The 57,671-nt window shown below is 37.4% G+C and carries 63 protein-coding genes and 1 tRNA gene (1 of these 64 cut by a window edge); 52 read left to right on the forward strand and 12 right to left on the reverse strand.

Annotated features, from left to right (window positions below):
• Positions 1-177 precede the first annotated feature (177 nt).
• The 5 genes from K8P03_RS06770 (at position 178) to K8P03_RS06790 (ending at position 4,027) form a co-directional block, all read left to right on the forward strand.
• Positions 178-969, forward strand: coding sequence for a sensor histidine kinase (locus K8P03_RS06770; protein ID WP_223419670.1), 792 nt, complete (start codon positions 178-180; stop codon positions 967-969).
• The gene (locus K8P03_RS06775) at positions 969-1,559 is read left to right on the forward strand and encodes a response regulator transcription factor (protein ID WP_223419672.1); all 591 of its coding nucleotides are present in this window, start codon (positions 969-971) and stop codon (positions 1,557-1,559) included. The genes K8P03_RS06770 and K8P03_RS06775 overlap by 1 nt, the downstream gene beginning before the upstream one ends.
• 165 nt (positions 1,560-1,724) lie before the next feature.
• Entirely contained in the window at positions 1,725-2,408 is a 684-nt protein-coding gene (locus K8P03_RS06780) for a Type 1 glutamine amidotransferase-like domain-containing protein (protein WP_223419675.1), read from the forward strand.
• Positions 2,409-2,520: 112 nt separating this feature from the next.
• Positions 2,521-3,297 (forward strand): class I SAM-dependent methyltransferase, encoded by a 777-nt coding sequence (locus K8P03_RS06785; protein WP_012797129.1) that lies wholly within the window; start codon positions 2,521-2,523, stop codon positions 3,295-3,297.
• 178 nt (positions 3,298-3,475) lie between these two features.
• Entirely contained in the window at positions 3,476-4,027 is a 552-nt protein-coding gene (locus tag K8P03_RS06790) for a GNAT family N-acetyltransferase (protein ID WP_223419677.1), read from the forward strand.
• Between the two features lie 81 nt (positions 4,028-4,108).
• Here K8P03_RS06790 and K8P03_RS06795 read toward each other — a convergent pair whose 3' ends face one another.
• Positions 4,109-5,230, reverse strand: coding sequence for an aldo/keto reductase (locus K8P03_RS06795; RefSeq protein ID WP_223419680.1), 1,122 nt, complete (start codon positions 5,228-5,230; stop codon positions 4,109-4,111).
• A 103-nt stretch (positions 5,231-5,333) separates the two neighbouring features.
• On the opposite strand from K8P03_RS06795, the gene K8P03_RS06800 reads away from it, so the two are divergent.
• The 3 genes from K8P03_RS06800 to K8P03_RS06810 all read left to right on the forward strand — a co-directional run bounded on the left by K8P03_RS06800 (position 5,334) and on the right by K8P03_RS06810 (position 9,061).
• Complete coding sequence (locus tag K8P03_RS06800; RefSeq protein ID WP_223419684.1) at positions 5,334-6,602, forward strand: ClC family H(+)/Cl(-) exchange transporter; 1,269 nt, start codon at positions 5,334-5,336, stop codon at positions 6,600-6,602.
• 123 nt (positions 6,603-6,725) lie between these two features.
• Positions 6,726-7,619, forward strand: coding sequence for a class B sortase (locus K8P03_RS06805; RefSeq protein WP_223419687.1), 894 nt, complete (start codon positions 6,726-6,728; stop codon positions 7,617-7,619).
• Between the two features lie 104 nt (positions 7,620-7,723).
• Entirely contained in the window at positions 7,724-9,061 is a 1,338-nt protein-coding gene (locus tag K8P03_RS06810) for an MATE family efflux transporter (RefSeq protein ID WP_223419689.1), read from the forward strand.
• Positions 9,062-9,128: 67 nt separating this feature from the next.
• Here the strand turns inward: K8P03_RS06810 and K8P03_RS06815 are convergent, their stop codons facing one another.
• Together K8P03_RS06815 and tpx are read right to left on the reverse strand one after the other, a co-directional pair.
• The gene (locus tag K8P03_RS06815) at positions 9,129-9,551 is read right to left on the reverse strand and encodes a PPC domain-containing DNA-binding protein (RefSeq protein ID WP_223419692.1); all 423 of its coding nucleotides are present in this window, start codon (positions 9,549-9,551) and stop codon (positions 9,129-9,131) included.
• Positions 9,552-9,579: 28 nt separating this feature from the next.
• Positions 9,580-10,080, reverse strand: a complete 501-nt coding sequence (gene tpx / locus K8P03_RS06820; protein ID WP_223419694.1) for a thiol peroxidase — start codon at positions 10,078-10,080, stop codon at positions 9,580-9,582.
• A 278-nt stretch (positions 10,081-10,358) separates the two neighbouring features.
• Here tpx and rpsL point away from each other — a divergent pair, with 278 nt between their 5' ends.
• The 4 genes from rpsL (at position 10,359) to tuf (ending at position 14,656) form a co-directional block, all read left to right on the forward strand.
• Positions 10,359-10,766 carry a 30S ribosomal protein S12 gene (rpsL, locus tag K8P03_RS06825; protein ID WP_004828284.1) on the forward strand — a complete coding sequence of 136 codons (408 nt, stop codon included), beginning with the start codon at positions 10,359-10,361 and terminating at the stop codon, positions 10,764-10,766.
• 118 nt (positions 10,767-10,884) lie between these two features.
• Positions 10,885-11,355: a 30S ribosomal protein S7 gene (rpsG, locus tag K8P03_RS06830; RefSeq protein WP_223419696.1), complete on the forward strand. Its 471-nt coding sequence runs from the start codon at positions 10,885-10,887 to the stop codon at positions 11,353-11,355.
• A gap of 12 nt (positions 11,356-11,367) precedes the next feature.
• Positions 11,368-13,440: an elongation factor G gene (fusA, locus tag K8P03_RS06835; RefSeq protein ID WP_223419698.1), complete on the forward strand. Its 2,073-nt coding sequence runs from the start codon at positions 11,368-11,370 to the stop codon at positions 13,438-13,440.
• A 19-nt stretch (positions 13,441-13,459) separates the two neighbouring features.
• The gene (gene tuf / locus K8P03_RS06840) at positions 13,460-14,656 is read left to right on the forward strand and encodes an elongation factor Tu (RefSeq protein ID WP_223419701.1); all 1,197 of its coding nucleotides are present in this window, start codon (positions 13,460-13,462) and stop codon (positions 14,654-14,656) included.
• Between the two features lie 771 nt (positions 14,657-15,427).
• Here tuf and K8P03_RS06845 read toward each other — a convergent pair.
• Both K8P03_RS06845 and hcp read right to left on the reverse strand, forming a co-directional pair.
• Positions 15,428-16,069: a Crp/Fnr family transcriptional regulator gene (locus K8P03_RS06845; protein WP_223419704.1), complete on the reverse strand. Its 642-nt coding sequence runs from the start codon at positions 16,067-16,069 to the stop codon at positions 15,428-15,430.
• A 73-nt stretch (positions 16,070-16,142) separates the two neighbouring features.
• Entirely contained in the window at positions 16,143-17,759 is a 1,617-nt protein-coding gene (gene hcp, locus K8P03_RS06850; RefSeq protein WP_223419706.1) for a hydroxylamine reductase, read from the reverse strand.
• Positions 17,760-17,935: 176 nt separating this feature from the next.
• On the opposite strand from hcp, the gene K8P03_RS06855 reads away from it, so the two are divergent.
• Together K8P03_RS06855 and K8P03_RS06860 are read left to right on the forward strand one after the other, a co-directional pair.
• A complete protein-coding gene (locus K8P03_RS06855; RefSeq protein WP_223419709.1) occupies positions 17,936-18,841 on the forward strand; it encodes a succinylglutamate desuccinylase/aspartoacylase family protein in 906 nt (301 codons plus the stop codon).
• A complete protein-coding gene (locus K8P03_RS06860; protein ID WP_223419712.1) occupies positions 18,825-20,120 on the forward strand; it encodes an MATE family efflux transporter in 1,296 nt (431 codons plus the stop codon). The genes K8P03_RS06855 and K8P03_RS06860 overlap by 17 nt, the downstream gene beginning before the upstream one ends.
• Before the next feature lie 50 nt (positions 20,121-20,170).
• Here K8P03_RS06860 and K8P03_RS06865 read toward each other — a convergent pair whose 3' ends face one another.
• Genes K8P03_RS06865 through K8P03_RS06890 form a run of 6 tightly spaced genes read right to left on the reverse strand, consistent with a single transcriptional unit; the run spans position 20,171 to position 25,818 of the window.
• Positions 20,171-20,917, reverse strand: coding sequence for an ABC transporter ATP-binding protein (locus tag K8P03_RS06865; RefSeq protein ID WP_223419714.1), 747 nt, complete (start codon positions 20,915-20,917; stop codon positions 20,171-20,173).
• A complete protein-coding gene (locus K8P03_RS06870; protein ID WP_223419717.1) occupies positions 20,910-21,740 on the reverse strand; it encodes an ATP-binding cassette domain-containing protein in 831 nt (276 codons plus the stop codon). The genes K8P03_RS06865 and K8P03_RS06870 overlap by 8 nt, the downstream gene beginning before the upstream one ends.
• Positions 21,737-23,278 carry an ABC transporter substrate-binding protein gene (locus K8P03_RS06875; RefSeq protein WP_223419719.1) on the reverse strand — a complete coding sequence of 514 codons (1,542 nt, stop codon included), beginning with the start codon at positions 23,276-23,278 and terminating at the stop codon, positions 21,737-21,739. Before K8P03_RS06875 ends, K8P03_RS06870 begins: the two co-directional genes overlap by 4 nt.
• Positions 23,279-23,287: 9 nt before the next feature.
• The gene (locus tag K8P03_RS06880) at positions 23,288-24,133 is read right to left on the reverse strand and encodes an ABC transporter permease (RefSeq protein ID WP_223419722.1); all 846 of its coding nucleotides are present in this window, start codon (positions 24,131-24,133) and stop codon (positions 23,288-23,290) included.
• A complete protein-coding gene (locus tag K8P03_RS06885; protein WP_223419725.1) occupies positions 24,130-25,062 on the reverse strand; it encodes an ABC transporter permease in 933 nt (310 codons plus the stop codon). Before K8P03_RS06885 ends, K8P03_RS06880 begins: the two co-directional genes overlap by 4 nt.
• On the reverse strand, positions 25,063-25,818 hold the full coding sequence (locus K8P03_RS06890; protein ID WP_223419727.1) for a class I SAM-dependent methyltransferase: 756 nt from the start codon (positions 25,816-25,818) through the stop codon (positions 25,063-25,065).
• A gap of 339 nt (positions 25,819-26,157) precedes the next feature.
• Here K8P03_RS06890 and pflB point away from each other — a divergent pair, with 339 nt between their 5' ends.
• The 30 genes from pflB to K8P03_RS07040 all read left to right on the forward strand — a co-directional run bounded on the left by pflB (position 26,158) and on the right by K8P03_RS07040 (position 49,765).
• On the forward strand, positions 26,158-28,413 hold the full coding sequence (pflB, locus tag K8P03_RS06895) for a formate C-acetyltransferase (RefSeq protein WP_223419728.1): 2,256 nt from the start codon (positions 26,158-26,160) through the stop codon (positions 28,411-28,413).
• A gap of 22 nt (positions 28,414-28,435) precedes the next feature.
• Positions 28,436-29,155: a pyruvate formate-lyase-activating protein gene (gene pflA / locus K8P03_RS06900; RefSeq protein ID WP_223419732.1), complete on the forward strand. Its 720-nt coding sequence runs from the start codon at positions 28,436-28,438 to the stop codon at positions 29,153-29,155.
• 9 nt (positions 29,156-29,164) lie between these two features.
• The gene (locus K8P03_RS06905; RefSeq protein ID WP_223419735.1) at positions 29,165-29,845 is read left to right on the forward strand and encodes a Crp/Fnr family transcriptional regulator; all 681 of its coding nucleotides are present in this window, start codon (positions 29,165-29,167) and stop codon (positions 29,843-29,845) included.
• Positions 29,846-29,915: 70 nt separating this feature from the next.
• Positions 29,916-31,181, forward strand: a complete 1,266-nt coding sequence (locus K8P03_RS06910) for a YkvI family membrane protein (RefSeq protein WP_223419738.1) — start codon at positions 29,916-29,918, stop codon at positions 31,179-31,181.
• A 227-nt stretch (positions 31,182-31,408) separates the two neighbouring features.
• The gene (locus K8P03_RS06915; protein WP_317847414.1) at positions 31,409-31,888 is read left to right on the forward strand and encodes a type IIL restriction-modification enzyme MmeI; all 480 of its coding nucleotides are present in this window, start codon (positions 31,409-31,411) and stop codon (positions 31,886-31,888) included.
• Positions 31,889-32,052: 164 nt separating this feature from the next.
• Complete coding sequence (locus tag K8P03_RS06920; protein WP_223419744.1) at positions 32,053-32,586, forward strand: DUF7010 family protein; 534 nt, start codon at positions 32,053-32,055, stop codon at positions 32,584-32,586.
• A gap of 231 nt (positions 32,587-32,817) precedes the next feature.
• Positions 32,818-33,399 (forward strand): DNA methyltransferase, encoded by a 582-nt coding sequence (locus K8P03_RS06925; RefSeq protein ID WP_308749279.1) that lies wholly within the window; start codon positions 32,818-32,820, stop codon positions 33,397-33,399.
• Between the two features lie 21 nt (positions 33,400-33,420).
• Complete coding sequence (locus K8P03_RS06930) at positions 33,421-33,645, forward strand: HNH endonuclease family protein (protein WP_223419749.1); 225 nt, start codon at positions 33,421-33,423, stop codon at positions 33,643-33,645.
• Between the two features lie 435 nt (positions 33,646-34,080).
• Positions 34,081-34,551 (forward strand): IS200/IS605 family transposase, encoded by a 471-nt coding sequence (gene tnpA, locus K8P03_RS06935; protein ID WP_223419752.1) that lies wholly within the window; start codon positions 34,081-34,083, stop codon positions 34,549-34,551.
• A gap of 175 nt (positions 34,552-34,726) precedes the next feature.
• Positions 34,727-35,557 carry a putative ABC transporter permease gene (locus K8P03_RS06940; RefSeq protein WP_223419754.1) on the forward strand — a complete coding sequence of 277 codons (831 nt, stop codon included), beginning with the start codon at positions 34,727-34,729 and terminating at the stop codon, positions 35,555-35,557.
• An 82-nt stretch (positions 35,558-35,639) separates the two neighbouring features.
• A complete protein-coding gene (locus K8P03_RS06945; RefSeq protein WP_223419756.1) occupies positions 35,640-36,257 on the forward strand; it encodes a class I SAM-dependent methyltransferase in 618 nt (205 codons plus the stop codon).
• Between the two features lie 48 nt (positions 36,258-36,305).
• Complete coding sequence (locus tag K8P03_RS06950; protein WP_223419758.1) at positions 36,306-37,310, forward strand: alpha-glucosidase C-terminal domain-containing protein; 1,005 nt, start codon at positions 36,306-36,308, stop codon at positions 37,308-37,310.
• Between the two features lie 52 nt (positions 37,311-37,362).
• Entirely contained in the window at positions 37,363-38,523 is a 1,161-nt protein-coding gene (locus tag K8P03_RS06955; protein WP_223419761.1) for a nucleotide sugar dehydrogenase, read from the forward strand.
• Positions 38,524-39,201, forward strand: coding sequence for a beta/alpha barrel domain-containing protein (locus K8P03_RS06960; protein WP_223419763.1), 678 nt, complete (start codon positions 38,524-38,526; stop codon positions 39,199-39,201).
• The gene (locus tag K8P03_RS06965) at positions 39,201-40,127 is read left to right on the forward strand and encodes a P1 family peptidase (RefSeq protein WP_223419765.1); all 927 of its coding nucleotides are present in this window, start codon (positions 39,201-39,203) and stop codon (positions 40,125-40,127) included. Before K8P03_RS06960 ends, K8P03_RS06965 begins: the two co-directional genes overlap by 1 nt.
• 180 nt (positions 40,128-40,307) lie before the next feature.
• Complete coding sequence (locus tag K8P03_RS06970; RefSeq protein ID WP_223419767.1) at positions 40,308-41,510, forward strand: cation:proton antiporter; 1,203 nt, start codon at positions 40,308-40,310, stop codon at positions 41,508-41,510.
• A complete protein-coding gene (locus tag K8P03_RS06975) occupies positions 41,507-41,836 on the forward strand; it encodes a P-II family nitrogen regulator (RefSeq protein WP_223419769.1) in 330 nt (109 codons plus the stop codon). Before K8P03_RS06970 ends, K8P03_RS06975 begins: the two co-directional genes overlap by 4 nt.
• 386 nt (positions 41,837-42,222) lie before the next feature.
• Positions 42,223-42,570 carry a CidA/LrgA family protein gene (locus K8P03_RS06980; RefSeq protein ID WP_223419772.1) on the forward strand — a complete coding sequence of 116 codons (348 nt, stop codon included), beginning with the start codon at positions 42,223-42,225 and terminating at the stop codon, positions 42,568-42,570.
• A 1-nt stretch (position 42,571) separates the two neighbouring features.
• Entirely contained in the window at positions 42,572-43,312 is a 741-nt protein-coding gene (locus tag K8P03_RS06985; RefSeq protein ID WP_223419774.1) for an LrgB family protein, read from the forward strand.
• 161 nt (positions 43,313-43,473) lie between these two features.
• A complete protein-coding gene (gene rpsF, locus K8P03_RS06990) occupies positions 43,474-43,758 on the forward strand; it encodes a 30S ribosomal protein S6 (protein ID WP_223419776.1) in 285 nt (94 codons plus the stop codon).
• Between the two features lies 1 nt (position 43,759).
• The gene (locus tag K8P03_RS06995; RefSeq protein WP_223419778.1) at positions 43,760-44,272 is read left to right on the forward strand and encodes a single-stranded DNA-binding protein; all 513 of its coding nucleotides are present in this window, start codon (positions 43,760-43,762) and stop codon (positions 44,270-44,272) included.
• Between the two features lie 25 nt (positions 44,273-44,297).
• Positions 44,298-44,522, forward strand: a complete 225-nt coding sequence (gene rpsR / locus K8P03_RS07000) for a 30S ribosomal protein S18 (protein WP_004828342.1) — start codon at positions 44,298-44,300, stop codon at positions 44,520-44,522.
• A 131-nt stretch (positions 44,523-44,653) separates the two neighbouring features.
• Positions 44,654-46,618 (forward strand): sodium-translocating pyrophosphatase, encoded by a 1,965-nt coding sequence (locus tag K8P03_RS07005; protein ID WP_223419780.1) that lies wholly within the window; start codon positions 44,654-44,656, stop codon positions 46,616-46,618.
• A gap of 327 nt (positions 46,619-46,945) precedes the next feature.
• Positions 46,946-47,428 (forward strand): helix-turn-helix domain-containing protein, encoded by a 483-nt coding sequence (locus tag K8P03_RS07010; RefSeq protein WP_223419783.1) that lies wholly within the window; start codon positions 46,946-46,948, stop codon positions 47,426-47,428.
• A gap of 12 nt (positions 47,429-47,440) precedes the next feature.
• Entirely contained in the window at positions 47,441-47,665 is a 225-nt protein-coding gene (locus tag K8P03_RS07015) for a hypothetical protein (protein ID WP_223419785.1), read from the forward strand.
• A 222-nt stretch (positions 47,666-47,887) separates the two neighbouring features.
• Entirely contained in the window at positions 47,888-48,127 is a 240-nt protein-coding gene (locus K8P03_RS07020; protein ID WP_223419788.1) for a hypothetical protein, read from the forward strand.
• Positions 48,128-48,660: 533 nt separating this feature from the next.
• Entirely contained in the window at positions 48,661-49,098 is a 438-nt protein-coding gene (locus K8P03_RS07025) for a type II toxin-antitoxin system HicB family antitoxin (RefSeq protein ID WP_223419790.1), read from the forward strand.
• 47 nt (positions 49,099-49,145) lie between these two features.
• Complete coding sequence (locus tag K8P03_RS07030) at positions 49,146-49,325, forward strand: hypothetical protein (RefSeq protein WP_223419792.1); 180 nt, start codon at positions 49,146-49,148, stop codon at positions 49,323-49,325.
• Positions 49,318-49,485 (forward strand): hypothetical protein, encoded by a 168-nt coding sequence (locus tag K8P03_RS07035; protein ID WP_223419794.1) that lies wholly within the window; start codon positions 49,318-49,320, stop codon positions 49,483-49,485. The genes K8P03_RS07030 and K8P03_RS07035 overlap by 8 nt, the downstream gene beginning before the upstream one ends.
• 76 nt (positions 49,486-49,561) lie before the next feature.
• Positions 49,562-49,765 carry a DUF7675 family protein gene (locus K8P03_RS07040; RefSeq protein WP_223419796.1) on the forward strand — a complete coding sequence of 68 codons (204 nt, stop codon included), beginning with the start codon at positions 49,562-49,564 and terminating at the stop codon, positions 49,763-49,765.
• Between the two features lie 103 nt (positions 49,766-49,868).
• Here K8P03_RS07040 and K8P03_RS07045 read toward each other — a convergent pair.
• A tRNA-Leu gene (locus K8P03_RS07045) sits at positions 49,869-49,958 on the reverse strand.
• Positions 49,959-50,095: 137 nt separating this feature from the next.
• On the opposite strand from K8P03_RS07045, the gene ispE reads away from it, so the two are divergent.
• The 8 genes from ispE to K8P03_RS07085 form a co-directional block, all read left to right on the forward strand.
• Complete coding sequence (ispE, locus tag K8P03_RS07050; protein ID WP_223419798.1) at positions 50,096-50,935, forward strand: 4-(cytidine 5'-diphospho)-2-C-methyl-D-erythritol kinase; 840 nt, start codon at positions 50,096-50,098, stop codon at positions 50,933-50,935.
• Positions 50,928-51,677 (forward strand): glutamate racemase, encoded by a 750-nt coding sequence (murI, locus tag K8P03_RS07055; protein WP_223419800.1) that lies wholly within the window; start codon positions 50,928-50,930, stop codon positions 51,675-51,677. Before ispE ends, murI begins: the two co-directional genes overlap by 8 nt.
• A 1-nt stretch (position 51,678) precedes the next feature.
• Positions 51,679-52,584 (forward strand): Ppx/GppA phosphatase family protein, encoded by a 906-nt coding sequence (locus K8P03_RS07060; RefSeq protein WP_223419802.1) that lies wholly within the window; start codon positions 51,679-51,681, stop codon positions 52,582-52,584.
• A gap of 2 nt (positions 52,585-52,586) precedes the next feature.
• Positions 52,587-54,764 (forward strand): polyphosphate kinase 1, encoded by a 2,178-nt coding sequence (ppk1, locus tag K8P03_RS07065; protein WP_223419804.1) that lies wholly within the window; start codon positions 52,587-52,589, stop codon positions 54,762-54,764.
• A 231-nt stretch (positions 54,765-54,995) separates the two neighbouring features.
• On the forward strand, positions 54,996-55,994 hold the full coding sequence (locus K8P03_RS07070; protein WP_223419807.1) for a M15 family metallopeptidase: 999 nt from the start codon (positions 54,996-54,998) through the stop codon (positions 55,992-55,994).
• 8 nt (positions 55,995-56,002) lie between these two features.
• Positions 56,003-56,374 (forward strand): RidA family protein, encoded by a 372-nt coding sequence (locus tag K8P03_RS07075; RefSeq protein WP_223419809.1) that lies wholly within the window; start codon positions 56,003-56,005, stop codon positions 56,372-56,374.
• 469 nt (positions 56,375-56,843) lie between these two features.
• Positions 56,844-57,329, forward strand: a complete 486-nt coding sequence (locus tag K8P03_RS07080) for an NUDIX hydrolase (RefSeq protein WP_223419811.1) — start codon at positions 56,844-56,846, stop codon at positions 57,327-57,329.
• Between the two features lie 256 nt (positions 57,330-57,585).
• On the forward strand, positions 57,586-57,671 hold the start of the coding sequence (locus tag K8P03_RS07085; RefSeq protein ID WP_223419813.1) for a Fic family protein. 973 nt of this gene lie beyond the right edge of the window; the window shows 86 of its 1,059 coding nt (coding positions 1-86); it begins with the start codon at positions 57,586-57,588; its stop codon lies beyond the right edge, outside the window.

Below are 57,671 nucleotides of genomic sequence, written 5' to 3' on the forward strand. Positions count from 1 at the left end.
TAAGTTAGGAAATATAATAAAAGTGAAAAGAAATATAGAAGATATTTTTAAAAAGATACAATAATTAACAGTCATTCTGACTGAAAAGCCACAAGACTTTGATGAGCAATCTCATAGATTAAAGATTTGTGTACATGTTTTTAAAAATATATTTTTCATAAATATGAGGAGGGAAAAATGAAAACAAGAGAAAAGGGGTTAATAACCTATATTTTATTGACATCTATCTTAGGAGCTCTAACAATGCTATCTATCCCATATGCAATGGCTAAGGAATCTTACCTTTATTATGGTTATGTGGTGGTTTTCTTAACTTGCACAATCATTTCAGGCATGATCTTAAAAAGATACCAGAAAACAGTCAAATATTTTGATCTGGGGGAATATTTAACTAGCCAGCAAGAAGAATTTGCAAGGATAATTCACGATGAAATCATCCAAGACCTTTATGGGATAAGGAATAATTTGAACCTAAAAACTCCAGACCTTGAAAAGGCTAAGGCAATCGCAGAAAATTTGGAAAATAAATCCAGGTCCATAATGACCTATTATAGGGAAAGTCTGATTTCTGATATGAGCCTTAAGGAAAATGTTGAAAGTATTTTCTATGACGTGGAGGCTCTTTACCCAGGCAAAAATTTTGATCTTTCTATTGATATTTCTGAAAGCATTAAGGAACGAAATCCTCAAAGTCTAAGAACTATTCTAATAATTACAAAAGAGCTAATCAACAATATCTACAAACATTCCAAGGGTTCTAAAATAACCTATAAGATGGACTTGGAAGGGGGAGATATTGTATTAAGGGTTACAAGTGATGGGGCGGAATATTTAGATTATAGAAATATTTTAGAATCTAGGGGTGGAGTCTTGTTTATGAAATTTTTGCTAGATTCTTTTGGCGGAGATATAAAATATTACTATAAGGACGGAATATTGAAAACTCAAGTAAGGGTAGGGATTGATTAATGAAGATAATAATTTTAGACGATCATAAAATTTTTGGCGAAAGCCTTCAAAACCTTCTTTTAGAAAGCGATGATATTAATATTTGTGATTTTGTAAGCGATATAGAAGGATTTTATAAAAAAATAGAAACAGATCCCTATGACATCTGTATTTTGGATATTAATCTTGATAAGAATTCGGGTTTTGATGTCCTAAAAGAATTATCAGCAAGAAAAGCAAAATTAAAAACAATAATTTTATCCTCCTACACAAACCCAATCTACAAGAAAAAAGCCCTAGACCTTGGAGCTGCAGGATATATATCAAAGTCCATAGATTCTAAAAGCTTAATCGAAAAAATTTGCCAAATCAATAATGGCTTGTGCACTGGTGATGAAAACATAATCGAAAATCCCCTAACAAAAAGGGAAGAAGAAGTCCTAAAAGCACTATTAACAGGCGAGACAAACACCCAAATAGCCAAAGACCTATTCATAAGCGAACGAACCTTATACCATCATATAGAAAATATTTATGAAAAATTAGGTGTAGAAAATAAGGTGGAATTATATGGAAAAGCTTTAGAATTGGGCTATATCGATGATTTCTAGGTCATATAGCCAAGAAATATAGGCCAATAACTCCTTTACCGTAATAGTTTTATTGGCGTAGTAAGAGGCTTTAATGTTATAATAATTACAGTGGTAATCCTTTAAATAAACGTAAAGGGTTAAATGCTTCTATTAATGAAATGATTTTTAAAGAGGAGACAAATCATGATTATTGCTATTGGTGGTGGGGAAGTATCTCAAAATCAAACTTACGAGATAGATAAATTTATCGTTGGATCATCAAAAAAAGAGAATCCAAATTTTCTATTTATTCCCACAGCAAGTAAAGATGCTGAGCCATACATAAAAACCATTAGTAAATTGTATGAGGGTTTAGGTTGCAAAACTGATACTTTGTATTTATCTACTATAGAAGTAAATAAGGAAGAAATTAATCAAAAGATTGAAAAAGCAGACATAATTTACGTTGGCGGCGGCAATACTGCCTATATGATGGAAGTATGGAAACAATATTCTGTTGATAAGGCACTAATAAAAGCTTATACAAGCGGAAAAGTACTGGCGGGCTTAAGTGCAGGATCTATATGCTGGTTTATAGCAGGTCATAGTGATAGTGAATTTATAGAAGATGTTGAAAGTCCAAAACATAAGTGGGTTAATGGCCTAGGTATAATTCCTTATTTACATTGCCCACACTATGATGAGCCTGAAAGAGCTGGCTTTGATGAGTTTTTTACTGGACAAGTCACAGATGCGATTGCAATAGAAAATCAAGTGGCAGTTGTTTGGGAGAATAATGAACTTAAAGTTATTAAAGCTAACAATAGAAAAAATGCTTATAGACTTTCATGGAGTGATACAGGTTTGAATAAAGAAGTTTTATATTAAGACTTTACATCAGGGTTTCGTGTCATAATTATGACAAGGGCAGATAGTAACGATGAATACAGGATTTTAGCGTCTCTACAAAAAAATAAAATTGAAAAAGTAGGTTAATAAAATGGAAAAATACGTAAAGTTTAATCAGAATAGATGGAACAATGTTTCAAGGAAAAAAGGAAATCCCTATACAGTTCCATTGACAAGTGAAGAGTATAAAGAAGCAATAGAAAATGAATTAAGTGTAGGGTTAACTGTTGGTAAGACAGTTCCTACTGAGTGGTTTGAAAAAGCTAAAGGAAAAAAATTGCTAGGATTGGCCTGTGGAGGCGGGCAACAAGGACCAATTTTTGCAGGAAAAGGCTATGAAACTACAATAATGGATTTTTCTGAAGAACAATTGACGAAAGATAGATTAGTAGCTGAACGAGAAAATATTCAAATTGATACTGTTCATGCAGATATGACGAAACTTTTTCCTTTTGAGGATGAAAGTTTTGATATCATTTTTTGTCCTGTATCGAATGCTTACATTTCTGACTTAGAAAACATGTGGAAAGAGTCATATAGAGTTCTAAAAAAGGGCGGACTATTGATGGTTGGTTATATGAACCCATGGATCTATATGTATGACGGTGATGATGTTTGGGATTCCCCAGATAAAGAACTATTGCTGAAATATTCCTTACCTTATGATTCAAGTGAACTAGAAAAACAAGGAAATATTGAAATCAATCCAGAATACGGTTATGAGTTTAGTCATACACTAGAATCACAAATCGGAGGTCAGTTAAAGGTTGGCTTTGCTATGATCGATTTTTATGAATCAAAGGACAATAGAAACAGATTATCAAAATATGGAAGTGATTATTTAGCAAATTTGTGCATAAAACTATAAACAGAAAATAAATATCCACGGTAATCCTCCTGAACTAGAATTTATATAACCATGAAAGTATTGGATTTGCTTATGATGTACCAGGTGGTTACTCCACTACGGGCGATGCGACGAATTGTAGATTTTCTTTAGAAAAATATTATATAAACGAAAAAACGAATTGTTGGGAGTTGAAACAATGAAATTTGTTACAGAAGAATTTAAGTTAAAAGATGGTAGAGTTTGCAAAATCCGTGAAATCCAAGTAGAGGATGCAGCAGATATGGTAGAATATCTCAAAATTGTTAATGGAGAATCTGATTTTATGAACTCTTATCCAGATGAAATAACTATGACAGCCGAAGAGGAAGAAAAAATGATAAAAGGTTTTAATAAGTCAGAAACTACCCTCATGCTTGTTGTTGAAATGGGAGGAAGGCTTATTGCTAGTGGCACTATTATGAGGCTTAGTAAAAAGAAAATGCGTCACAGGGGAAATGTAGCGCTTGTTGTACTTAAAGAATTTTGGAACTTAGGGATAGGTAAGAAGATTCTTCTATGTCTAGAAAGCTATGCCAAGGATTTGAATCTTTCCCAGATAGAATTAGATTATTACTCTGGTAATAAAAGAGCAAGGGCTCTTTATGATAAAATAGGATTTATTGAGACAGGCAAAACTCCTAATGCCATTATTTTAAAGGATGGAAGAGCATACGATAGTGTAAAAATGGTTAAATGTATTAAAAGTTAGCTCTTTTCAAATATTAGGAAAACCAAGGTGTTAACAAATTATAACAAACAAAAAAGACCCGGCCAGGGTCTTTTTCATTTCTTATTTACTCAAAAATTCATTAGCTTCCCTAAGTCCTTTGATGATTTCTAGGCTTTGTGGGCAGATGTTTTCGCATTTGCCGCATTCTATGCAAGCTTCTGGGTTTACTCCGTCTTTTAGATATTCTTCAAAGGCTTTTTTGGATTTTTCAGCTTCGTCATAAAGAAAAGCATTGTTCCACATTGCAAATACCTTTGGAATGTTGATTTCTACTGTGCATGGCAGGCAATATTCGCAGGCTGTGCAGGCGATTTGTTCTCTTTTTTTATAAATTTCCCTGGCTTTTTCATAAAATTCTTTTTCTTTGTCTGATAAGTTTGGATCTGCACTTGCGATTGCCATATTTTCTGCGACCTGTTCGCTACTATTCATGCCGGATAAAACGGTCATTACATTATCAAGGCTTAGAGGGAATTTAAGGGCAAGTTGGGCAGGGGATAGGTCTGTAAATTCAGCCATGATTTCCCTTATTTTGATAGGGGGATTGGCAAGTCTACCGCCCTTAACAGGCTCCATAATTACCACTGGTATGCCCATTTTCTTGGCTAATTCATAGCCTTTTAATCCTGCTTGCAAGCTTATATCCAAATAATTTAGCTGGATTTGGCAAAAATCCCAGTCATAAGCTTTGATAATTTCTTCGAAAGCCTCGTATTCATCGTGGAAGGAAAAGCCAATATTTTTTACTAGGCCTTTTTCCTTAAGTTCGTTAACAAAGTCAAAGACTCCCAATTCTACCATTTGTCTAAATCTTTTAATATCAAGCGAATGGAGGAGGTAAAAATCAAGATTATTTGTTCTTAGTTTTTCTAATTGTTCATTAAAAATTTTATAAAAATCGTCTTTTTCCTTTACAAGCCAACATGGAAGTTTACTTGCAAGGTAGATTTTATCCCTCAAATTATTTTCTTCTAAAAATTCTCCGACAAATCTTTCGCTCATTTGGTCATGGTAAGGGTAGGCTGTATCGATGTATGTAAGTCCCTTTTCAATGGCTTCTTTGAGGATTTTTGCCGATTCGACCTTGTCAATCTTGGAATTGTCTTCGTCCAGAGTTTTAAATCTCATACATCCAAAACCGAGTCTAGAGATTTTTTCTCCTTTAAAATCAAAATATTTCATTAATTATCCTTTCTTTCTCTTCATATATCATTGTATCATAAGATTGGGGAAAAATTTAATGAAGTTTGTGAAAATTCGGTATAGTAAAATTAAAGGAGATAATATGAAAGAGAAAATATCGTTTAAATCATTACCCGCCTTTGTTATTTTGGGAATTATAACTGGACTTTTAATTGGAATTTTTAAAAAGCTAATCGGATTTCTTGCTAGTTTTATGGATGGATTTTTAGGATCTGGCACAGGAAAAGATAAGCTAATTTTCATGGCCCTTATTATCCTTATTGGTATAATTACTTTTTTTATCTTGAAAAAAGATAAGAACACCAAGGGCTCTGGCATTCCTGTTATGACTGGGATGATGGAGGGAACCATAGAAGTTTCTAGTGAAAAAACCATTGTTGGAAAGTTCATTGCTTCCGTCCTTACAATCGGATCTGGCCTTACAGTCGGTAGGGAAGGCCCTTCAGTCCAACTTGGTGGCCTAGCTGGAGATATAGTAGGGAAGTTTTTTCCAAATACTGATAGGAATTTATTTATAGGATCGGCTGCTTCAGCAGGTTTTGCAGTTGCCTTCAACGCACCTGTGGCATCTTTGATATTTGCTGTTGAGGAGATTTTTAGGACCCATAATTTTTCTACTTTCCTATCCTCAGCCCTTACTATCATATCAGCCACAGTCACATCTGGTCTGGTATTTGGAGACCATCCAAGCCTAGAAAATATACCAGCCTTTGCTAGCATAGATCAAAAATCCTTGACCCTAATCGTGATTTTGGGAATCTTCGCAGGTCTATCTGGAGTTTTATTTAACAAAGTTGTCATAGGTTCAAAATCTATTTACAAAAAAATTGCCTTACCAGAATTAGTAAAATATCTCGCTCCCTTTGTAATTACAGGGCTTGTTTTACTCATAGACCCAAGACTATTCGCTTCTGGTGAAGAATTAATCTACCTACCAAGCGAGGGAAATGAAGAACTAGCGATTCTTATTTATATGTACGGGGCAAAAATTTTACTCCTTGCCCTAGCCTTTGGCATTGGCCTATCAGGTGGATCTTTGGTCCCACTTTTAGCAATCGGGGCGATTTTAGGAAATATTTATGGCACAGCCTTAGCTGACCTTGGTCTGATACCTGTAGAAATGATATATGCAATATCACTAATAGCCATGGCAGGCCATTTTTCAGCCATAGTCAGGACACCAATCACAGCTATTATCCTGATTTTAGAAATGACTGGCGGGGCCTTTTTAAATATTTTATCTCTCGCTGTTGTTTCTTTTGTGGCCTATCTAGTGGCAGAAATGTGTCATTCAAAGCCATTTTACGAAGACCTTTACGAAAGGCTATTAATAACAGAAAAAGCTTCCTAAATTCTAGGAAGTTTTTTTGTGGTCATTTTATTAATATTTATAATTTTTTAAAAACTTGGTAAAAAACTTGTTATTTTCTAGAGAAATGAGATGAAAGGTGTAGAATATAAGCCAGGAGCATATATGAAGAAGAAATATACTTACATATTATGGATTTTTGCCATAATTGGATTCTTCTCTATCTTAAAAAAGACTGACCAAGTAAACCAGGCTTGGGTAGACTCTTACCTGGAAAGAATGCGCTTAGAAGAGTTTTTGAAATCTAGGATTTCCAAGGATAGGGAAGAAGAAATAAAAAAATTAACAAGAAAGGCTGATGAAAAAAGAGCCCAAGCTTTTCTTGATAGAAAAATAAAAGAAAAAACACAAGCAGAATCCCAGGCTGCAGCAAACCATGTAAAAGAATTAGCGAAAAAATATCCCCAAGTTAAGGGCAGGATTATTATTAAGGGTACAGACATAGATTTCCCTGTTGTCCAAGGAACTGACAACGAGTTTTACCTTGACCACGACTACGATAATTCCTATTATATAAACGGCGGAGTCTTTATAGACTATGTCCACAAGGCCGATTTTTCTGATCAAAACACAGTTATTTACGGCCACAATGTGAGAATTGGTTATATTTTCCATGACCTGGATAAGTTTAGGGACAAAAATTTTGTCAAAAACCATTCTGAAATAATTATCGATACGCCTCTGGCAAGGAAGACTTTTGATGTGGTGTGCACCATGGACGTCCATGTTGATGCAGATTACAGGTTCAATTATTACGATGATCAAGAATTTGAGGAATATCTTAAGCTTATAAAGGAAAATAATATTCTTGAAAATAATCCTTTGCCAAAAAAAGAAGATAAGCTTATCACCTTGTCAACTTGTTCGGATATTAAGGATAGGTACGCCATAGTTGCAGTGGAAACAACAGGTAAGTTTGTAAGGCCAAAGGACTTTGATCTCAAAAAACAAATGATCTTAAAAGATAAGAGATCTACTACAAATACTTTTATTGATTAATTAAAATCTTCCTAAAGCCTAGGAAGATTTTTTCTTGTCTATTTTTAATTGAATTTTTTAACTTTTATCATATATTGTTTTGGATTAGAAAAAAAGGAAATTTTATGGATCATTATTTAACAAAGGACTCGCCATCCAAGGCTATTAGCAGGTTTGCCTTGCCAATGGTGGTTGGGTCATTATTTCAACAAATATATACCCTGGTCGATTCGGCTGTGGTTGGCAAATACGTGGGCGAAGCCGCTCTTGCATCTATTGGGGCAAGTTTTGCCCTAACTACGATTTTCATTTGCATCGGAGTTGGTGGCGGTGCTGGGGCTTCGGTTTTAATTGCAAGGTACTTTGGGTCTCGTGATTATAAGAGGATGAAAACTGCTATTTTCACTGCCATTATTGGATTTTTGGTACTTTCCCTTGGCCTTTCAGCTTTTGGTTTGATTTTTTCCAAGGATTTGATGGGACTCCTTAAAACTCCAGAAGAGATTCTTGATATGGCTGTTTTATACCTTAATATTTATTTTTACGGACTGCCATTCTTGTTTATGTATAATATCATCTCGGCCCTTTACCAGGCCCTTGGTGAATCAAAAATACCACTATATTTTTTGATTTTCTCTTCGGTTTTAAATGTCATTTTGGATGTGTATTTTGTAAGAGATTTGGGCTTTGGCCTAGCTGGTGCGGCCTACGCAACACTTCTTGCCCAAGGCCTTTCGGCTGTATTATCATTTTTTGTTTTTCTAAGAAAAATAAAGACCATTAAAACTGAAAAGACCAAGATCTTTGACAAAAGAGAATTTGCTTTAGTTTCAAAACTAGCCCTTCCTTCCATTGTCCAGCAATCTACAATCACCATAGGCCAGCTTTTGGTCCAATCGGTTGTAAATTCCTTTGGGGTAGAAATCTTGGCAGGATTTTCTGCAGCCATGAGGGTAGAAAGCCTGATAATTGTGCCGATTACAAGCCTAGGCAACGCCCTTTCTTCTTATACTTCGCAGAATGTAGGAGCAGAGAAATTAGATAGGTTAGAAAAAGGTCTTAGGGCGTCGCTAATTATGGTTGGGATTTATTCACTCCTAGTTTTTGCCCTTTTAAAAATAAATTCCACTTCAATAATTGCCTTTTTCATGAACGAATCTTCCTCAAATCTTGCCATTGATACTGGCATGGCTTATCTTAACTTTATTGGATTTTTCTTCGTCCTTGTAGGATCCAAACACTGTATAGACGGCGTTTTAAGAGGCCTTGGAGATGTGAGAGTTTTCACCTTTGCCAATATTGTAAATTTATTTATCAGGGTAAGCCTATCAATGACCCTAGCCCACAAGATTGGAATAGGCATGGTCTGGTACGCAGTGCCATTAGGTTGGCTTGCTAATCTCTTAATTTCAAGCCTATATTATGGTCACACTAAGAAGAGAGGTTATGAGCTTAGCTTTTAAAATGTTATAGAAAAATAGACCCTAGCAGAATATACAAGCTGCTAGGGTCTTTCACTTTCAAAAAAATTTAATTAAAATCAAGTAGGTTGATTCCTATGTCTTCGTCCATTTTTCTACCAACCCAACCGTCGATAATGTCGATTACCATTTCACAAGTCACGCTGATATGTGCGGAAATTAGGTGTCCGCCAAGTCCATGGCCTTCATGGTCAGATGCGGATATGTGGAGGTGGGGATAGTATTTTCCTTCCTTGGTGGTTATAGTTCCATTTATACCGAGGATTTCAAACACGCCCTTAAAATTTTTTTCTGTATAGGACTTATCATCCACCTTATAGACACCAATAGTAAAGTCATCTGTAGCCCCGATGGCGGATATGGATGCTAGTTTTATGTCTTCTTTGAGGGCGAGGGTTTTAAGGGCTTGGTGGACTTCTTCGCCTCTGTCAAACCTTGCGACTATTTTGCTTCCAAATCTTCTGTAATCCATAAAAATCCTTTCTATTGGCCAGAAATTTCTAAACTAATTTCTTAACTGCTTCTAGGGCAGCGTCGAAGTTTACTTCGTTGGTTACTTCTGGAACGTATTCTACGTATTGAACTGTTCCTTCTTTGTCGATTACAACGATTCCTCTTGTAAGAAGTTTTAATTCATCGATTAAAAAGCCGTATTTTTCGCCGAATTCCCTGTTTTTGTAGTCTGAAACTGTGATTGTGTTTCCTATTTCATAAGCATCGCAGAATCTTTTTTGAGCAAATGGTAGGTCAAGAGTGATATTTACTATAGCAACGTCATCTGAAAGTTCGCTTGCTTCCTTGTTAAATCTTTTTGCTTGGAAGGCACAAACGCTAGTGTCAAGTGATGGGGCACCTGAGATTACAACTACTTTTCCCTTTAGATCATCAAGATTGAAATCTGATAGGTCGTTTTTGCTAGCTGTAAAATTTGGGGCCTTGTCACCAACTTTTACTTCTTTTCCTAATAAGTTTACTTTGTTTCCTGCAAATGTAATATTCATAAATTATATCTCCTTTAAAAAAACATTTAACACTAATATTATACCCAATATATCTTGATATAAATATTATTTTGCTAATTTTTATAAAAAATATTGGGCGGTAAAAATTATTTAAAAATTAATATCATTAATGAAATTATTTGTTTTTATCACCTAGATTGAGAAATATTCATAGAAATAAGTAAATTACTTGACAAAGGGGCAGAAGCCGTGTAAAATATTTAAGGATTGGCAGAAGTTTGCCAATTTATTAAATTTTAAAGAATAGGAGGTGCATTATGCCAACAATTAATCAACTTGTTAGAAAAGGTAGAAAAAGCGAAAAATCTAAATCAGATACACCAGCTTTAGGTTATAACTACAACACTCTTAAGAGTAGAATAACACCTAACCAATCACCACAAAAACGTGGAGTTTGTACATCTGTTAGAACAGTTACACCTAAAAAGCCAAACTCAGCTCTAAGAAAGATCGCGAGAGTCAGACTTACAAATGGTGCTGAAGTGCTTTCATACATTCCAGGAATTGGACACAACCTACAAGAACACAGTGTTGTACTAATTAGAGGTGGTAGGGTAAAGGACCTTCCAGGTGTTAGATACCATATCATCAGAGGTACACTTGATACTGCAGGTGTTGATGGAAGAAAACAAGGTAGATCTAAATACGGAGCAAAAAGAGGCTAGTAATTAGTTGAAAATAAGTGCATAATGTGCCTATTAAAATAAAGGTATATGTGCACACTTAACGGCTATGACCGAGTACTCAAGATATTACACATAATTGGTAAAGGAGGGAAGAAAAGTGTCAAGAAAAGGACATATACCAAAAAGAGAGGTAATGCCTGATGCCAAGTATAACGATAGAGTGGTAACAAAGCTTATCAACAATGTTATGCTTGACGGCAAAAAAGGCCTTGCTACAAAAATAGTTTATGAAGCTTTTGATATAGTACAAGAAACCAAAGGCGAAGACGCTATTGAAGTTTTCCACCAAGCAATGGAAAACATAATGCCAACTCTAGAAGTTAAGGCAAGAAGAATCGGTGGTGCAAACTACCAAGTACCAATGGAAGTTAGACCAGAAAGAAGACAAACACTAGCCCTAAGATGGTTAGTAAACTTCGCTCGTCAAAGAGGCGAAAAAACTATGGTTGAAAGACTTTCTAAAGAAATTATCGATGCATCAAACAATGCGGGTGCCGCAGTAAGAAGAAAAGAAGAGATGCATAGGGCAGCAGAAGCTAATAAGGCTTTCGCGCACTTTAGATATTAGTTAGGGGGATAGATGCCTAGACAGGTTGCACTTAAAGATACCAGAAATATAGGAATTATGGCCCACATAGACGCAGGTAAAACTACCTGTACAGAAAGAATCCTATACTACACTGGTAAAATTTATAAAATCGGAGATACCCACGATGGAACAGCAGTAATGGATTCCATGGAACAAGAAAAAGAACGTGGTATCACAATAGGATCTGCTGCAACAACAGCATTTTGGAAAAACCATAGAATTAATATTATCGATACACCAGGCCACGTTGACTTTACTGTAGAGGTTGAAAGATCTCTAAGAGTACTAGACTCAGCTGTAGCCCTATTCGATGCTAAAAGTGGTGTAGAACCACAATCAGAAACTGTTTGGAGACAAGCTGACAAATACAACATCCCAAGAATTTGTTTTATCAACAAAATGGATGCTACAGGTGCAGACTTCTTCATGGCAGTAGATACAATTAAAGATAAATTAAAAGCAAACGCAGTTCCACTTGAAATTCCAATAGGAGCTGAACAAAGCTTTGAAGGTGCTGTAGACCTTGTAACTATGCAAGCAGTAACATATTCATCTGAAGACCTTGGAGCACATCCAAAATATTCTGAAATCCCAGCTGAACTAAAAGATCAAGCTGAAGAATATAGAAACAACCTTCTTGAAGAATTATCAGAAGTTGATGATACAATCATGATGAAATACCTTGAAGGTGAAGAAGTTACAGAAGAAGAAATCAAATCAGCTATCAGAAAAGCAACTATAGCACAAAAAATATTCCCATGTTTACTAGGTTCTGCCTACAAAAACAAGGGAGTTCAACCACTACTAGATGCAATTATAGATTACATGCCAAGCCCAGTAGATGTACCAGCTATAGAGGGTGTTGACCCTAAAGACCCAGATGTTGTAATCGAAAGACATCCAGGAGATGATGAGCCAACAGCAGCCCTAGCATTCAAAGTAGTAACTGACCCATATGTAGGTAAGTTAATCTACGTTAGAATTTACTCAGGTACAATCGAATCTGGTTCATATATCTACAATGCCACAAAAGGCAAGAGAGAAAGAGTTGGACGTATCATGCAAATGCACTCTAATAAGCAAGAAGAAATCGAAAAAGGATACGCTGGAGATATCGTTGCTCTATTAGGTCTTAAAGATACAACAACAGGTGATTCCCTATGTGACCAAGATAATCAAATTATCCTAGAACAAATGGAATTCCCAGATCCAGTAATCTCAGTAGCAATCGAACCAAAAACAAGAGCATCCCAAGATAAGATGATCATCGGTCTTCAAAAACTTGCTGAAGAAGATCCAACCTTCCAAACAAGATCAGATGAAGAAACAGGTCAAACAATTATCTCAGGAATGGGCGAGCTTCACCTTGAAATCATCGTAGACAGACTACTAAGAGAATTCAAAGTAGAAGCAAACATTGGTAACCCACAAGTTGCTTACAGAGAATCAATTACTAAAGAAGCTGAAGCTCAAGGTAAGTTTGTAAGACAATCAGGTGGTTCTGGACAATACGGTGATGTTATGCTTAAGGTTGAACCAGGCGAAGAAGGATCAGGAATCACATTCGAATCCAAAATCGTTGGTGGTGCAGTACCAAAAGAATACATCAGACCAGTTGAAGAAGGTGTTAAGGAAGCTGCAGCAGCAGGTGTACTTGGCGGTTACCCAATGGTAGACGTTCATGTAACCCTATTCGACGGATCTTACCACGAAGTCGACTCATCAGAAGTAGCCTTCCACGTAGCAGGTTCAATCGGATTCAAGAACGCTGTACAAAAAGCAGGCCCAGTCCTACTAGAACCAATCGAAAAAGTTGAAATTACAACTCCAGACGAGTATCTTGGAGATGTAATGGGTGACGTATCATCAAGAAGAGGAAAGATAGACGGTATGAATCCAAAAGACGGTATCCACGTACTAGACGCATTCATTCCATTATCTGAAATGTTCGGATACGCAACAGACCTAAGAAGTAAGACTCAAGGTAGAGCAACATACTCAATGAGCTTTGACCATTACGCAGAAGTTCCAGCATCTGTAAGAGATGAAGTAATTAACAAATAATTAATATAGGAGAGAAAAAATGAGCAAACAAACATTTGAAAGAAGCAAACCACATATTAATATTGGTACCATCGGCCACGTAGACCACGGTAAAACAACAACAACAGCAGCAATCACACAAGCCCTAAACAAAAAATACGGCACAGGTGAATACATCGACTACGAACACATCGATAAAGCTCCAGAAGAAAGAGAACGTGGAATCACAATCAACACATCTGTAGTAGAATACGAAACACAAAAAAGACACTACGCACACATCGACGCTCCAGGCCACGCTGACTACGTTAAAAACATGATCACAGGTGCAGCACAAATGGACGGCGCAATCATCGTAGTATCTGCAGCAGACGGTCCAATGCCACAAACAAGAGAACACATCCTACTAGCAAGACAGGTAGGTATACCAAAAATCGCAGTATTCTTAAACAAAGAAGACCAAGTAGATGACCCAGAACTAATCGAACTAGTAGAAATGGAAGTAAGAGACCTACTAAACGAATACGACTTCGACGGCGACAACTGCCCAGTAGTAGTAGGATCAGCATTAAAATCACTAGAAGAAGGTGGAGAAGGTCCATGGTCAGACAAAATCCTAGAACTAATGGACGCCGTAGATGAATACTTCGACATCCCAGAAAGAGACAACGACCAACCATTCCTAATGCCAGTAGAAGACGTAATGACAATCTCAGGACGTGGAACAGTAGCAACAGGAAGAGTAGAAAAAGGAACCCTAAAAGTAGGCGACACAGTAGAAATCGTAGGCCTAACAGAAAAGACATCTCAAGCAGTAGTAACAGGTGTAGAAATGTTCCACAAACAACTAGAACAAGCTGAATCAGGCGACAACGTAGGAGTTCTTTTAAGAGGCGTTCAAAGAAACGAAATCTCAAGAGGACAAGTACTAGCAAAACCAGGTTCAGTACACCCACACACAGAATTCGAAGGTCAAGTATACGTACTAACCAAAGAAGAAGGTGGACGTCATACTCCATTCTTCTCAGGCTACAGACCACAATTCTTCTTCAGAACAACAGATGTTACAGGTGACATCCAACTAGAAGACGGAGTAGAAATGGTAATGCCAGGAGACAACGCAACATTCAAGATCACACTTCAAAAGCCAATCGCCCTAGAAGAAGGACTAAGATTCGCTGTACGTGAAGGTGGTAGAACAGTAGCATCAGGAGTTGTTTCTAAAATCGTTAAGTAATTAAATTTACTTGATTTTACAAATAATAAATCAAAAAGACAAGCTAATTGAGGCTTGTCTTTTTTTGCGGGAAAATATTTTTGGAAAATATTTTATAAAAGTATTTAATTTATAATTTATTTTTGTATTTTAAAGAATTATTCTTTTTACAGTTGAATCTTCGTATCAAGGGGGAGGCCCAAGGACCCTTCCGCATGGGTCCTCATAGGCCGGAAACCCGTTTGCTTCGCAAACTCCTTCGTGCTCCCGCACTATGTTTCCGGCATAAACGCCCCAAATCAAGGGGCGTTTATGTCCCCCTTAAACCCCTCTCGGCTACACCCCCGAGCGGCTCCTTAAGCGGAGGGCGGATAATGAAGCTTGCCTTTCGGCAAGCTTTTTTGGGTAGAGAGTAATACTTTGTAATAGTTGATTAATCTCCCCACAGATTTCTAATATTCAAGCCCCTAAAAACTGATAACTCGCTATCGCTCAAACAATCAGTTTTCTTAACGGGGCTTTCTATTAGAAATCTTTACTAGGTAAAGACGAGAAATGGTCTCAAGGTTCTGATTATTTATAGGCTCGTTTGGCTTTGCCAAACATTGCTAGATAAGTTTTACTATTTTATATCTGCAAAATAAATTTTCTCAACAGTTTTCCGAACATAGTCCACGTCCCAACCGAAGGCAAGCCCGCCGGCTCGTGGAGATAGGGACCTCCTACGCACACTGAAAAGCAGGCTCTTGTCATACATTCGGCTTTATTTCAAACAACAATCACTAGCAAAAACTAAAACTGAATACCTTCCCTATCCAAAATTTCAATATAATCTCCACCGGCTTTTATTATTCCTTCATCTGCCATTTTTGATAACTCTCTTGATAGGCTGGGCCTTGTGGTGGAGAGGTAGTCGGCTAGGTCTTCTCTTTTCATTGTGAGGTTGATTTTGCCGTCTTTTTCGTTTTCTAGTAGGTATTTACCTATTTTTTGTCTAAGGCTTGCTTGGGAGGTGATTTGGTTTTTCTTTGATAGGGCCAGGCACTTTTTGGATAAAAATTTTATATAGGACCTTAAAAAGTTTTCTGGGCATGGTACTTCAAAGATTTTTCTAAAATCTTTTATTATAAGGATTTTAGAGTCTCTTGCGCATTCGCAGTCAAAGTCAAAGGGCTCGCCCAAGTAGGCGTAGACTTCGCCAAAAAGTGTTGGTTTATTGAAGTTTTGGAAGATAAACCTCTTGCCATTTGAATCTATCTGGTAGACATTAAGGCTGCCTTCTATTAAATAAAATAAGTCAGATCCAGTGTCGCCTGTCCTAAAAATATACTCGCCTTTGGAGTAGTTTTTTTCTATAAATTCTGTCTTAGACTTGATAAGGTCAAGATCTTGGTCTGTCAAGTTTTTAAAAATTTGTAAATTTCTTAAATCCATTTCTCCTCACTTTCTTAAGGTTATTATACTTTTTTATCCAAAGAAAAACCGACACTTTGTGCCGGTAAATCTTTTAGCCTATCATTTTTTCTAGGTCTTCTTCTACTGTAGTGTTTGGAGCAATATTGAAGTTTTCTACCAAAAAGTCCACAACAGTTGGGCTTAAAAAGGCAGGAAGAGTAGGTCCTAGATGGATATTTTTAACTCCTAGGGAAAGTAGGGCAAGGAGGACTATTACAGCCTTTTGTTCATACCAGGCTATGTTGTATTCGATTGGCAAATCATTTACATCGTCAAGGCCAAAGGCGTCTTTTAGGGCAAGGGCGATTTGGACAAGTGAATAAGAATCGTTACATTGTCCTGCATCTAGGACTCTTGGAATGCCATTTATATCACCAAGACCCAATTTGTTGTAGCGGTATTTTGCACAGCCTGCTGTAAGGATTACTGTGTCCTTAGGAAGAGATTGTGCGAAGTCTGTGTAATAGTTTCTCTTAGAGCTTCTACCGTCACAGCCTGCCATTACTACAAATTTTCTGATATTTCCATCATTTACTTCCTTAATAACCTTATCTGCAAGGGCAAGTACTTGATTGTGGGCAAAACCGCCTACTACCTTGATGTCTTCGATATTTTCTGGAGCTTGACATTTTTTAGCCATTTCAATTATTGCTGAGAAGTCCTTGTATCCATTTTCATCAGCTTCTATGTGATTTGCACCCGGGAAACCTGCGTTAGATGTTGTAAACATCCTATCTAAGTAGGTGTTATCCTTCTTTGGTGGGACAATGCAGTTGGTTGTCATAAGGATTGGGCCATTGAATTTCTCAAATTCTTCGTTTTGCTTCCACCAAGCATTGCCGTAGTTGCCGTGGAAATTGTCGTATTTCTTAAATTCTGGGTAATAATTTGCTGGAAGCATCTCAGAGTGGGTGTAGACATCAACTCCTGTTCCTTGGGTCTGTTCAAGGAGCATCTTCATGTCATGAAGGTCGTGGCCTGAAATTAGGATTCCAGGATTTTTACCTGCAGAAAAGTCTACTTCTGTGATTTCTGGGTTGCCGTAAGTTTCGGTATTGGCCTTATCTAATAGGGCCATTGCCTTTACACCGTGCTCGCCAGTTTTTATTACAAGATTGATTAAATCGTTAATTTCCTTATCGTTTTTTGTTGTTTCAGAAAGTGCCTTTGCAATAAAACTGTCGACCTCTTCATCCCTATATCCAAGGACATTGGCGTGGTGGTTGTAAGCTGCCATACCCTTTAGGCCGTAGGTTACAAGCTCAACAAGAGATCTTTGGTCTTCATTTATTATATTTAAAACTCCAACCTCGATAGCCTTTCTCTTTAATTCCTCATCGTCATATGAAAGATATTTTTCTACATCAGAAAGACCTTCTGTACCGATTTTGCCCATGATTTTTTCCTTAAAGGCCATGGTTTTCTTGATGGCATCTAGGATTGCACTTTCATCAAAATTTGCATTGGTAATTGTGATGAAAAGATTATTTGAAATCCTATCGTAGACTTTCTCACAAGCCTTGCCTTTTTTTACAACTAATCCTGCAAGTCCCTTTGTTGTGTAGATTAAAAGATCTTGGAGATTTGCCACATCTTCGTTTTTACCGCATACACCGACTTTGGTGCATCCTTTATTTCCTGCTGTTTCTTGACATTGATAACAAAACATATCTATACCTCTTTCTTTTCTTAATTCTTTAACTTATGTTTCTATTATAAAGAAAGATTTTTAAAATTTCTGTAACTAATGTTACGAAATATGAAATTTTAAAAGTTTTTCTCAACTGATAATCGTTATTAATAATAGTACAATATTTATATAATTATATAGATAAGGAGAATGGGATGATTAGAGAGATTAGTATTGAGATTAAGGGATTTGATCCTGTTTTGGCCTATGAAGTTAAGGGGCAGAGTAAAGGTCCTTGTTTGGTCGTTATTTCTGGTGTCCATGGGGCTGAATATGTTGGACCTAGGGCCTTGATGGATTTTGTTGAGAAAATAAAAAATAAGGGCTTTGATCTTAAGGGGAGGCTTCTTATTATTCCTGTCCTTAATGAGTCGGGTTTTTATGGAGGTTTCAAGCAGGTTGTAGCAGAAGATGGCCTGAATTTAAACAGGATTTTTCCTGCAAGTGGAGATTCTAAGGCACATCTACTTGCAAAAATGGTTGAAGAAAAACTTTATCCAGAGGCTGATTTTCTTCTTGATTTCCATGGGGGAGATATAAACGAAGAGATGGAGCCCCTTGTATTTTTCTCGGCCTATGCAGAGGGAAATCAAAAAAAGATGATCGATAAGGTAATAGGTAATTTATCAACCACCTATCTTGTTCCTTCACAGGCCAAAAACGGCCTTTATTCCTATGCCAACACCCTTGGAATTCCAAGCCTTCTTTTAGAAAGGGGAGGAATGGGCCTTTGGACCTATAGAGAAGCGAACTTTGTTATCTTAAATATTTTTCAAACCATGAAGGCTCTTGGCATGATAAGCCTTGATGTCAAAAGTGGAAGTCCCAAGATGATAAAAGATCCGGTTTATCTTTCATCTCCAAGTAGGGGAGTCTGGTATCCGCTCTTTAAAGCCGGAGAATTTTTCAAAAAAGGCGACGAGCTTGGGATTTTGAAAGACCTTAGGGGAAATATTATAGAAAAATATAAGGCAGCCTACGATGGAGTTCTACTATATCAAAATATAGGCCTTGGAGTGAGCGAAGGAGACCACTTGATTGCCTATGGAAAAATATCATAAGTCCTACCTGACCTTGGGGATCCCCCTTGGTCTTGAATCATTTTTCTTAGTATTAATAAATGCGGTCAATCAAATTTTGGTATCGTCTTTGGGTAAGGAGGTCATAGCAGCTGTTGCAATTATTTCCCAACCTAGGATGATTGTCTATGCCTTTGCTAGGTCCATTTCCTACAGCCTATCCATTATGATTTCAAAGGAAATTGACGAGGATGAGGAGATTTTCCCGGCCTTTATCCTGCCTGCCTTTATCTTTATGGGCTTTATTTTGACCCTCATGTTTATCTTTATAAGACCCATCCTAATTTTTGCAGGGGCAGGGGAAGACTACCTGGGTCTTGCCATCACCTACGCCAGGTGGAACATTGGTTTCATCCTCTTTTACTCCTTTACAACCATTGGCCAGTCAGTTTTGATTTCAAAGGGTCACGGGACCTTTATTTTGCTATCAAATATTATTTCGTCCTTGATAAATATTGGCCTTTGCTATTGTTTGATCCACGGGATTTTTGTAAAAGACCCTATGGGAATTGTGGGACTCGGCCTAGGTGGCCTTGTTTCAAGCATAATTAATTTTATCTTGACCCTAATTTTCCTTTTGGCTAAGGGCTATTTGGTTCTTAGGGATTTGAAATTATTCCCGTCAATAAGCTTATTTGAGAAATTTAAGAAGGAATTTAACGGCATATTTTTAGAACAAATATCTGAAAGGCTAGGAATGTTCCTTTATGCTAAGTTTGCGGCCTCTCTTGGCACTGCCCAATTTGCAGCCCATTCAATCGGCATGAACATTGGCGATATGTACTGGGCCTTCGCCCAAGGCATGTCTAAGGCCTCTATGACACTTTCTAGCGAACTTTTTGCTAGGAAGAAAGCTCGTGACTTTAGGTCCTTGTTTAAATTTGCAAGCTGGGTAAATTTTGCCCTTTCAAGCCTAGTTGCCATAGGATTTTACTTTTTTGGAGCAAAACTTGTTGGGATTTACACCAAGGACCCGGATGTCTTTGGCCTAACCATGCTTTTAATTCCCTTTACAGCCCTGGTTTCCTTTCCTGAAGGCCAAGCCATGATTGGATCTTCAAGCCTTAGGGCCATCGGCAGGGCCAAGATTGTTGCCCTTTTGTATTTTATAATAACAAGCCTCATCCGTCCTTTTGCAACCCTGGGCCTTATTGGACTTTTTGGATATTTGGGGCCAATCATTGCCCTTTTTATAGACCAGGTCCTAAAGGCTTTTACAACTAATTTTTTCTTAATCAGAGATAAAAACCTTAGAAAATAGACAATACAAAAGACTTCCTTGGTGGGGAAGTCTTTTTTAGTAAGTATAACTTATCTTAATTCAAACAATAACTTTGTATAAGGGTGGGAGATTTGCTCTTCAATATTTTCCGTATCTAGCCTTTCGACTATGGACCCTTTTTGTATAACCAGGAGTTTATCGCAAAATAGGGTCGATAGGGCGTAGTTGTGGCTGATGAATAGGATAGACATGTCAAACTCTTTCTTAAGGTCTAAGAGTAGATTAATGATGTTTGAGGCCACACTGGTATCAAGGCTCGATGTAGCCTCGTCACAGATTAATAATTTTGGCCTTATGGTAAGGGCTCTGGCTATGGATGCCCTCTGGCACTCGCCACCGCTTAAGTCTCTTGGCCTTGAATAATAGGCCATGTTAGGATCAAGACCAACTCTTTTTAGGATTTTCATTGTATTAGCCTTGGCCTCTTCCATGCTTATGCCTAAGAGGGTTTTTTGCCCCCTGTCAATAGTTGGGCCAATGGTCATTTTTGGGTCAAAAGATCCAGTCGAATCCTGGTAAATCATTTGGATATTTTTATATATTTCTCTTCTACTTATTGATTTCTTTGGGTAAAGGGACTTGCCTAAGAGGGTCATTTCGCCCTTGTTTGGAGATGTTATCCCTGTTATTACCTTGGCTATGGTTGATTTGCCTGAGCCAGATTCTCCCAAAAGTCCAAGGATTTGTCCCTTTTCGATTGTAAAATTTATATCTTTTAATATTTGATTTTTACCATAACTTTGGTAGATATTTTCTAATTTTATTATCTCATTCATAAAGGATCCTTAGGGGAGCTACATAGTGGTCTGGCTTAGGATTTGCCAGGTATTTTTCAAGATCAGTGTAATCAAAATCCTTGTAAGTTATAGCTGAAACAAGGTTTTGGCCAAGCTTTGGCACAGCACTGATCAAGGACCTGGTGAAAGGATGGATGGGCTCATTCATAATTATCTTAGCATCAGCAGCTTCTATGAGTCTGCCGTGAAAAAGAACCATAACCCTGTCACAAACCTTGTTTATAACTCCTATATCGTGGCTAACAAGGAGGGTTGAAATCCCTTCGTTTTTCATCTTTACAATTTCTTCTAGGGTGTGTTTTTTGGTGTGTGTATCAAGGGCTGATGTTGGTTCGTCAGCAATGATAAAACCAGGTTTCAAAAAACAAGCAAGGCCAATAGAAATCCTTTGGAGCATGCCCCCGCTCATCTCATATGGATAAGAATTTAGGATATGGCCCACATCGTCAAAGGCAAGGAAATGCAAGATTTCCTTGGCCCTTGCTAGGATTTCCTCCTTACTCATTGAGGTTTTGCTCCTCGCCATAAAATAAAAATGTGTTTTTATCTTGCTGGTTGGGTTAAAGGAAGAATAGGGATTTTGAAAAACTAGACCGTAGTCAGTCGATTTTGTAATCTCTCCATTAACCTTAAAACCCTCTTCCTTATGGCCCCAAAGAGATTTTAGGACAGTGGATTTTCCCGAGCCTGATTCTCCAACCAGGCCCAGGATTTCGCCCTCTCGGAGGGTAAAAGAGAGGTCGTGAACAACTTCCTTGTCCCCATAAGAAGCGCAAAGCTTATTTACATTAAGTAGGGTCATTTTTCTATGTCAGTATCGACACTTATGATTCTGTACTCAAATGGGCTTACTTCAAAGTTTTTAACATAAGATTGGGCAGCAAGGTCAACCTTTACATTGCCGATAAAGTAGTGCATCCTGTCAGCTAGGGCTGTTTTTAGGATTTCTTTTGAAAGTTCATTTCTCTTATCTTCGTCAAATTCAGATTTCATTTGTTTTAATAATTCATCTACTTTTTCGTTCTTGTAGCTGTTGTAATTTGCGGCTCCTTCGCTGCCAAATACAGCGTTTAGGTATTCGTATGGATCTCCAACTCTTAGAGTAACAACACCATACATACCAAGGTCATAGTCGCCAGAATTTACGTATTTAGAGTTTTCATCTTGAACTGCTTGTACATTCCAGCCTGCCTTTGTAAATTGAGATTGTAGTTGGGTAGCAATCTTTGGAATGTTTAGTCTTTCGTAGAATTTCATTGTGTAAGCTTTTTCAGAATCTGGTTTAGTTTTTTCTGCTAATTCTTTTGATTTTTCAAGGTCGAATGTATCTACATCATCCTTGCCAATAGCAAATGGAAGTTCTGGAGCAAATGGACTGTAGACAATTTTGATACCGCCTTTTAGGAGGTCATCAGCGATTTCTTCTCTGTCGATTGCCTTAAATAGACCTTCTCTAACTTCTGGGTTTGAAACAGCTGTGTCTTTTACATAGATTAGGTAAACTCTTGAGCTTGGAGTTCTAACTACTTGGTAATTATCGTCAGCTTCGAGTTTGTCTGCTGTTTCTGTATCTACTTGGGCAATGTCAATTTCTTTTGATTCTAGGGCAAGACCTAGGGTTGTTGATTCGCTAACAAGTTTGTTTACGATTTTGTCTAGTTTTGGAGTGCCGTTCCAATAATTTTCGTTTTTAACTAGGGTAATTTCGTTTTCTGGTTTAAATTCAGATATTTGGTAAGGGCCTGTACAAATTGGGCTAGCATCGAAATCTTTTGTATCGTCAACGTCACAGATTATAAAGTGTGGATCAACAAGAGAGTTTAGGGCCTTGCCGTTTGCTTCCTTGGTTTTGATGGTAATCTTATTGCCATCGGCAGTAAATTCTGTGCCTTCCATGCTGGCTGCTTCTGGGTTTTCAGCTATAGTTCTTTGAAGACTCTTAATTACAGCTTCGCCGGTTACGTCCTTGCCGTTTGAGAATTTTAAGCCGTCTTTAAGGGTGATTTCCCAAGTGGTTGGGTCTATATTTTTGTAGTCTTCTACAAGTTTGCCCCTAAGGCTATAGTCATCTGCAAGGTCAAAAAGTGTTTCACCAACGCCTAGTTTTACAAGTTCCCAACCGTTCCAATCCTTGTGTGGGTCACAAGAAGCATAAACATATGAAGAACCAATTGTTAGGACTTTTTCTTGGCCAGAGTCTTTATTTTCTGCTTGCTCTGTTGTCTCTGTGCCTTCTTTAGCATCCTTATTTTCCTCGGCTGGCTTGTTAGAAGAGCAAGCTGAGAGTAAAACTGCGAGTGCTAAGAGTGATGTTAAACCGAATTTCTTTAAAAATTTCATATCTTCCTCCTATTTTTTAGAAAATTCTTTCTTATATTTGTCGCCCATAAAGTTGAAAAATGCAGAACAGAAAACAAGAAACAAGCTTGGAAAAACAAGGGTCCAAGGGGCGGTTTGAATGTATCTAATATTTTCTGAAATCATTGATCCCCATTCTGCTTGGGGTAGGGCAGAGCCCAGGCCTAAGAATGATAGGCCAGCAAGGGAGACCATCATGGTTGCTATGTGTAGGGAAATAGTCACTATCAAAATATCCATCATATTTGGGAGGATATGGAAAAATATGATTCTCATATCGGATTCTCCAGAGATTTTTGATGAGATAACGTAGAGCTTTTCCTTATCAACCATGACAAAGGACCTTACTATACGTGCGTAGTTGGTCCAGCCCAAACAAAGGAGGGCCAAAGACGCATTTTTTATTCCACCTCCCATGGCGCCTGCGATGAAGATCGCAAGCAAGAGGGAGGGAAATGCCATAAAAATGTCTGTAACTCTCATAAGAATTACATCCAAAAAGCCACCGTAGTAGCCTGCAAAGAGCCCGAGGCTAGTGCCTATGAGGCTTGATAAAATAACTAGGATAATAGCTGGCAAAAGTGATGTCTTAAAACCAACTAGGACCCTTGATAATACACATCTGCCGTAGGCATCCGTGCCAAAGGGATAGGCCCTTGATGGAGGGCTTAGGGCAATCTTTGGCATGGTCTCGTTTGGGAGATTTGGCGCAAGCTTATCTCCTAACAAGGCCAGAAAGCTAAGTAAAATTATTGAGAAAATCAAGATATAGAGGGTTTTGGATTTTTTCCTTTCCTTGATTTTAGATTTTTCTACTACTAGGTTTTCGAGTTTCATCCTAAATCAACCCTCCTATCTATAACTTTGTGCAAGATGTCTGCCAGCATATTAAATATGAAGTATATAAGGGCACTTAGGAAAACAAAGGCTTGGATGGTTGGGTAGTCCCTAAAGAGGATGGAATCCATAATCAAAGATCCTAGACCCGGCCAAACAAAGAGGCGTTCTACAATAGTGACCCCTCCACAAAAATATGCGAAGGACATGGCCATGAGGTTTAAAACCAGGCCCGCACAATTTTTAAAAACGCTATTTATAATTATATATCTTTTCTTAAAGTCTCTGGCTTCAAAGGACTGGACATATTGGCTCTTATATTCTTCCATCATGGCCGAGCGGATTTGCCTGGTGTACTTGCCAATCAAAGGAAGGGCAAGGCAGAGGGCAGGAAGGACCCAACCATTTGGGTTGCCCCTGGAAATAACCGGAAACCACTTAAGCTTGACTGCAAATATGATTAGAAGAATGACGCCATAAACAAAGGTCGGGATAGAAGCCAGGATAAAGCTTAGGGTGTCTAGAAATTTATCTAGGGCCGTGTCCTTAAAAAATATACAAGTAATCGAGGCCGCCAGGGCAAAGATAAAAGTCAACAAAAATGCCGGGACGGCAAGATAAAGACTTTGGGGAAGTGCTCCCTTAATCTTATCGGCAACTGGCCTATCGTCCATGTAGGATGTGCCCATATCGCCCTTGAGGAAATTTCCCAGCCAATTTTTGTACTGGATGAGGACCGGTTCATTTAAGCCCTTCTCCTCTCTGGCTTTTTCCAAAACGTCCTCTGGGGGCACTGGTTTGTGCCTGGCTATGTAGTACATCTCCACCGGATCGCCCTCAGCAAGGAAACTTGCTCCAAAGGCCAAAAACGAAATGGTAAAGAGGACAAAAATAGCCTGGCCAATTTTTTTAACAAAATATTTTATCAATCAATCATCCCCCTTCTTACAAACTATTATAAAGGAAGGAGAAGACCTGTAGGCTATTTGAAAGGACTCGTCATAGACAAGTGGGTCAATATTTTCCTTGATTTCGATAGATTCAAAACCAAGCTTATCTAAAATAGCCAGGTCAAAATCTGGCCTTTTTACATAGGTCATTGGCATATCCTTGGCGAGGTTTTCGCATTGGTCTGCCTCTTCAAAGGAAACCCTCATATCATAGCCGGAATTTATCCCTTCCTTGAGGTTTTTTGCGGCAAGTTTGGAATAATTTTCGCACCAAACATAGGAATACCAAGCAGCATCTACAATTATTAGCTTTCCTCCCTTTTTAAGGTAGGATTTCCAAAGCTTGTAGGTTGTAGAAGGGTAGGATAACATCCAGGTGAGGTTTCTTGATAAAATGTAATCAAAAGACTCATTTTCAAATGAATTTTCTTCGCAATCACCCTCTACAAATTGAACTTGGCCCTCAAAATCTTTGAGATTTTTCCTTGCCATTTCTAGCATTTTCTCCGACTTATCAAAGGCGGTTACACTCGCACCTTTTTCAGCCATAATAAGGGAAAATAAACCAGGTCCACAACCTAAGTCCAAGACCTTTTTGCCAGTCAAATCCCTTGGCAGGTAGGAAGAAAAAAGCTCGGCCCAGTCATCCTTGTGACCGTGGTCGATTTCCTCCAGGACCCCGTCGTCATAAGTTTTGGCCCTATTTTGCCAATACTTATCTAAAGTAAGATTCATAATTCCTCCAATAAAAAAGGGGCATCCTATTTTCCCATAGAAAATAAGACACCCTTCATGAATGTCGATAAATCAATGACTCAAGGCTAGGTCTACCTTCTTGGTAAGTCCTTCATGGATTTAACCCTTGGCCTTTCATCTGTACCAATATTACTAAAAAAATGAAATTTTGTCAAATCATTTGCATCTAGATTTTTTGATAAAAACAATAATTTCCCCTACTTTTTAGTATAAAAAAACATCTTGTGATTCAAATCACAGACAAGAAAGCTTTTTCTGGTTAAAATAGGGGCAGATAAGAAAAAACTTCGGTTTTTAATATATATTTAGGAGGCAAAAATGGAAGTAAAAGCTTATGATGGATTTAAGGGCGAACTTTGGAAAGATGAGATAAATGTTCGTAACTTTATCCAAGAAAATTACACCCCATATGAAGGTGGAGATGATTTTTTAGCTGGTAAGAGTGAAAAGACTACAAAATTATTTGCTATCGTAGAAGATTTGATTAACAAAGAAATCAGAGAGTCTTATAGGAATGCAGATACAAGTAGGTTTTCTTCTATAGATGGTTTTGACGCTGGCTATATTGACAAGGAAAACGAGGTCATAGTTGGTCTTCAAACTGATGAGGTCCTTAAGAGAATTGTCAATCCTTACGGTGGCTACAGGATGGTTGAGCAATCTCTTGAATCCTACGGCCAAGAGATGGATCCAGTTCAGGCTAAATATTTCAAAGAATTTAGGAAGACCCACAACGAGGGAGTTTTCGATGCCTATACCAAGGATATGAGGACAGCAAGGACTGTTGGACTTTTGACAGGTCTACCAGATGCCTATGGTCGTGGTAGGATTATCGGCGATTACAGAAGAATTGCTCTTTATGGTATTGATAGGCTAGTTGAAGAAAAGAAAAAAGACCTAGATAAGATTGAAATTGACGAAAATAACCTAGAAGCAACAATCAGACTAAGGGAAGAAGTTAGCGAGCAAATCAGGGCCCTTGGCAAGATAAAAAATATGGCGGCTAAGTATGGTATTGACATTTCAAAACCTGCTACAAATGCGAGGGAAGCTGCTCAATTTTTATACCTAGGCTATCTTGCAGCTGTTAAGGAAAACAACGGTGCAGCCATGTCAATTGGTAGAAATGCAGGTTTCTTAGATATTTATATCAAGAGAGATATGGATAGGGGCATCCTTGATGAAGTTGGCGCTCAAGAAATAATTGACCAACTTGTTATAAAACTAAGACTTGTTCGCCACCTAAGAACACCAGAATACGACGAAGTTTTCGGTGGAGATCCAACTTGGGTTACAGAATCAATCGGTGGTATGGGTCTTGACGGCAGGACTCTTGTTACAAAGACAGCCTTCAGATACCTAAACACCCTAATAAACCTAGGATCAGCTCCAGAACCAAACATGACAATCCTTTGGGCTGAAAAGCTTCCTGAAGGTTGGAAGAAATTCTGTTCTAAGGTTTCTATCCTTACAGATTCTATCCAATATGAAAATGATGACCTAATGAGAAATATGTACGGTGATGATTATGCCATAGCTTGTTGTGTATCTGCTATGGAAGTTGGCAAGGAAATGCAATTCTTTGGCGCTCGTGCCAACCTAGCAAAATCACTCCTTTACTCAATAAATGGGGGAGTTGACGAAAAGAAGAAAAACAAGGATGGCAGCTTAATTAGGGTCTTTGACGATATTGAACCAATTACTACAGAATACCTTGATTATGACCAAGTACTTGCAAATTACAAAAAAGTCTTATCTGAACTAGCAGGTCTATATGTGAAGACCCTTGATGTTATCCATTTCATGCATGATAAGTATGCCTACGAAGCAGGCCAAATGGCCCTTCATGATACCTATGTTAAGAGAAACCTAGCAACAGGTGTGGCTGGTCTTTCAATTGCAGCTGACTCACTTTCTGCAATTAAATATGCAAAAGTTAAACCAGTTAGGGATGAAAATGGCATAGCAATCGACTTTGAGACAGAGGGTGATTTCCCTAAATATGGTAATGATGATGACAGGGTAGACCAAATCGCTGTTGACATCCTAACCTATTTCTCAAATGAACTTAAGAAACATGCTACCTATAAAAATGCGAAATTAACCCTTTCTGCTCTTACAATTACATCAAATGTAATGTATGGTAAAAAGACAGGTACAACACCAGATGGTAGGAAGGCAGGCGAACCATTTGCTCCAGGTGCAAATCCAATGCACGGTAGGGACGAATCAGGTGCCCTTGCAAGTCTTAACTCTGTGGCTAAACTTCCTTATGAGTGTGTCTGCGAAGATGGTATTTCCAACACCTTCTCAATCGTACCAGACGCTCTCGGCAAGGAAGAAGACGTGAGAATTGACAACTTGGTAAACATCATGGACGGTTATTTTGGCCAAGATGCTTTCCATTTGAATGTCAATGTTCTTCAAAGAGAGAAATTACTGGATGCTTACCACAACCCAGATAAGTATCCAAACCTTACAATAAGAGTGTCTGGCTATGCTGTTCACTTCAACAGACTTACAGACGAACAAAAGAGAGAAGTTCTAGAAAGAACCTTCCACAATCACCAATAATTTTTTAATAAAAGGAGGCCCTATGGCAAAATTACATTCTATAGAAACAATGGGTCTAGTAGACGGACCTGGCATAAGGACAGTGTTTTTCCTTTCTGGCTGTCCGCTAAGATGTGTATTTTGCCACAATCCTGACACCCAGTCCATGGACTACGGGACAGAAATTACAGTCGAGGATTTGGTAAAAAGGGCCAAAAGAATGAAGCCCTACTTCAAAAAAGGAGGCGGAGTCACCATCTCAGGTGGCGAGCCTCTTGCAAGTGGGGCTTTTGTTGTCGATGCAATAAGGGCCCTCCATGATGAAGACATCCACGTTGCAATCGACACATCAGGCGTGGGCGACCTTGGCTATTACGATCAAATCGCCGAGGAAGCCGACCTTATCCTTCTTGACATCAAACACTACGACCCATATTTTTTTGAAGAAATAACCAAAAATCACCAAGATAAGCTCATAAAATTTATGGATGCAATCAAAAAAACCGACACCAGGGTATGGATAAGGCATGTAATGATGCCCTTTGTCACAGATACAAAAGAGGATATGGAAGGCCTAGTTGATTTTATAAGGCCAATAAAGAAAAATATTGACAAGATAGAAATCCTTCCCTACCACAAGATGGGAATTTGTAAATACACCGATCTGGGCAAGGCCTACAGGCTAGAAAATATGGAGGCCATGGATAAAAATAAGGCAAAAGACTTTGAAATCTATGCTAATAATATGTTAAAATCTTTGTAGGAGCAAGATATGACATATTACAAAAAAGATGAAGAAAGCTTTTTGGCTTTTTTGACAGATGAAGAATTAGCAAGGTTCAGGTACAGGCCCCAGGTCCTTGTCTATAAAAAAGGCGATGTGATTTTTTCTTTTGGTGACAAGTCCGATTTTATGTATATAATCCTCGAAGGTTTTATAAAAATTTCCACCTACCTATCTGACGGTAGGGAGCAGATTTTGTATATTTACGGAGAGGAAGACTTTGTTGGTGCCCACAACCTCCTCACGGACGAGAACTACATCTATGAGGCCAAGGCCCTTTCCAAGGCAAAACTTTTGATCATTTCTAAAATAGATTTTAATAATATTTTGAAAAACAACAACCAAGTCCTAATCAAAATCCTCGACCAGTCTTTTAGGAGAATAAGAAGGTCCGAAGAGCTTATAGACAGGCTTTCGACCCAAAATGCCGACATGAAGGTAGCAAAACTCCTCCTAGACTTGGCAGAAGATGTTGGTATTGTCAAGAAAGACGGAGTTTTAGTCACCTTCCACCTTAGCCGAGAGGAATTAGGATCCTACTCGGGTGTTGTGAGGGAGACCCTTTCCCGCAAACTATCTTCTTTTGAAAAGATGGGACTAATCGAGACAATCGGAAGAAATGAAATCTTAATAAAAAATATGAATGCCTTAAAAAAGATGACTTCTTAGATTTATCTAGGAAGTCTTCTTTAATTTGCTAAAGAATTTTCTTCCAGTATTATGATAAAACGGAGGAATTATGAATAAAGAAAGATTAAAAATAATGCTCGCCTATGTTGGTGTCCTCACAGGTGCGGGACTTGCCTCGGGCCAAGAGCTTTTGCAATACTTTGTCTCGCTTGGCAAGGGCGGGATTGTGGGAATCAGCCTTGTTGGCATCCTACATATGGTTATCGGTGGGATTTTACTAATCCTCGGTAGCCACTATCTTGCGACCGACCATTCCGATGTTTTTGACGAAATTACCAACAAATTTATTTCGAAATTTATGGACTTTTCCCTGATATTTACCTGTTTTGTAGTAGGTTTTGTCATGCTTGCTGGAGCTGGATCAAACCTAAACCAGGCCTTTGGTGTAAATGTCAACGTCGGCAGGGTTATATGCGCACTTTTAATAATCATAGTCGGCATGATGGATTTTAAAAAGGTTAGCCAGGTAATTGGGTCATTTACACCCTTTATCGTTGGCTTTGTCCTAATCGGATCAGTCTACACCTTTATTAATTTTAAGCCAGACTGGGAGAGCCTAAATGCTTTTGCGACAAGACTTCAAGCAAACTTCGACAATGTCGGTTTTGCCGTCCTAAATTATTTTGGAATGTGCCTTATGACTGCAGTTTCCATGGGCCTTGTCTTAGGCGGAGATGAATTAAGTTCGGAAAATGCCGGTTGGGGCGGCCTTTTGGGCGGTGCCATAGTCGGCATCATGGGAGTCTTAATTACCCTCACCCTTTTTATCAGGGTAGAAGAAGTCTACGACCTTGATATACCAATGCTTTATATAATCGAAGACATCAGCCCAATACTTGGTTTTATCATGGCCCTAGTTGTCTTTGGGATGATTTTTAACACCGGAATTTCACTTTTTTATGCCCTAGCAAGGAGATTTTCAAACGACGACGAGAGACGTTTTAAAATCATGCTTGTAACCATCACAGGCGCAGGCTTTATCCTATCCTTCCTAGGATTTAAGAAATTAGTATCAATTTTTTATCCGATAATCGGCTATATAGGAATATTCATGATGGCTCTTTTGGTCTTTGCCTACTTCAAGGAAAGAACAGCCATCAGACGTGAATCCATGAAAAGACTGGGAATAAGACACTACATGAGAAAAAAACTCGACGACGACATAGAATTTACCAAAAAAGACCAAGAAAGATTAAACAAATTAATAGACCGCTCCCACATAGACAACGACCAAATCCAGGAAAAGACAGAAGAAACCGTACAAGAAGCCATAGACAACGACGAAGAACCGATTACTGATCATGGGGAAGATTGAGAACCAGACCGTAGTATTATTAAGCTGCGGTCTTTTTGTGTACGTTCTCCTATAAGGTTTATATATATTTTTAGAAATTATTAATGATATAAAGAGATAAGGAATTTTTTAAAAATCTGTTATTATAAATAATAAAAGGTAAATTGCTTATTATATTCGACTAGATTTAAAACAATAACTGAATTTAAATTAAACATTAGGGAAATTTATATAAGTGAGGTTTAGGAATCCTAACACAAAGAGAACAAAGAAAAGCTGCAAAAGAATTTTCTAAAAGATGGGAAGGAATAGGATATGAAAAAGGAGATTCAGCTAGATTTTGGCTATCACTTTTAAATGAAGTTTATGGTGTAGAACATCCAGCAGAATATATTCGTTTTGAAGACCAAATAATGCTTGATCATACAAGCTTTATAGACGGTTATATACCTTCAACACACGTTTTAATTGAGCAAAAATCAATAGATAAAGATTTAAAAAAAGGCATTAGACAATCAGATGGTTCACTTCTATCACCTTTTCAACAAGCAAAGAGATATTCTATTGAGTTGCCATATGATGATAGACCAAGGTGGATAGTACTATCTAACTTTCAAGAATTTCATATTTTTGATATGAATAAACCTCAATCTGAGCCTAAGATAGTGTATCTTAAAGACTTAGAAGAAGATTGTTATAGAAAGCTTACAGGAAATTTGACAAGGTAAAATAAATGCATATCAGCAAGTCGCTGACGTGTTTTTTTGCTGTTAAAATAGTTACAGGTTGAGTATAATAGGATTAGTTGGGTATCGATGGAGAGAAGTGGGTGTGGCTGTCTAAAAAAATGTCCGCACCTCCTGTAGACAAATTTGAATTTCTGGAGGAGAAAATGGTGGATGAATTAAGAAAAGAAATTGCAATTCAGCAGAAAAAAGGATTACCATTTATCATGGCATCGGTGATTATATGGCTTCTGATAGTACTTGTGTCAATTTTAGATATCAATATGAATATGAAAAATTTATTGGTATTTTGCTGTTCATGCCCATTATTACCGCTGGCTTGGCTCATTGGTAAACTTATAAAGGTGGATATCTTTTCAAAACAAAATCCACTTGGACAATTAGGCTTCATTTTCACCTTAAATCAAATGATTTATTTATTAATCGTCATGTGGGTATTTAGTGCAGTTCCGGAAAAGATGATTATGGTGTATGCAATGGTCTTTGGAGCTCATTTATTTCCCTATTCATGGTTGTATCAATCAAAGGGATATACATTTGCTGCAATTTCCATTTCGATGATTTCCTTGATTTTAGGATGTGCATTAAACGGCACAACGGTTGCTGTTGCGGCATGTATTATTGAGATAGTATTTGCTTGTGTATTACATATGGAATTAAAGAAAATGGGAGATAACTAAAACAAATCCCAGTTTGTAGAGCTTAGCAAGGATCAAGTTTCTATGAAATAGAAATCTAAATCTAAATACGTTATGTGTAAATAATTAAGTCGGTAGTAATACCGTCTTTTTTGATGCCTAAAAAGGTTTCAGAGTTCCAAGCTAAGGCTTCAGGATTCCTATAAATAGTTTCAGAGTACAGAGCAATAGTTTCAAAGTTCAAGGGCAAGGTTTCATTGTATCCAACACGTAATGAAACTAGACCTAGCTGCTGGAAGTGGGAATTTTTTGACAAAAACATATATTTCGCTTCGTAGATTTGAAAATGAAATCCTTAAAGAACTTTATGGAAATCAGATTGTGATGGGAGAAACTCATAATCCAATAAAGGTATCTATTAGCCAATTTTATGGAATAGAAATTAATGATTTTGCAGTATCTGTAGCTAGGACAGCTTTGTGGATAGCAGAATCACAAATGCTAAAAGAAACAGAAGATATTGTAAACATAACTTTAAACTTTCTACCTCTAAAAAGTTATCCTAACATACTAGAAGGTAACGCTTTGAGAATGGACTGGGAAGACCTAGTTTCAAAAGACGAATTAAACTATATAATGGGAAATCCTCCATTTGTAGGATCAAGATATATGGATAAATCTCAATCTGATGAACTAAAGAATATTTTTGGGAAAGCTAAAAATATTGGAAAATTGGATTACGTTACGGGTTGGTATAAAAAATCAGCCGAATTTATAGAAGAGAATGAAATAGAATGTGCATTTATATCTACAAATAGCATTAGCCAAGGTGAGCAGGTATCACTATTTTTGTAAGCCATAATTTGATAATAAATTTTGCTTGAGGAAGATATAAATCGTTCAATTGGAAATGCCTGGTTTAGAAGCAAAATTCAAGATTCGGTTAAGGAAAGAAAGGGCTATAAGGATAGTATTTTTGTACAAGCAAAACAAATTGTTAAGGAGTTTGAAAATCAAGTAAATCCGCTTTGGACTGTTCAAGATATTGAAAAAAGGACTAAGGCTGAGGCTAAAAAAATTACTGATTTTATTTTCGAATAATACAGAGCTTACAAGAGCTAACACTTATTTCATAATTTTTTCCAAATATTCTTAAATAATACTGCAAATAGATTAATACAAGATCTAATCTAAGTTGGGGAAATGTTATAAATTAAAACAATTAAATTGCTTTGGGATATGGTTTATATCCAATATGGCTACTTGATGAATGAGGATATATTGTTGCTAATATACTAGCGAAAGAACTTGGATTTGTATTAAATTTTCAAAAGTAATAAAGCAATGGAAGTGCCCAGCAAGGCTTGGGCACTTTTTTGTTTGTCCACTTTAGTGAGTTGAGCGAACGAAAGAGAGCGAAACAAAAAACCACCTGCTATGCAGGTGGAGGGATTTAGCTTTAGCTTCAAGCACCAAGAAAACCTCCTTAAAGTATAATTGTGATAGTCACATGCACAATTAAACAAGGAGGTAATCATGGATAAAAATACTTTATCACATACAAGCTGGAGATGCAAATATCATATAGTTTTTGCGCCAAAATATAGAAGACAAGTAATATATAGACAACTAAGGAAAGATATAGGAAGCATACTTCGAGAATTATGTTCAAGAAAAGGAGTAAACATAATAGAAGCAGAGTTATGCCCAGATCATGTCCATATGTTGGTAGAAATACCACCAAAATATTCAATATCACAAATAATGGGATATTTAAAAGGAAAAAGTTCGCTGATAATATTCGATAGACATGCCAACTTAAAATATAAATATGGAAACAGACATTTTTGGTGTAGAGGATACTATGTAGATACTGTAGGCAGAAATGAAAAGAAAATAAAAGAATATATACAAAATCAATTAAAAGAAGATTATTATGCTGACCAAATAAGTATAAAGGAATACTATGACCCGTTACGAGAGAGGAAGTCAAATAAGAACAAATAAAAAAACTGCTTCAGCAGTAGTTGGGAAAGTGGTGCATGTGATGGAATATTCGGAGCCCCAATAGGGGCGTGCCGGTATTCGCGCCTTATAGGCGCTGCACAAACTACCAGCTAAGCTGGTAGTTTTGATTAAATATTTCTCAATCCGGGTATAATAGTTAGAAGGAATAAAGGAGGTGTTTTTTATTAGGTTTTATATAGGATATTTTTTTGTTTATGCCTTTATTGGTTGGATTATGGAGGTTTCCTTTCAGGCGGTGAAGACTGGGCGTTTTATTAATAGGGGGTTTTTGAATGGGCCTCTTTGTCCGATTTATGGCTTTGGGGCCTTGGGTGTGATTTATTTTTTGACAGACATTGCAAAGACTAACAAGCTTGTCTTGTTTTTTGGATCAGTTTTTATAGCCACAGCCCTAGAGCTCGTTGGGGGCTTTCTTTTGGAGAAAATTTTCCACAAGAAATGGTGGGATTATTCTGACATGAGATTTAATCTTGGCGGCTATATTTGCCTTGAATTTTCAATCCTTTGGGGCCTTGCCTGCTTTGTCTTGTATGAGGCAGTTCACCCTATGATTGTGAGATTTTTTGAGCTTTTAAATCCAAAATTTATTTTTTATGGAAATATAATTTTACTTGCAATTTTTGCTGTAGATATGGCTCAGACCATCCTTACCTTGGTTGGCCTAAATAAGAAATTTAAGAAACTCCAGGCTGCAAGTGCGGATATTAGGGAGGTTTCAGACGATATTGGCAAGCGTGTCTATGATAGGACTATGACTATTAAGGAAAAGAGCGAGGAAATCAAAGACAGACCAAGGGTCAAAGAGATCGAAGCCAAACGAGCACAAATTCGAGCTGACCTGATTGATAAATTTGACAAGATGGGTGAAAGAAGACTTATCAAGGCCTTCCCTAATTTGATTGAAGATTTTGTCGACAAAGTCGATAAGGACCTGGATAAGATTGACAGAGATATAAAAGAAATAGAAAAGAATATTGAAAAATAGGGCTTAGGTCCTATTTTTTTATCACAAAAATACCAAAGGAGTATAATTAAATTATAATAATTTTGAAAATTTTGGAGGAATTATGCTTGATAATAAGGGCTTTGACTTGTGGGCTGATGGCTATGATGAAAGTGTTGGCCTTTCTGATGAAGAAAATACCTATCCTTTTGCAGGTTATAAGGATATTTTAAATACCATATATAAGGAAGTTTTGAAATCTAAGGATGAGACAGTTTTAGATATTGGTTTTGGGACAGGGACTTTGACCTTTCGACTTTATGAAAAGGGGCTTGATATTTTTGGACAAGATTTCTCTAATGAAATGATTAAAATTGCCCAAGAAAAGATGCCGGAAGCAGAGCTTTTTGCTGGAGACTTTACAAAAGGCCTTTGTAAGGATTTGTTAGGGAAAAAATACGACGCCATTATCGCAACCTATTCTCTCCACCACCTGACAGATGAGGAGAAAATTCCCTTTATAAAATCTTTGATTCCTTTATTAAATCCTGGTGGGAAAATATATATTGGCGATGTCGCCTTTGAAAATCGTGAGGATTTAGAGGCTTGCAAGGAAAAATCCCTTGCCTATTGGGACAATGAAGAATATTACTTTGTATATGATGAATTAAAAGTAAGTTTTCATAGTATGAACTTTGAAAAATACTCGTTTTGTGCAGGAGTCCTTACTATTAGAAAATAAATTTATTAGCATCATTAGGGCTTAAATAGAAATAGAAATGATTTAAAAATGAAGGATAAGATAATTTTAAAAACCGACCTTAGGGATTTTAAAAAATTACAAGTAAATATAAGATTTTATAAGGCCTTGGGTCTTGATTCTGTCCTTCTTAGGTCCTTTGGAAGGCTTGACGAAAATGAACTTGAGGACCTTTTTGACTTAAATCATTTCTACGAAAAAAACGGCCTAGGCCTTGTTGTGTCTTTCCATATAAAGAAACTTATGGACAAACTTTTAGGGGAAGATACTTCAAATATAGACTTTGCCGACCCAAAAATCAGGCAGGGTCTCTATCATTTTTTGGGATATTTGATTAAGCATGGGATTAGGGCCTTTGATCTCGAAGGCCTTGAAAATCTCGCACCTGGTGAGGGTGATATCCTTAAAGCTTGTAGGGAATTAAATAAAAACACTTTTTTTAATAAGGATGTCCTTGCCATGGGGGAAATTGATGCTAGCAAAAAGACCCAAATCGCCCTAGCAAATCCTAATTTTTCTGCCCTTTCTATGATAAGGCCAAGCGGAGAAATAGGGGATTTATTCAAGTTTTCAAGAGATTTTGCGGCAGCTGGGTCTAATTTGTCCCTTTGTCCGTCAAATTTCCCCCAAGAGGGAATTAATTTTGAAAATTATCCAGAGTCTGCCAAGAGATTAATTTTTATGACCCTTTTCTTTTTGAAAGGATCCTTATTTATAGATGAGAATTGGCTGGATTTTGGCGATATAATTTTTTTGCGAGAGCTTTTTATCCACAAAGAAAAAATCCAAAGCCTAGGAAAAATGACAAAAATTTTGCCAAAGGAAGCTGACGTTTTGGCCTTTATTAGGGAAGGCGATGGGGAGAAGATTTTGTTTTTGGCGAATTTCTCCGAAAAAGAAGTCCTCCTAGATCTGGCCTATAAGGTCATGGACTACAAGGATTATGAATTTTTGGCAGGGTCCTTAACCCATCGCACCCTTTATAGGACCACACTTTTAAGGCCTTACGAGTCTATCGCTTTTATCAAATTGTAAATATTTTGAAAGAATGTAAAGTATAAGAAAGTTAAAAAACTAAGGAGCAATGATGAAAATTATAGTAATGGGCATGGGATATGTTGGCCTATCAAACGCAGTTCTTTTGGCCCAATCAAACGAGGTTGTGGGCGTAGAAATTGACCCAAAAAAAGTTGACCTCATTAATAATAAAAAATCGCCATTAAAGGACGATTACATAATAGATTATTTGGCAAATAAGGACTTAAACCTAATCGCCAAGACAAGTGGGGAAGATGATTTTAAGGACGCTGACCTAGTAATTTTAGCTCTTCCAACCAACTACGACGAGGTGGAGGAATTTTTTGACACTTCTTTTATAGACGACGCTATAAAGATGATTAAAGACATCAGAAAAGACTTGCCAATCCTTATAAAATCAACTATTCCAATCGGCTATACCGAGGGGAAAAATCAGGAATTTGCCTGCGATAATATAATCTTCTCCCCAGAATTTCTAAGAGAGGGCAGGGCCCTTTATGATTCCCTTCATCCTACAAGGATTATCGTATCAGATAAGACTGAAATGGGGGAAAAGATAGCCAATCTTTACAAAAAAGAATCCCTAAATGACCCAGAAGTGATTTTGATGGGAAGAAGTGAGGCTGAGGCAGTTAAACTTTTTGCCAACACTTACCTTGCAATGAGGGTGGCATTTTTCAACGAACTTGATAATTTTGCCCTAGGCAAGGGTCTTGATTCTAAGTCCATTATCGAAGGTGTTTCAGCAGATCCTAGGATAGGAAACCACTACAACAACCCATCTTTCGGTTACGGGGGCTATTGTTTGCCAAAGGATTCAAAGCAGCTTTATGCCAATTTTGACAAGATTCCTTCTGCACTTTTCAAGTCCATTATCGACTCAAATGAGGTTAGAAAGGACTATGTATCAGAGGATATTTTGGCTAAAAATCCGGAGACCATCGGCGTTTACAGGTTGGTTATGAAAAAGGGTTCGGATAATTTTAGGAAGTCCGCTATTTTCGATGTTATTAATAATTTAAAGAAAAAAGGCGCAAATATTGTAATTTACGAACCAAACCTAGAAGGTGACGACTTTGAAGGCATGAAACTCGTTCGCAATTTAGATGACTTTAAGAAAGTCGATTTGATAATAGCAAACAGGGTCGAAGACGACCTAAAAGATGTAAAATCCAAGCTTTACACCAGAGATTTATTTGAGAGGGATTAGATGACAGAAAAGAAAAAAGTGCCCCAAGTTCATTCTAAGCTCAGAAAATCATTCATTTCTGTGCCTGAAGAAATCTACAAGGCAAGCGGAATCAAAATTTTTGATAAGAGGATAAAATCCTTGCTTTTTACGACAGACCTTGCCATAATTAGAAATTCAAATGCCGATTCAATCATGGCAGTCTACCCATACACACCCCTAAATTCCATCACTGAGTCCATCATTTCCATAGCTTCAGTTCCATGTTTTATAGGTGTTGGCGGCGGCACTACCCAAGGGCCAAGGTCAAGGTTTGTAGCCTATTATGCAGAACTTGCTGGTGCCTATGGGGTTGTGGTAAATGGACCAATACCTCACGAAGATATTAGGGAAATTTCAAACTTTGTCGACATACCAGTCATAGCCACAATTTCGTCTTTGAAGGATGATTACAGGGAGAAAATCAAGGCGGGTGCTGAGATTTTGAATGTTTCTGGCGGCAAATATACAGCTGATTTAGTTCGCCACATAAGGGCTGATATTGGGGACGATTTTCCAATAATTGCCACAGGTGGCAAGGACGGAAAGTCTATTCTTGAGACCATAAATGCTGGTGCCAATGCCATTTCCTACACTCCACCATCTTCGTCCGATGTTTTTGGGTCGATGATGGATACTTACAGAAATGAGGATGTTTAATGTACGGTGGATTTTTTACTGATGTTGGTAATATCAAAGTAGGCCACGCCCAAGACTACGAGGGCGGCACAGGCCTTACTCTTATCCTTCCAGATCCAGGCAACACAGCAGGTGTAGACGTAAGGGGAGGGGCACCGGGCACACGTGAGACCGACCTTTTAAATCCCCTAAACCAGGTATCTGAAGTTTCTTCCATAATTTTATCGGGAGGCTCTGCCTATGGACTTGAAGCGGCTAGCCACTTAATGAAAATCCTAGAAAAAGAAGGGATAGGCTTTGATGTTGGAGTTGGAGTCGTTCCAATCATTTCCCAGGCGGTCTTATTTGACCTAGCCTACAAAAATCCCAAGGCAAGGCCTGATGAAAAGATGACCCAAAAAGCCTTTGAAGCTACGACCTATGATGATAAGAGCCAGGGGATTCTTGGTGCAGGCACAGGTGCGACAGTTGGCAAGGCCCTTGGCCCAGAATTTTTGGTAAAATCTGGTCTAGGCCAGGCTTCTATTAAAAAAGGCGACCTAGTAGTGTCAGCCATCGTTGCTGTAAACGCCTTTGGAGATATTTTCGACTACCACAAGGGCCTCCAAATAGCAGGACCAACCAAGGATGGCAAGATGCTAAAAACTATTGATTTGATTGACCAAATCCTCGGTTCTTTTGCGGATATAAAGCCATCCAACACCACAATCGGGGCTGTTGCTACAAATGCCACTTTTTCTAAGACTGAGCTTACAAAAATTGCCGGCATGGCCCACGATGGCTACGCCAGGTCCATAAATCCAGTCCACACCCTTTTTGATGGGGACACAATCTTTTCCTTGGCGACAAATAAAGTAGAGGCGAACATAAACCTAGTAGGGGCACTTGCCGCAGAAGCCATGTCCATGGCCATTGCCAACGCAATTTATGCTAGTAAAACAAATTAAAAAAGCCACTCTCGAGTGAGATTACACTTGGGAGTGGTTTTTCTTTTAAAAATCTCATTAGAATCACATTTATCTTTGCAAATTTTTTGTGAAATTCCTAGCTATAATATATTTTTATAGTATAATATCTATATAATATAATATTTTTATGAATTTATTAATGGATGGAGGAGGATTTTATTGGGGGTACAGATTAAATTAGCCCTGGTGATTATTTTTGGAATTATCGGGGGCAAGATTTCACCAAGGTTTAACCTGCCAAATGTCACAGGCTATATTGTGGCGGGTTTGTTTTTAGGACCTTCATTTTTTAATGTTTTAAACGAGGCCAACCAGCCAATGGTGGACTTTGTAAATGAGTTTGCCTTGGGGATTATTGCCTTTTCGATAGGTAGTGAATTTAGGCTTGAAGACCTCAAAAAACTGGGCAAGGACGTCTTTGTAATCACCCTTATGGAGGTGGTCGGGGTCCTTATTGTGGTTTTTTCGGTCATGTATTTTGTTCTTGACAAGTCCTTTGTCTTTTCAATCATCATAGCTTCCATGTCGGCTGCAACAGCACCTGCGGGAACAATGATGGTGATCAGGCAATTTAGGGCCTACGGACCTTTGACAAAGACCATTTTACCAGTGGCGGCCCTGGATGATGTTTTGGGTATTATAGTCTTTGGAATTTCAATGTCTTTGGCTAAGTCTTCTATAGGTCAAGCTCAGGCGTCTGTGCCGATGATGGTCTTAGGGCCATTAATTGAAATCACGCTTTCTTTCTTATTAGGACTGGCTTTGGGCCTTATTTTTACTTATTTGATAAAGAAGGTCAAATCTAAGGAAGACGAGCTTTGTGCAATTATTACGGTGATTTTATTGGGAACAGGCCTTGCAAATTATTCCAAACTTTCCCCACTTTTGGTCAACATGATGGTGGGAGGTGTCCTTGTGAATTACCACCGAAATTCAAGGAAGGTTTTTGATAATATCAACGACTTTGCACCGCCAGTAAACCTCTTGTTTTTCACCCTTGCTGGCGCAAAACTAGATCTTTCGGTCCTATTTTCTATAGGGTCACTTGGAATTTTCTACGCTCTTTCAAGGGCAGTTGGGAAAATTTCTGGTGCATCTTTGGGGGCAAAACTTGTTGGGGCAAAGGATACGGTTGTCAAATACCTTGGACTTGCACTTTTGTGCCAGGGCGGAATTTCCATCGGTCTATCAATGATAGTAGCCAGAGAACTTCCAGGCTTTGCTGATGAGATAATTACAGTAATCTTATTCTCTGTTTTGGTTTTTGAAATCCTAGGGCCAATTTTAGCCAAGGTTTCGATTACCAAGGCGGGTGAGTTTGACGGTTTGAAAATAAAAGTTATGAAGGAGAAAAAAGCATGAAGGCACTATTTTTAGTTTTAAATAAGACGGAAAAACTCAACGACATCTTAGAAAAATTTATGGAAGTTGGGGTTACTGGGGCGACAATTCTTGATTCCCAAGGCATGGGATCAGCCCTAATTGAGGGGGAAATCCCACTTTTCGGCGGTGTCCTAAGGTCAGTTATGGACAATAACAGGCCTTATAATAAGACAATCTTTACCTTAGTTAATGACGAAGATATGAGGGCTGCAAAGTCTGCTGTTAAAGACGTCCTAGGCGATATGAACCAACCTGGAGTTGGGCTTATGTTTAGCGTGGACGTGGGAGATGTGGTTGGCATATAAATTGGAGGCGAAATCGCCTCTTTTTTTGTGGGAAAACTTGCGATAAATATTTATTTACAAGAAAAAAGATATATCTATTAAAGCTAGGATTTACTAAGGCTTTAGAAAATTTAGGACTTTTCCAAGTACAAAAAAACCTTTTCATTAACAAAAAATTATGTTATAATAAAAATTACTGATAGACTAAATAGGCAAAATCTTTAGCAAGTGAAAACATAGTCATGAACTTATAAAATAATTTGCTTGCCTTGCCGGTCTAAAATGAGCAAGAGGAGAGACTTGCTTATGGGAAATTATTTTAAATATATTGTGGGAGTGGGTGATATAAAGATATAAGAGAAATAAGCAAAAATGAACTAAATACATAAAAAATTTGAGGAGACTTTATGAAATATTTAAAAGAATTTTGTTATATACTTTTTTTCTTATTATTGGGTTTTATAGCCAAAAAACTAACAGGCCTACCAATTCCAGAACCAGTTTTTGGTATGATTTTCTTATTTATTGCCCTTTGTGCCAAGTTTGTCAAGGTTGATGACATCGGGGAAACATCTGATTTTCTAACATCTATCCTTGCCTTCACCTTCACACCACTCGGTGTTGGCCTTATGGTGCAGTTTGATGTAATCAGGGACAATGCCCTAAAAATCCTAATTGTTATGACCGTTTCTTGCCTCATCACCATGGCTGTCACAGCCAAAATCGTTGAGATTGTACAAAAAGCGAGGAAATAATATGAGTGAATTTTTAAATACATATGTAGCCGACAATGACTTTTTCGGCATAATCCTATCAATAGTAATGTTTAGAATAGGGATGAAAATCAACAAGAAAACCAAGATTGCCATCCTAAATCCACTTTTACTTGCCATTGTATTTTGTATAATTTTCTTAAAAGTAACTGGGATTACTTATGAAAACTTCAACAAGGGCGGCAGGTATATTTCCTTTATGATTGCCCCAATAACAGTTGCCCTAGTAGTCAGCCTTTACAGAAATATTGATAAATTAAAGGCCAACCTCATCCCAATCCTAATAGGAGTATTTGTTGGATCCTTTGTGGCCATTCTTTCGGCATATCTTTTATCAAAGGCCTTTGGTTTTGAAAAAGATTTGACACTTTCAATGATGCCACAATCTGTAACCACTCCAATCGCAAAATCCCTAACAGAGGAATATGTAGCGAAATTTGGGGCAGACGATGTGACAATTAAGACCTATGCGGCAATTACAGCCATCACAGTTATCCTAAGGGGAACAGTTGGTGCAATCTTTGCCCCAACAGTGATGAAAGTCATGAAGGTCAAAGATCCAGTTGCCCAAGGTATTGGCATCGGCACATCAAGCCACGCCATGGGTACATCAAAGGCCATCGAAATGGGCGAAGTAGAAGGCGCTATGAGTGGACTATCTATAGCTGTTGCAGGTATTTGCACAGTTGTCCTTATGCCACTATTTATAATTTTATTTTTCTAGAAAAAAGCAAAACTAGGGCTTGCCTAAGGGCGGCCTTAGTTTTTTTATTTATAAAATAAAGATAAATATAATTGACAAAAGCCTCAAGCAAGAGTATTATCAATAGGTAATCTCTACTCCGTAGTATAAACGGGGTCAATAGTCCACAGGGAGGTGAAAATATGAATAATTACGAAGCAGTATTGATTTTCAAGACTGAACTAGCTGATGCTGACAGAATTGCTCTTCTAGATAGATTCAAAGGTCATATCGAAGAAAACGGCGAAGTTGTATCAGTTGATGACTGGGGAAAAAGAAGACTTGCTTATGAGATCCAAGATCTTAAAGAAGGTTACTACTATATCGTAGATTTCAAGTCTGAACCAGATCATATCAAAGAATTTGAAAGAAGATTAAGACTTTCAGATTTCGTTCTTAGATACATGGTTATAAGAAAAGAGGACTAATATGAATAAAGTGATACTTATAGGACGCCTAGTTAGGGATCCTGAGTTAAGGTATACCCAAGGAAATCAAGCGGTATGCACATTCACATTAGCAATTGACAAGAAATTAAGTCGTGAAAGAAGAGAAGAAGCGGAAGCAGCTAATCGTCCAACAGCGGATTTTCCAAGGATAACAGTTTGGGGTAGGCAGGCAGAAAATGCCTCTAGATACCTCTTTAAAGGAAGTCAATGCGCAGTAGAAGGTAGGATTCAAACCGGAAGCTACCAAGATAGGGAAACAGGTAAGACAGTCTATACAACAGATGTTGTTGCCGACAATGTTGAGTTTTTAGGATCAAGGTCAGAAAGACAAAGTCATAGCTCAAATCCTGGCGATAACCAAGATGTCTACCAAAATAATTATTCCCAAACCAACAACTATCAAAATAATCAACCAAGTGGTCCATCCACAAACGATGATTTTTTTGACGATGACTTTACTGAAATCCAAGACGATGGCAGGATTCCATTCTAGAAAAGTATAAAAGAAAGGAATTACAATGGCAAGAAGATTTAAACCAAGAAAAAAGGTTGATCCATTTGTTAAAGACCCATCAAAGGTAATAGACTATAAAGACATTGAAACTCTTAAAAGATTTGTTACTGACAGAGGTAAGATTCTTCCAAGAAGAGTTACAGGTCTAAATGCAAAACACCAAAGAGAAATCACAAGAGCAATTAAAAGAGCTAGACAAGTAGCTTTATTGCCTTACGAAGAAAACTAAGATAAAATAAATAAAAAAATTTCAATAAGCAATCTGGGGAGCACCGCTCCCTTTTTATTTGCAATAAAACATGAATATTAAATATAACAAAGTATAGTTATAATTATAATTAAATAATAAAAGGAGGAATTATGTTAATTGTTATTCTTTCTCTAATTGTAGCCATCTTGGCCATAGTGCTTATGGCTTTTACAATCAAAGAGAAAATCCTTCCTGTATCAAGTGGTTCAAAGAGAATGCACGAGATTTCAGGATACATCAAAAACGGAGCAATGACCTTCATCGCAAGCGAGTATAAGTTCATCGTTGCCTTCGTTGTAGTCGTATCAATCTTAATTTCGATATTCCTAGATTACAAAATCACAATCTGCTACATAGTAGGTTCATGTTTCTCAATGCTAACAGGTTTTATCGGAATGAGAACAGCCACAGAAGCAAACGCTAGGTGTGCAAATGAAGCTATGGAAGGTGGCACAAACAGAGCCCTAAAACTTGCCTTTGCAGGTGGATCTGTAATGGGTTATGCAGTAACAGGACTTGGTTTTTCAGGCCTATTAATCTGCTACTTAATCTTTAGAGACCCAGCCATCGTAATGGGATATTCACTTGGTGCATCATCAGTAGCCCTATTTGCAAGAGTAGGTGGCGGTATCTATACAAAAGCCGCAGACCTTGGAGCAGACCTTGTAGGAAAGGTAGAAGCAGGTATCCCAGAAGATGACCCAAGAAACCCAGCAGTAATTGCAGACAACGTAGGAGACAACGTAGGAGACGTTGCAGGAATGGGAGCAGACTTATTTGAATCCTATGCCGGAGCAATTATCTCAGCGATCACCCTTGGCCTTGTATCATACGGCGAAGCAGGACTAAACTTCACACTCCTACTTGTAGCAATTGGAATCCTATCATCTTTAGTAGCAGGCTTCTTATTTACATCCAAAAACCACAAAGACCCACAAAAGGGCCTAATGATGACAATCTATGTATCAGGTGCAATTGTAATAATTGCCGCAATAATCTTATCATTTGCTTATTTTGGAAACGTAAAAGCAGCCCTTGCAATCATTACAGGAATCATCGTAGGAATTGCAATCGGACTACTAACAGAAGTTTACACATCAGATAAATTCAAATATGTAAAAAATATAGCTGAAGAATCAAAAACAGGTGTTGCAACCAACATCATCTCAGGTCTATCAACAGGAATGCTATCAGCAGTAGGCCCAATCATCCTAATCGCCCTAGGCATCATCGTAGCTTACTGGGCAGACGGAGTATTTGGTATAGCCCTATCAGCAGTAGGAATGTTATCAACAACAGCAACCACTGTATCAGTAGATGCCTACGGCCCAATCACAGACAACGCCGGCGGAATCGCTGAAATGGCAGCCCTACCAAGCCATGTAAGAGACATCACAGACGAGCTAGACTCAATAGGAAACACAACAGCAGCCATAGGTAAAGGCTTTGCAATCGGCTCAGCAGCCCTCACAGCCCTATCCTTATTCGTAACCTACTCAGAAACATTAAACCTAGAAACAATATCAATTCTAGACAGCCACGTAGTAGCTGGAATGTTCGTAGGCGGCATGCTACCATTCCTATTTACAGCTCTAACCATGAACTCTGTAGGAAAAGCAGCAACAGAAATGATCAACGAAGTAAGAAGACAATTTAGAAATGACCCAGGCCTACTAGAAGGAACAAGCGAACCAGATTATCAAAAATGTATTGAAATCTCAACATCAGCTTCCCTAAAAGAAATGATTCTACCAGGCGTTTTAGCAATAGTAGTACCAATCTTTGTAGGACTAGTATTTGGCCCAACAGCCCTAGGCGGACTTCTTGCAGGAGCCCTAGTAACAGGCGTACTAATGGCAATCTTCATGTCAAACGCAGGTGGAGCTTGGGATAACGCAAAGAAATACATCGAAACCCTAGAAGGTGAAGATGGAAAAGGCTCAGACGCTCACAAGGCATCAGTAGTAGGAGACACAGTAGGCGACCCATTCAAAGACACATCAGGTCCAGCCCTAAACATCCTAATCAAACTAATGACCGTAGTATCAGTAATCTGTGCCGGACTATTTATGTAAAACAAAACAGTAAAATCGACCTCATCTAAGATGGGGTCTTTTTTTGTACTATGAATAGTGTAAGAAAGAAAGCAATTTCTATTTTGCACTATTTTTGTTAGCAGATTTTTTGTGGCAAAAGATTAGAAATTATCTTAAAATCAAGATTGAAATTAAATTTAAATACAAAAATCATATTGAAAATGAAAATAAAAATCAAAGAAACTTATAGAAAGTGTGAGATAAAGCTTGTCTAAGCCAAGGCTTACGCTTTTTTTATGGCAAAAATCGGGACATTTTCCTTTAAAATCCTATATATAAATAGACTTTAATACTAAAGGAGAATTTATGACAGGAACATATTATACAATTTTACCTGCAGAGGTAAGGCTGGATAAGAGGCTCTTGCCCTTTGAGAGAATTTTATTTTCAGATATTTTAACACTTGCCAACAAGAATGGTTACTGTTTTGCTTCAAACTCTTATTTTGCAAAAGCCTACGGGGTATCAACTGTCTCCATATCAACTTGGATATCAAACCTAGTAAAATATGGCTATATAAGCCGCTCTTATGATTACAAAGACAAGACAAAAAAGATAGAAAGACGTAGGCTCTATGTCAAAGCAGACTTTATGATATATAAAAGCAGACTTAATGACCCCCACAAAGGAGACTTTAAGGAGGGTATCAAAGGAGACTTTAAAGATAATAATATAAATATGAATAATATAAATGATAATATGGAAAACACCATAAAAGTATCTATGGAAAATCCATCTAGACCACCAAAGAAGTCCGACTATCTACAAGCTATGTTGGATAGGATTTAGAAAGGATGGTAAATGGTAAAGGTAATTAATAAAAAAGGCAAGAAATATTTAAATATAGATGGTAGGGAGTACGGTCCCAAATCACTTTACTTTCACATACAAAGAACCACTTCTACCTTAGAATATTTCACAAAAAGTGGTGATTGGGATGAAGATAGGCAAAGTCAAGTGAAAAAATATATCCAAAGGCTTGTGGAAATCTATAGGAAATATTATCCGGAAGAGGATAATTGGTGATATAAAAGATTAGATATAGAAAAATAGGGGTTCCCCACCAAACTTATTAGTAAGTCTTTTAATGAGCGAGGAAGCCCTATTTAATATAATATATGAATATTACCTTATTAGTCAAATATAAACTAAGAATGTTTTTGGAACATCAAAAAATATTTGTGATTTATGATTGATAAATAAATGAATATATTATATAACTAACATAAGAAAATAAGGGAGGGTAAAATGTTATCCAAAAATCAAGTTATTGAAATCGCGGATTTATTTTTCAATGGAAATCCTGAAAAGGCCTATACCCTAGTTTCGGATATGAATGAATGGAATCAGTTTATTAATTCGATAAAAAAAGATGAAAATCAGTTGAAAGCATATCTAATAATGAAGCATAGCGACCTAAGTATTTGGGAAAAACATACCCCATTTAAGGAAAAGAGAGCCTACCCAAGCTACGATATTGGATATTAAGATTCAATATTCTAATGGAAGAACAAGAATATTCATTAATTTAGGAAGACTCTAATTCCTAGCATAGATCTCTATGAGGAATAAAAAGGATAAAATATAAGCAACAGATTAAATAAAGCACGGTTTATTTATAAATAGGTTTACTGGTTCATTTAAGGTCAAAGTTATAGATCATAGAGAATCAAATAAAGAAGAGAAAAAATTAATATTAAGAATTTTTAAAAAAGTTAGATGTGATGTTTCAAATTAGAAATATTTTAGTTTGCAAATTGTAAAAATTAGGCTGATTATTATAAGTTAATAGTATATGATAGTATGGTAAATATTTTATATAAATAACTAGCCTATTATTTTCGTTATACGGATTAATGCGTATAATGATTCTTGGAATAATTTCAATAGTTGAATGAATTATAGTAAAATTATTGGTCTGGATATGCAGGAAATAATTTTATCTATACAAGGAAACAGTTTTTCTAAAGACAAAGATACCATAGTAAACTTAAGGAATTTAGATTATAAGGAGAATTTTTATGTTTGTATCTTATCCAGCAGTATTTTTGAAAAATGTAGAAAGCCTTGGGTTTACAATTTTATTTCCTGATTTACCAGGCTGTATTTCATGTGGAAATGATGTGAAGGATGCCTTATACATGGCAAATGACGCCCTGGGTTGTTTTTTATTTGATGATTATGCAAGGCTTGAGGATATGCCAAAATCTTCATTATTAGAAGATATTGATCTTAGAGATTTTATTGAGGAGGACGAATACAAATATCTTTCACTAGAGGGAAGTTTTAAGTCCTATGTTGGTTTGAATTTGACTGATTATGTAAAGAAACATGAAAAGAAAACAGTGAAGAAAAATGTAACTATACCTTCCTACCTTAATGAAATGGGCAAGGCTAGCAAAATTAATTTCTCCAAACTTTTAACAGAAGCTTTGGAAAGGGAATTTGATATAGAATAATTTATTTATTGGCGATTACAGGTGTGGTCGCTTTTTACTTGGTAAAAATGAAGATTATGAAATTTACTTTATTTTCAAAAAATGCACAAACGGGTAAAGATATATCGAGTATAGGACTTGATGAAAAAGAAGATCTGTATCAGAAAAATAGTGAGTTTTTAGTAAATTCTATAAGAAAGTCGTCAAATCTTGTAGAAATTACTCTTAAGGAGTTTTCAAATGAATAAAAAAGAACTAACTGATGAAGAAAAGCAAAAATTATTGACAAATAGATTTACAGCTCCTTTTAAGGGGGAGACTATCGGACATAGAGAATTAACAGAGGAAGAGAAAAAAGAAGCTGAAGTGTTTTGCAAGAAAATAGACGAAAGAAAAGAAAACAAATGAATATTATCATACAAAGATAAGTAAATAATGACAAATGTGGATTAATCAATCTAGTAAATTCTAATTAAGGAAAATTATGAAGAATTCTTGGTATAAAAATAAAAAAACAGACCTAATTTGGTGGAAAAAGTCGAATAGAATTGGCGTGTGGGAATTTTCCTTTGATAAGGTTAAGGTTTATAATTTGTTTAAAGATTATCCTGCTTGTCTAAATAAAGAAGAAAAAGAGATATTTGATAGGGAAAATCCCTATCGGAAAGATTTTTTTAAGGATAGGTAATAAATTCTATTGTTTAAGAAAATTAATATTTATTAGCATAAAAAAAGGACCTCTTATGGTCTTTTTTATTTATCATATACTATAAAATGTTATTTTTAAGATATGGTGCGGGATAGAAGATTTGAACTTCCACGACCTAAAATCGGTCACAAGATCCTTAGTCTTGCGCGTCTGCCAATTCCGCCAATCCCGCATGGGATTACTAGTAAATAATACTATATTTTCTATAAATTGTCAACTACTTTTCTATTCTTGTGTAAAATTTTTCTTACAATTCGCAAAAAAATTAGGTTTTGCCTTGGGATATGATATAATAATTTTGAGGTATATATGATAAAAAAATGTTTTGCAAAGATTAACCTTAGCCTTGATATTATCTCAAAAAGAGCCGATGGTTATCACAATATCGATACTTTGATGGCGAGGATTAATCTTTTTGATAAATTAGAAATAGAAAAAACTTCTGACGGCAAATTTACTTATGACTCTAATGTAAGCTTAGGAAAAGTCGAGGATAACTTGATTTTTAAGGCCTACGAGGTCATGAAAAATCTTGCGGGCGAAAAGGCGACGGGCATTAGGGTTAAACTAACAAAAAATATTCCGGTTGCGGCTGGCCTTGCGGGTGGATCTACCAACGCCGCTGAGACTATGAAGGCCCTCAACGAACTTTGGGGCATGGGTCTTACTAAAAACGACCTTATGGAAGCTGGGGCCAAACTTGGGGCGGATATTCCATTTTTCTTCCTTGAAAGGGCGGCTCGTGCGACTGGGATTGGGGAAATCCTCGATCCTTTTTCCATAAAAACACCCCTTAAGGTTCTTTTGGTAAATGACGGGACAAGTATAGCTTCTGCCCATGTTTACAAAAATACCAAGCTTTTTGGCCATATTAAGACTGGTGAAATTGCAAAAAGTCTTAGCCAAGGTTCTTGGGAGTTTGTAGAGGATTTTGAAAATGTAATGGAAGACGTAGTTTTGAGGGATTTTCCACACCTAAAGGCAATTAAGGAAAATTTGTCCAATCATGGTGCCCTTAAGGCCCTTGTTTCGGGGTCTGGCGCTTCTATTTTTGGGATTTTTAAGGATGAAAAAGCCCTTGATAGGGCCTATGAAAGCCTTAAGACTTCCTATAATTTTGTAAGAAAGGTGGACCTAATCGATGACTAATATTGGAATTTTTGATTCGGGTCTGGGCGGAGTTGCGGTTTTAAACGAGCTTGCCAAGAAAAACAAGGCCAATTATTTCTACCTGGGGGACAATCTCAGAGTCCCTTATGGCAACAGGTCAAAGACTGAAATAACAAGCTTTGCGACCGATATTGTTAATTACCTTGAGTCCTATGATATAGATTATTACATAATCGCCTGCAACACAATTTCTGTGACTTGCAAGGATTATTTGAGGGAGAAATTCAAGAAAGAATTTATCACTATTGCCGATGTGGCGATTGAGGCTGCATCGGGCTTTGAGGGTGATTACCTGACACTTGCAACCAAGGCTACTATTGATAGTCACTATTATAAAAAGGCCTTGGAGGCAAGAAAAGACTGCAAGGTCTACGAGTCAAAGGCCATTGACCTGGTGAATTTAATTGAAAGTGGAATTTTGGAAGGTGCGACACTTAATGACTCGCTAGATGAATATTTATCCATAGCAAATGAAAAGAAAATTCTAAATATTATCCTTGCCTGCACCCACTATCCAATAATCAAGGATAGGATTAAAGAAAGGCTAAATTATGAGGCAAATATCATAGATCCCGCCCTTTATTTGGCTGAAAAAATAGTGACTGAAGACGCCCAAAATAGGGTAAATATATTTATGACAAAGAAAAGCGATGAAACTCGTGATTTAATCGATAAAATTATGGATGTTGACTATAAATTGAGCTTTATAGGAGGTTTGTAAGATGATTTACGCAATTATGGATATCGGCTCAAACACAGTAAGACTCTCAGTTTACAAGGAAAAAAACGGGGAGGCTGTGAATTTATTTTCAGAAAAAGAACAAGTTTCCCTTAAATCCTACGTCAAGGACGGCAGGCTTACTGAGAAGGGGATAAAGAGGTTGTTTTCAACTCTTGCAAACTTTAAGGAAGTTGTGGATAACTTTGACGATATCGACGAGGTCCATCCTTTTGCAACTGCGACTGTAAGGGACGTTGCTAACAGGTCTGATATTTTAGCCCTAATTAAGGATAAGCTTGACCTTGATATAGAGATTTTATCCGGCGAAGAGGAGGCCCAGCTCGCCTTTGTGGGTGCGGCTGTTTCTACTGATGTCAAGGAGGGCGTTCTTTGCGATATTGGCGGTGGTTCGACTGAAGTAGTCCTTATTGACCAGGGCAAGGTTATCAAGTCTTCGTCCCTTTCAATCGGCTCACTTTCGGCCTTTAACGACTATGTTGAAGGACTTTTTGTCGATAAGGCCAGCAGGAAAAAAATCGAAAACCGAGTCGTCCAGCTTTTTGATGATACTTCTATGTATAGGGAAGATTTCAATGTCCTATCAGCTGTTGGAGGTTCTGCCCGTGCTGCCCTTATGGTTTATAGGGAATATTACGGCCTAACCGATGACGTCCGCTCTATGGATGCGGCGGATTTCCAAGCCATGGTAAAAGATATTATTAAAAAATCTGACAAGAAGAAAATGCGTTTAATCCTTGATATTAAGCCAGACAGGATCCACACCCTCTTGCCAGGAATGATTATTATGAATGAAATATGCAAGTTTTTCTCAGTTGAAAAAATAAATGTTAGCCAAACGGGTGTTAGGGAAGGATATGTTTATAGCAAACTTTTAGGAAGGAGCTAGACATGAAAAATTATACGCAAAATAGGGAACTATCCTGGCTTGACTTTAATAAAAGAGTTATAGAAGAAGCCATGGATAAGACCGTCCCAGTCCTTGAAAGACTCAAGTTTCTATCGATTTACGACACCAACCTTGAAGAGTTTTTCATGGTAAGGATTGGGTCTTTGACTGACTTGTCAAAACTTAAAAAGCAACCTATTGATAACAAGTCAAACATGACTCCAATTGAGCAAATTGACGCATCTCTTGAAAAACTTGTGCCAATGTATGAGAGAAAGGACCAGATATATCTTGACCTAATCGAAGACTTGGCCAAGGAAGGTATAAATATACGAAAAGTTACCGATTTAGATGAAAAGGGCAGGGATTTTTGCCAGGTATATTTTGACACAAAAATCGAACCGATTTTGTCTTTTCAAATTATTGATAGGGTCCACCCACTGCCAAGACTTGCGAATTTAAGCCTGTCAGTAGTCTTTGACCTGTCCAAGAAAAAGTCCAAATCATCCAGCCCAAAGGAAATAATCGGCATAATCTACCTGCCAGAAAGGCTAAAAAGATATGTCATGATTTCCGACAGGACCTATGTTTTCCTTGAAGATATAGTCAAGGAATGTGGGGCAGAAGTTTTTGAGGGCTATAAGGCTGAGAATGCCTTTGTTATGAGCCTTACAAGGAACGCTGATATTTCCTATGACGATGATGACTACGATGTCGAGGAAGACTTCAGGACCTATATGAAGGGGAAATTAAAGAAGAGAAATAGGCTAAAGCCAGTAAGGCTTGAGGTTGATTCTCCACTTGTCGCTGAAGATAAGGAATTTTTATGCAAGAATTTTGAACTTAGCGAGAAATCAATCTTCGTTTCAAAAACCCCTTTCCAACTAGGTTTTATCTTTGATTTCATTGAGAACCTACCAAGAAGGACCAAAAATGCCCTAACATACGAGCCTTTTGAGCCACAAGGATCAGCCATGGTAAATCCAGCAAGGCCAATGATTGATCAGATTATCGAAAAAGACATAATTTTATCCTACCCTTACGAGTCCATGGACCCAATGATAAGGCTTTTGGATGAGGCGGCCACAGATCCTACTGTAGATTCCATAAAGATTACCCTTTATAGGATTGCTAAGGATTCTAAAATTGCCAAGAGCCTCATTAAGGCCAGTGAAAATGGCAAGGAAGTCATTGTCCTAATGGAATTAAGGGCGAGATTTGACGAAGATAACAACATTTTCTGGTCGTCAAGGCTTGAAGATGCGGGATGCAAGATTGTCTACGGTTTTGACCACTACAAGTGTCATTCCAAGGTTTGCCTCATTACTAGGTATGTTGATGGGGAAATTTCCTTTATCACTCAGATTGCGACCGGAAATTATAACGAAAAAACCGCCAAACTTTATACAGATTTTTCCTTCATGACAGAAGATATGGTTATTGGCCAAGATGCCAAGGATTTATTTGATAATATTTTGATAGGCAATCTCGAAGGCGATTACAAAAAGCTCATGGTTTCGCCAAAGTCTATGCCAGAAGGCCTTGAAAAATTGATTAAAGATGAGATTAAAAAGGCTAAAAATGGAGAAGACGCCTATATCAGGCTAAAGATGAATTCAATTTCCGATAGGGGCTTAATTGACCTTTTGGCCAAGGCAAGCCAGGCGGGAGTTGAAATCAAGATGATGGTAAGGGGTATCACCTGCATCTTGCCAGGAGTAGCAGGAGAGACTGAAAACATTGAAATTTACCAGATTGTTGGCAGGTTCCTCGAACACCACAGGATTTACCAATTCGGCAGGGAAAACCCAAAAGTTTATATATCTTCGGCAGATTTTATGACTAGAAATATCAGAAATAGGGTCGAAGTTGCAGTCCCAATTGAAGATTCTGATGTGAAAAAATATGTCCTAGACTTTTGTGATACCATGTTTGCTGATGATGTTAAAATCAGGAAACTATATGCAACTGGCGAATATTTGAGGGTAGAAAATAAGAATAATTATAATGCCCAAGAAGAGCTTATGAAAAAAGCCATCTCAGATTTTGAACAGGCTGAAATTAAGTATAGGGAAAATGATTTAGGAAATAATCATAAAATACTTAAAGCTGATGCTGTAAAAAAAGATGACCAAAAAGCAAGTTTTATAGACTGGCTTAAAAATATTTTTAAGAATTAGTCAAAATAAACCTAAAATTGATGAAAATCCGACAAAAAAGTCGGATTTTTTACTTTTTCTTTAAAAAATACGCATTTTGCCCTGTTCATTTTGTAAAATTCGTGTTATAATAATGGTAACGAAATGTAATGTTGAACTAAAATAGTAAATTGAAATATATTTAATATTTATGCAAGACCTTACTGACCCACAGATTTACACTAAAATATTGAAATAAATAGAGGAATAAAAATGTCAAACAAAGGTATCAGAGAGCTTAAGAGACGTAAAAGAAGAGAGACAAGAAGAAGGAGAAAAAAGGCAATTTTTCTAGGTGCTGGATTGGTTTTGACCCTTACAACAGCTAAGTTTGCCCTACAAAAAGATGATGATTACCAAATCAGAAGACCAAGTGAATACAGGATTGCATCTGGTGAATTAATGGCAGATAAAGCCAAAGAGGAAAAAGCCAGCACATCCGATGTCCACGTAGCAACTGAGATTGGTTTTAAAAATATAGATTTAAAAGATGAACAAAAGATCGAAGATAGCTCTTATGAAAATGAGCTTGTTGAGTATGTGAAGTGCCTACAAACCCAATATGCCTACCAATTTCCAAATGATTATTCAAAAACAGATAAGTTCGTAAAGGAAGGCCAATACCTTGGTTTTTATGGCTCAGAAAACGGTTTTGCGAAGGTCAAAATCGACGATTCATATTATTATGTAAATAAATATGGACTTGCAAAAACAGATCCAAGCGAGACTGTAAAGGTTGTAAGCGGAATAGTTTATGTCAGCGAAGCTTATCCACTACCAGCAAATTTTGACCCAGGTGTGGACAAAACTGCTAGGCGTGCCTTCGAAACCATGCGCCAAGATATGGAAAGAGTCGGCCTTAACTTAAAGATTGCGTCTGATTACAGGGGTTATGAGCTTGAGGGCAAGATGTATGATGCGGGCGAAGTTGATGCAGAACCAGCCGGCACAAGTGAACACCAAACAGGCACAGCCTTTGACTTTTTCACAGAAGGCTCTAAATACAATGATAAATTTGAAGCGACAGCCGAATACAAATGGCTAGCTGAAAATGCCTATAAATATGGATTTATCGAAAGATATCCAAAGGGTAAGGAAAATAAAACCCACCACAAGGCTCAAGCTTGGCACTACAGGTTTGTAGGGGTCGAAAATGCCAAGGAAATTTACGACAACAATCTAACTTTAGAAGAATTTTTAAAGATATCATAGGGGGAAGAATGAAAACAATTCAAACAAAAAATGCACCAGCAGCTGTAGGAGCCTATGCCCAAGGCATAGTTACAGATAATTTAATATTCACCTCAGGCCAACTTCCACTTGACCCAGCAACAGGCGAATTAGAAATGGAAATCAAAAAGGCCACAAAAAGAGCCCTTGAAAACATCAAGGCCATAGTAGAAGCAGGCGGATCATCTATTGATAAAATTGTAAAATGCAATGTCTTTCTAGATGACGTAAACGACTTTGCAGCCTTCAACCAAGTCTACGAAGAATTCTTCGGCGACCACAAACCAGCCAGATCTGCCCTAGAAGTAGCAAACATACCAAAAGGCGCAGTAATAGAAATCGAAGCCATAGCTGTACTATAGCCTTGTCCTAATTTTCCGAAAGAAAAATTATGGAAATACTTATGCGGAGGCACGAACTTGTCCTCATTTTCTGGAAGAAAATGAGCAGAAAGTTCCACCGATGCTATAGCTTTGTCCTAACGAGAACGAAGTTCGAGTTATGGAAAGACGGTAGTCCTAGTTAAAAAGGAATTTTCGCAAAAACATGATTAGTGTGCTCAATTTCTGGGAAATATTCATAGTCTTTTTGGATAAGTTTTCGAAACTATTGCTAAAGTTATTCTGAAAATGAAAATCTTGTGAAATAGGATTTGTAAAAATTTTTGAAAACAGAATCATTATGTAAATGATTTTAAAAAGTATTTATAAGCTCTTTATTATTTGTTTGATAAGATTATAAGAAATAAAAAAATAAGAAAAATACAATCTTGACCCAGAGGGGTCATTTTTGTTTTTGTGGAGAATTTGAAATTAAAGTTAGGGGAGAGATATGGATCAGGATTGTGGATTTAGAGAAGGGGATAAGTGGTTTAGGTACAGATCGGCTGCAATAATAGTCGAAGATGATTGTGTTTTGTTTGCGGGAAATGAAGTAGATGACTATTACTATTCCATAGGTGGCGGAGTCCATTTGGGGGAAAGTTCTGAAGATGCCATAAAAAGAGAAGTCTTCGAAGAAACAGGCGTCTATTACGAAGTTGATTATTTGGCTATTATTCACGAAAATTTCTTTGTAGGAAGCTCTAGTTTAAAAGGCGTAGACTGCCATGAGATTTGCTTTTATTACATGATGAAGCCAAAGGGCAATAAAAATCTTAAGAGCCATAGCCTTACAACTAGCGGCCTAAAAGAGACAATGCACTGGATACCAATCGACCGACTTGAAGATTATAAGGCCTATCCGACTTTTATGAAAGATTATTTAAAGTCAGACCACAAGGACCTCGTTCACATCGTCACAGATGAAAGAGTCTGACAAGGCTCAGCCATCTATTGAAATATTGAAAGTTTCATTTTATAGATAAAGTCAAGCATTGAATTCCTGTCATTTAAGGATTTCATAAGATGTTGAATGGCAGAAATAAATATATTAAGATGATAGATAACATTTTTTAATCTCGCCACTTTTGCATTATCATAGCCAAATTAATTAAAATGGCGAGATTAATCTCGCCAATCTTGATTTATATACGCCAATTATGGTATAATGGCGAGAAAGGTGGTGAGATTTCATGAGGGAATTTAATTATTCAAAATTGCTTGAGTTAAATATACCTGCGAATATGTATGATTTGATAGCAAAAATATACGAGTATAA

Source organism: Anaerococcus murdochii (genome assembly GCF_019957155.1).
Taxonomy (GTDB): Bacteria; Bacillota; Clostridia; order Tissierellales; family Peptoniphilaceae; genus Anaerococcus; species Anaerococcus murdochii.

Bases quoted from the DNA above. Each gene is read 5' to 3' on its own strand.
- K8P03_RS06790 (WP_223419677.1), top strand. From the start codon at position 3,476: ATGAAATTTGTTACAGAAGAATTTAAGTTAAAAGATGGTAGAGTTTGC.
- K8P03_RS07060 (WP_223419802.1), top strand. From the start codon at position 51,679: ATGATTTACGCAATTATGGATATCGGCTCAAACACAGTAAGACTCTCA.
- pflB (WP_223419728.1), top strand. From the start codon at position 26,158: ATGGAAGTAAAAGCTTATGATGGATTTAAGGGCGAACTTTGGAAAGAT.
- hcp (WP_223419706.1), bottom strand. From the start codon at position 17,759: ATGTTTTGTTATCAATGTCAAGAAACAGCAGGAAATAAAGGATGCACC.
- K8P03_RS06775 (WP_223419672.1), top strand. From the start codon at position 969: ATGAAGATAATAATTTTAGACGATCATAAAATTTTTGGCGAAAGCCTT.
- K8P03_RS06800 (WP_223419684.1), top strand. From the start codon at position 5,334: ATGAAAGAGAAAATATCGTTTAAATCATTACCCGCCTTTGTTATTTTG.
- K8P03_RS06795 (WP_223419680.1), bottom strand. From the start codon at position 5,230: ATGAAATATTTTGATTTTAAAGGAGAAAAAATCTCTAGACTCGGTTTT.
- K8P03_RS06855 (WP_223419709.1), top strand. From the start codon at position 17,936: ATGATTAGAGAGATTAGTATTGAGATTAAGGGATTTGATCCTGTTTTG.
- K8P03_RS06945 (WP_223419756.1), top strand. From the start codon at position 35,640: ATGCTTGATAATAAGGGCTTTGACTTGTGGGCTGATGGCTATGATGAA.
- murI (WP_223419800.1), top strand. From the start codon at position 50,928: ATGACTAATATTGGAATTTTTGATTCGGGTCTGGGCGGAGTTGCGGTT.
- K8P03_RS07010 (WP_223419783.1), top strand. From the start codon at position 46,946: ATGACAGGAACATATTATACAATTTTACCTGCAGAGGTAAGGCTGGAT.
- K8P03_RS06785 (WP_012797129.1), top strand. From the start codon at position 2,521: ATGGAAAAATACGTAAAGTTTAATCAGAATAGATGGAACAATGTTTCA.
- K8P03_RS07035 (WP_223419794.1), top strand. From the start codon at position 49,318: ATGAATAAAAAAGAACTAACTGATGAAGAAAAGCAAAAATTATTGACA.
- rpsR (WP_004828342.1), top strand. From the start codon at position 44,298: ATGGCAAGAAGATTTAAACCAAGAAAAAAGGTTGATCCATTTGTTAAA.
- K8P03_RS06955 (WP_223419761.1), top strand. From the start codon at position 37,363: ATGAAAATTATAGTAATGGGCATGGGATATGTTGGCCTATCAAACGCA.
- K8P03_RS06770 (WP_223419670.1), top strand. From the start codon at position 178: ATGAAAACAAGAGAAAAGGGGTTAATAACCTATATTTTATTGACATCT.
- K8P03_RS06975 (WP_223419769.1), top strand. From the start codon at position 41,507: ATGAAGGCACTATTTTTAGTTTTAAATAAGACGGAAAAACTCAACGAC.
- K8P03_RS06815 (WP_223419692.1), bottom strand. From the start codon at position 9,551: ATGGATTACAGAAGATTTGGAAGCAAAATAGTCGCAAGGTTTGACAGA.
- tpx (WP_223419694.1), bottom strand. From the start codon at position 10,080: ATGAATATTACATTTGCAGGAAACAAAGTAAACTTATTAGGAAAAGAA.
- K8P03_RS06920 (WP_223419744.1), top strand. From the start codon at position 32,053: ATGGTGGATGAATTAAGAAAAGAAATTGCAATTCAGCAGAAAAAAGGA.
- K8P03_RS07020 (WP_223419788.1), top strand. From the start codon at position 47,888: ATGTTATCCAAAAATCAAGTTATTGAAATCGCGGATTTATTTTTCAAT.
- K8P03_RS06880 (WP_223419722.1), bottom strand. From the start codon at position 24,133: ATGAAACTCGAAAACCTAGTAGTAGAAAAATCTAAAATCAAGGAAAGG.
- K8P03_RS06805 (WP_223419687.1), top strand. From the start codon at position 6,726: ATGAAGAAGAAATATACTTACATATTATGGATTTTTGCCATAATTGGA.
- K8P03_RS07070 (WP_223419807.1), top strand. From the start codon at position 54,996: ATGTCAAACAAAGGTATCAGAGAGCTTAAGAGACGTAAAAGAAGAGAG.
- rpsL (WP_004828284.1), top strand. From the start codon at position 10,359: ATGCCAACAATTAATCAACTTGTTAGAAAAGGTAGAAAAAGCGAAAAA.
- K8P03_RS06845 (WP_223419704.1), bottom strand. From the start codon at position 16,069: ATGGATTTAAGAAATTTACAAATTTTTAAAAACTTGACAGACCAAGAT.
- K8P03_RS06950 (WP_223419758.1), top strand. From the start codon at position 36,306: ATGAAGGATAAGATAATTTTAAAAACCGACCTTAGGGATTTTAAAAAA.
- K8P03_RS06870 (WP_223419717.1), bottom strand. From the start codon at position 21,740: ATGACCCTACTTAATGTAAATAAGCTTTGCGCTTCTTATGGGGACAAG.
- K8P03_RS06965 (WP_223419765.1), top strand. From the start codon at position 39,201: ATGTACGGTGGATTTTTTACTGATGTTGGTAATATCAAAGTAGGCCAC.
- ispE (WP_223419798.1), top strand. From the start codon at position 50,096: ATGATAAAAAAATGTTTTGCAAAGATTAACCTTAGCCTTGATATTATC.
- K8P03_RS06995 (WP_223419778.1), top strand. From the start codon at position 43,760: ATGAATAAAGTGATACTTATAGGACGCCTAGTTAGGGATCCTGAGTTA.
- ppk1 (WP_223419804.1), top strand. From the start codon at position 52,587: ATGAAAAATTATACGCAAAATAGGGAACTATCCTGGCTTGACTTTAAT.
- K8P03_RS07080 (WP_223419811.1), top strand. From the start codon at position 56,844: ATGGATCAGGATTGTGGATTTAGAGAAGGGGATAAGTGGTTTAGGTAC.
- K8P03_RS07075 (WP_223419809.1), top strand. From the start codon at position 56,003: ATGAAAACAATTCAAACAAAAAATGCACCAGCAGCTGTAGGAGCCTAT.
- K8P03_RS06985 (WP_223419774.1), top strand. From the start codon at position 42,572: ATGAGTGAATTTTTAAATACATATGTAGCCGACAATGACTTTTTCGGC.
- K8P03_RS07025 (WP_223419790.1), top strand. From the start codon at position 48,661: ATGTTTGTATCTTATCCAGCAGTATTTTTGAAAAATGTAGAAAGCCTT.
- K8P03_RS07030 (WP_223419792.1), top strand. From the start codon at position 49,146: ATGAAGATTATGAAATTTACTTTATTTTCAAAAAATGCACAAACGGGT.
- K8P03_RS06890 (WP_223419727.1), bottom strand. From the start codon at position 25,818: ATGAATCTTACTTTAGATAAGTATTGGCAAAATAGGGCCAAAACTTAT.
- K8P03_RS06860 (WP_223419712.1), top strand. From the start codon at position 18,825: ATGGAAAAATATCATAAGTCCTACCTGACCTTGGGGATCCCCCTTGGT.
- K8P03_RS06905 (WP_223419735.1), top strand. From the start codon at position 29,165: ATGACATATTACAAAAAAGATGAAGAAAGCTTTTTGGCTTTTTTGACA.
- fusA (WP_223419698.1), top strand. From the start codon at position 11,368: ATGCCTAGACAGGTTGCACTTAAAGATACCAGAAATATAGGAATTATG.
- K8P03_RS06875 (WP_223419719.1), bottom strand. From the start codon at position 23,278: ATGAAATTTTTAAAGAAATTCGGTTTAACATCACTCTTAGCACTCGCA.
- rpsF (WP_223419776.1), top strand. From the start codon at position 43,474: ATGAATAATTACGAAGCAGTATTGATTTTCAAGACTGAACTAGCTGAT.
- pflA (WP_223419732.1), top strand. From the start codon at position 28,436: ATGGCAAAATTACATTCTATAGAAACAATGGGTCTAGTAGACGGACCT.
- K8P03_RS06980 (WP_223419772.1), top strand. From the start codon at position 42,223: ATGAAATATTTAAAAGAATTTTGTTATATACTTTTTTTCTTATTATTG.
- tuf (WP_223419701.1), top strand. From the start codon at position 13,460: ATGAGCAAACAAACATTTGAAAGAAGCAAACCACATATTAATATTGGT.
- K8P03_RS06865 (WP_223419714.1), bottom strand. From the start codon at position 20,917: ATGAATGAGATAATAAAATTAGAAAATATCTACCAAAGTTATGGTAAA.
- K8P03_RS06910 (WP_223419738.1), top strand. From the start codon at position 29,916: ATGAATAAAGAAAGATTAAAAATAATGCTCGCCTATGTTGGTGTCCTC.
- K8P03_RS06780 (WP_223419675.1), top strand. From the start codon at position 1,725: ATGATTATTGCTATTGGTGGTGGGGAAGTATCTCAAAATCAAACTTAC.
- K8P03_RS07040 (WP_223419796.1), top strand. From the start codon at position 49,562: ATGAAGAATTCTTGGTATAAAAATAAAAAAACAGACCTAATTTGGTGG.
- K8P03_RS06810 (WP_223419689.1), top strand. From the start codon at position 7,724: ATGGATCATTATTTAACAAAGGACTCGCCATCCAAGGCTATTAGCAGG.
- K8P03_RS06925 (WP_308749279.1), top strand. From the start codon at position 32,818: ATGAAACTAGACCTAGCTGCTGGAAGTGGGAATTTTTTGACAAAAACA.
- tnpA (WP_223419752.1), top strand. From the start codon at position 34,081: ATGGATAAAAATACTTTATCACATACAAGCTGGAGATGCAAATATCAT.
- K8P03_RS07005 (WP_223419780.1), top strand. From the start codon at position 44,654: ATGTTAATTGTTATTCTTTCTCTAATTGTAGCCATCTTGGCCATAGTG.
- K8P03_RS07015 (WP_223419785.1), top strand. From the start codon at position 47,441: ATGGTAAAGGTAATTAATAAAAAAGGCAAGAAATATTTAAATATAGAT.
- K8P03_RS06960 (WP_223419763.1), top strand. From the start codon at position 38,524: ATGACAGAAAAGAAAAAAGTGCCCCAAGTTCATTCTAAGCTCAGAAAA.